The sequence below is a fragment of the Bradyrhizobium sp. 186 genome, assembly GCF_023101685.1.
In the GTDB taxonomy this organism is placed as follows: Bacteria; Pseudomonadota; Alphaproteobacteria; order Rhizobiales; family Xanthobacteraceae; genus Bradyrhizobium.
Map to the genome: position 1 here is coordinate 57672 of NZ_CP082165.1, position 57671 is coordinate 115342.

General features: G+C 59.5%; 46 protein-coding genes, 1 tRNA gene and 5 pseudogenes (2 of these 52 cut by a window edge). 24 read left to right on the plus strand and 28 right to left on the minus strand.

Annotated elements, in window-relative coordinates; all coding sequences use genetic code 11:
- Both IVB18_RS50045 and IVB18_RS50050 read left to right on the plus strand, forming a co-directional pair.
- Window positions 1-322: the final stretch of an alkaline phosphatase family protein gene (locus IVB18_RS50045; protein WP_247992160.1), read on the plus strand. 1742 nt of this gene lie to the left of the window's left edge; the window shows 322 of its 2064 coding nt (coding positions 1743-2064); its start codon lies off the left edge, out of view; it ends in the stop codon at window positions 320-322.
- A gap of 25 nt (window positions 323-347) precedes the next feature.
- Window positions 348-1130: a hypothetical protein gene (locus IVB18_RS50050; protein ID WP_247992161.1), complete on the plus strand. Its 783-nt coding sequence runs from the start codon at window positions 348-350 to the stop codon at window positions 1128-1130.
- A 1129-nt stretch (window positions 1131-2259) separates the two neighbouring features.
- Here IVB18_RS50050 and IVB18_RS50055 read toward each other — a convergent pair.
- On the minus strand, window positions 2260-7692 hold the full coding sequence (locus IVB18_RS50055; protein WP_247992260.1) for a trifunctional serine/threonine-protein kinase/ATP-binding protein/sensor histidine kinase: 5433 nt from the start codon (window positions 7690-7692) through the stop codon (window positions 2260-2262).
- A 167-nt stretch (window positions 7693-7859) separates the two neighbouring features.
- On the minus strand, window positions 7860-8165 hold the full coding sequence (locus tag IVB18_RS50060; RefSeq protein WP_247992162.1) for a hypothetical protein: 306 nt from the start codon (window positions 8163-8165) through the stop codon (window positions 7860-7862).
- 110 nt (window positions 8166-8275) lie between these two features.
- Here IVB18_RS50060 and IVB18_RS50065 point away from each other — a divergent pair, with 110 nt between their 5' ends.
- The gene (locus IVB18_RS50065; RefSeq protein WP_247992163.1) at window positions 8276-10216 is read left to right on the plus strand and encodes a DNA topoisomerase; all 1941 of its coding nucleotides are present in this window, start codon (window positions 8276-8278) and stop codon (window positions 10214-10216) included.
- Window positions 10217-10768: 552 nt separating this feature from the next.
- Here the strand turns inward: IVB18_RS50065 and IVB18_RS50075 are convergent.
- The 5 genes from IVB18_RS50075 to IVB18_RS50095 all read right to left on the minus strand — a co-directional run bounded on the left by IVB18_RS50075 (window position 10769) and on the right by IVB18_RS50095 (window position 15630).
- Window positions 10769-11992 (minus strand): integrase arm-type DNA-binding domain-containing protein, encoded by a 1224-nt coding sequence (locus IVB18_RS50075; protein WP_247992262.1) that lies wholly within the window; start codon window positions 11990-11992, stop codon window positions 10769-10771.
- A 186-nt stretch (window positions 11993-12178) separates the two neighbouring features.
- A tRNA-Ser gene (locus IVB18_RS50080) sits at window positions 12179-12259 on the minus strand.
- A 362-nt stretch (window positions 12260-12621) separates the two neighbouring features.
- Window positions 12622-13392, minus strand: a complete 771-nt coding sequence (locus IVB18_RS50085) for an arylmalonate decarboxylase (protein WP_247992164.1) — start codon at window positions 13390-13392, stop codon at window positions 12622-12624.
- The gene (locus IVB18_RS50090) at window positions 13389-14315 is read right to left on the minus strand and encodes an ABC transporter substrate-binding protein (RefSeq protein WP_247992165.1); all 927 of its coding nucleotides are present in this window, start codon (window positions 14313-14315) and stop codon (window positions 13389-13391) included. Before IVB18_RS50090 ends, IVB18_RS50085 begins: the two co-directional genes overlap by 4 nt.
- The gene (locus IVB18_RS50095; RefSeq protein ID WP_247992166.1) at window positions 14302-15630 is read right to left on the minus strand and encodes an MFS transporter; all 1329 of its coding nucleotides are present in this window, start codon (window positions 15628-15630) and stop codon (window positions 14302-14304) included. The genes IVB18_RS50090 and IVB18_RS50095 overlap by 14 nt, the downstream gene beginning before the upstream one ends.
- 119 nt (window positions 15631-15749) lie before the next feature.
- On the opposite strand from IVB18_RS50095, the gene IVB18_RS50100 reads away from it, so the two are divergent.
- The 3 genes and pseudogenes from IVB18_RS50100 to IVB18_RS50110 all read left to right on the plus strand — a co-directional run bounded on the left by IVB18_RS50100 (window position 15750) and on the right by IVB18_RS50110 (window position 18118).
- Window positions 15750-16637 (plus strand): LysR family transcriptional regulator, encoded by an 888-nt coding sequence (locus tag IVB18_RS50100; RefSeq protein ID WP_247992167.1) that lies wholly within the window; start codon window positions 15750-15752, stop codon window positions 16635-16637.
- 293 nt (window positions 16638-16930) lie between these two features.
- A pseudogene (locus tag IVB18_RS50105) lies at window positions 16931-17772 on the plus strand (IS5 family transposase).
- A gap of 76 nt (window positions 17773-17848) precedes the next feature.
- Window positions 17849-18118, plus strand: a complete 270-nt coding sequence (locus IVB18_RS50110) for a hypothetical protein (RefSeq protein WP_247992168.1) — start codon at window positions 17849-17851, stop codon at window positions 18116-18118.
- A gap of 628 nt (window positions 18119-18746) precedes the next feature.
- Here the strand turns inward: IVB18_RS50110 and IVB18_RS50115 are convergent.
- Window positions 18747-19073: a recombinase family protein gene (locus IVB18_RS50115; RefSeq protein ID WP_247992169.1), complete on the minus strand. Its 327-nt coding sequence runs from the start codon at window positions 19071-19073 to the stop codon at window positions 18747-18749.
- 403 nt (window positions 19074-19476) lie between these two features.
- Here IVB18_RS50115 and IVB18_RS50120 point away from each other — a divergent pair, with 403 nt between their 5' ends.
- Entirely contained in the window at window positions 19477-20577 is a 1101-nt protein-coding gene (locus tag IVB18_RS50120) for a Gfo/Idh/MocA family oxidoreductase (RefSeq protein WP_247992170.1), read from the plus strand.
- On the opposite strand, the gene IVB18_RS50125 is transcribed toward IVB18_RS50120, so the two are convergent.
- Window positions 20561-21487, minus strand: a complete 927-nt coding sequence (locus IVB18_RS50125) for a LysR family transcriptional regulator (protein WP_247992171.1) — start codon at window positions 21485-21487, stop codon at window positions 20561-20563. The two genes, IVB18_RS50120 and IVB18_RS50125, sit on opposite strands and share 17 nt — an antisense overlap.
- Before the next feature lie 203 nt (window positions 21488-21690).
- Here IVB18_RS50125 and IVB18_RS50130 point away from each other — a divergent pair, with 203 nt between their 5' ends.
- Entirely contained in the window at window positions 21691-21897 is a 207-nt protein-coding gene (locus IVB18_RS50130) for a hypothetical protein (RefSeq protein ID WP_247992172.1), read from the plus strand.
- Window positions 21898-22124: 227 nt separating this feature from the next.
- Here IVB18_RS50130 and IVB18_RS50135 read toward each other — a convergent pair whose 3' ends face one another.
- The gene (locus IVB18_RS50135; protein WP_247992173.1) at window positions 22125-22553 is read right to left on the minus strand and encodes a MerR family transcriptional regulator; all 429 of its coding nucleotides are present in this window, start codon (window positions 22551-22553) and stop codon (window positions 22125-22127) included.
- Window positions 22554-22718: 165 nt separating this feature from the next.
- On the opposite strand from IVB18_RS50135, the gene IVB18_RS50140 reads away from it, so the two are divergent.
- The 8 genes from IVB18_RS50140 to IVB18_RS50175 all read left to right on the plus strand — a co-directional run bounded on the left by IVB18_RS50140 (window position 22719) and on the right by IVB18_RS50175 (window position 31388).
- Window positions 22719-22862 carry a hypothetical protein gene (locus tag IVB18_RS50140; RefSeq protein WP_247992174.1) on the plus strand — a complete coding sequence of 48 codons (144 nt, stop codon included), beginning with the start codon at window positions 22719-22721 and terminating at the stop codon, window positions 22860-22862.
- On the plus strand, window positions 22862-23089 hold the full coding sequence (locus IVB18_RS50145) for a hypothetical protein (RefSeq protein ID WP_247992175.1): 228 nt from the start codon (window positions 22862-22864) through the stop codon (window positions 23087-23089). Before IVB18_RS50140 ends, IVB18_RS50145 begins: the two co-directional genes overlap by 1 nt.
- 403 nt (window positions 23090-23492) lie before the next feature.
- Window positions 23493-24527, plus strand: a complete 1035-nt coding sequence (locus IVB18_RS50150; protein ID WP_247992176.1) for an LLM class flavin-dependent oxidoreductase — start codon at window positions 23493-23495, stop codon at window positions 24525-24527.
- On the plus strand, window positions 24524-25537 hold the full coding sequence (locus IVB18_RS50155) for a zinc-binding alcohol dehydrogenase family protein (protein WP_247992177.1): 1014 nt from the start codon (window positions 24524-24526) through the stop codon (window positions 25535-25537). The genes IVB18_RS50150 and IVB18_RS50155 overlap by 4 nt, the downstream gene beginning before the upstream one ends.
- A gap of 195 nt (window positions 25538-25732) precedes the next feature.
- Window positions 25733-26896: an efflux RND transporter periplasmic adaptor subunit gene (locus tag IVB18_RS50160; protein ID WP_247992178.1), complete on the plus strand. Its 1164-nt coding sequence runs from the start codon at window positions 25733-25735 to the stop codon at window positions 26894-26896.
- 19 nt (window positions 26897-26915) lie between these two features.
- Window positions 26916-30074, plus strand: a complete 3159-nt coding sequence (locus tag IVB18_RS50165) for a multidrug efflux RND transporter permease subunit (protein ID WP_247992179.1) — start codon at window positions 26916-26918, stop codon at window positions 30072-30074.
- A 239-nt stretch (window positions 30075-30313) separates the two neighbouring features.
- Window positions 30314-30913 carry an NYN domain-containing protein gene (locus IVB18_RS50170; protein ID WP_247992263.1) on the plus strand — a complete coding sequence of 200 codons (600 nt, stop codon included), beginning with the start codon at window positions 30314-30316 and terminating at the stop codon, window positions 30911-30913.
- 319 nt (window positions 30914-31232) lie between these two features.
- Window positions 31233-31388, plus strand: coding sequence for a hypothetical protein (locus IVB18_RS50175; protein ID WP_247992180.1), 156 nt, complete (start codon window positions 31233-31235; stop codon window positions 31386-31388).
- Window positions 31389-31447: 59 nt separating this feature from the next.
- Here the strand turns inward: IVB18_RS50175 and IVB18_RS50180 are convergent, their stop codons facing one another.
- Window positions 31448-31816, minus strand: a complete 369-nt coding sequence (locus IVB18_RS50180) for a LysR substrate-binding domain-containing protein (protein ID WP_247992181.1) — start codon at window positions 31814-31816, stop codon at window positions 31448-31450.
- Window positions 31817-32707: 891 nt separating this feature from the next.
- Window positions 32708-33360, minus strand: a pseudogene (locus IVB18_RS50185) (porin); the annotation flags it as partial.
- Between the two features lie 1435 nt (window positions 33361-34795).
- On the opposite strand from IVB18_RS50185, the pseudogene IVB18_RS50190 reads away from it, so the two are divergent.
- Together IVB18_RS50190 and IVB18_RS50195 are read left to right on the plus strand one after the other, a co-directional pair.
- Window positions 34796-35192, plus strand: a pseudogene (locus IVB18_RS50190) (YbgC/FadM family acyl-CoA thioesterase).
- Between the two features lie 67 nt (window positions 35193-35259).
- Window positions 35260-35650 (plus strand): annotated as a pseudogene (locus IVB18_RS50195) (Ku protein); the annotation flags it as partial.
- 380 nt (window positions 35651-36030) lie between these two features.
- Here the strand turns inward: IVB18_RS50195 and IVB18_RS52095 are convergent.
- Both IVB18_RS52095 and IVB18_RS50205 read right to left on the minus strand, forming a co-directional pair.
- Window positions 36031-36465, minus strand: a complete 435-nt coding sequence (locus IVB18_RS52095; protein ID WP_346732698.1) for a hypothetical protein — start codon at window positions 36463-36465, stop codon at window positions 36031-36033.
- 261 nt (window positions 36466-36726) lie between these two features.
- Window positions 36727-36867: a hypothetical protein gene (locus tag IVB18_RS50205; RefSeq protein WP_247992182.1), complete on the minus strand. Its 141-nt coding sequence runs from the start codon at window positions 36865-36867 to the stop codon at window positions 36727-36729.
- 355 nt (window positions 36868-37222) lie between these two features.
- Here IVB18_RS50205 and IVB18_RS50210 point away from each other — a divergent pair, with 355 nt between their 5' ends.
- The 4 genes from IVB18_RS50210 to IVB18_RS50225 are packed head-to-tail and all read left to right on the plus strand — an operon-like array spanning window position 37223 to window position 40755.
- Window positions 37223-38239, plus strand: a complete 1017-nt coding sequence (locus IVB18_RS50210; protein ID WP_247992183.1) for an integrase core domain-containing protein — start codon at window positions 37223-37225, stop codon at window positions 38237-38239.
- A gap of 56 nt (window positions 38240-38295) precedes the next feature.
- The gene (gene tnpB, locus IVB18_RS50215) at window positions 38296-38535 is read left to right on the plus strand and encodes an IS66 family insertion sequence element accessory protein TnpB (protein ID WP_247992184.1); all 240 of its coding nucleotides are present in this window, start codon (window positions 38296-38298) and stop codon (window positions 38533-38535) included.
- 52 nt (window positions 38536-38587) lie between these two features.
- The gene (locus IVB18_RS50220) at window positions 38588-40153 is read left to right on the plus strand and encodes an IS66 family transposase (protein ID WP_247992185.1); all 1566 of its coding nucleotides are present in this window, start codon (window positions 38588-38590) and stop codon (window positions 40151-40153) included.
- A 29-nt stretch (window positions 40154-40182) separates the two neighbouring features.
- Window positions 40183-40755 (plus strand): plasmid pRiA4b ORF-3 family protein, encoded by a 573-nt coding sequence (locus IVB18_RS50225; RefSeq protein WP_247992186.1) that lies wholly within the window; start codon window positions 40183-40185, stop codon window positions 40753-40755.
- A 64-nt stretch (window positions 40756-40819) separates the two neighbouring features.
- On the opposite strand, the gene IVB18_RS50230 is transcribed toward IVB18_RS50225, so the two are convergent.
- The 6 genes and pseudogenes from IVB18_RS50230 to IVB18_RS50255 form a co-directional block, all read right to left on the minus strand.
- Entirely contained in the window at window positions 40820-42235 is a 1416-nt protein-coding gene (locus IVB18_RS50230) for an IS4 family transposase (protein WP_247992187.1), read from the minus strand.
- Window positions 42236-42684: 449 nt separating this feature from the next.
- Window positions 42685-45507 (minus strand): EAL domain-containing protein, encoded by a 2823-nt coding sequence (locus IVB18_RS50235; protein WP_247992188.1) that lies wholly within the window; start codon window positions 45505-45507, stop codon window positions 42685-42687.
- Window positions 45507-46400 carry a transporter substrate-binding domain-containing protein gene (locus tag IVB18_RS50240; RefSeq protein WP_247992189.1) on the minus strand — a complete coding sequence of 298 codons (894 nt, stop codon included), beginning with the start codon at window positions 46398-46400 and terminating at the stop codon, window positions 45507-45509. The genes IVB18_RS50235 and IVB18_RS50240 overlap by 1 nt, the downstream gene beginning before the upstream one ends.
- 130 nt (window positions 46401-46530) lie before the next feature.
- Complete coding sequence (locus IVB18_RS50245) at window positions 46531-47241, minus strand: VTT domain-containing protein (RefSeq protein WP_247992190.1); 711 nt, start codon at window positions 47239-47241, stop codon at window positions 46531-46533.
- Window positions 47242-47244: 3 nt separating this feature from the next.
- Entirely contained in the window at window positions 47245-48609 is a 1365-nt protein-coding gene (locus IVB18_RS50250) for a pyridoxal-phosphate dependent enzyme (RefSeq protein ID WP_247992191.1), read from the minus strand.
- A gap of 559 nt (window positions 48610-49168) precedes the next feature.
- Window positions 49169-49359: pseudogene (locus tag IVB18_RS50255) on the minus strand (ISL3 family transposase); the annotation flags it as partial.
- A 39-nt stretch (window positions 49360-49398) separates the two neighbouring features.
- On the opposite strand from IVB18_RS50255, the gene IVB18_RS52100 reads away from it, so the two are divergent.
- A complete protein-coding gene (locus IVB18_RS52100; protein ID WP_346732700.1) occupies window positions 49399-50181 on the plus strand; it encodes a hypothetical protein in 783 nt (260 codons plus the stop codon).
- On the opposite strand, the gene IVB18_RS50265 is transcribed toward IVB18_RS52100, so the two are convergent.
- Complete coding sequence (locus IVB18_RS50265; protein ID WP_247992192.1) at window positions 50085-51461, minus strand: FAD-binding oxidoreductase; 1377 nt, start codon at window positions 51459-51461, stop codon at window positions 50085-50087. The two genes, IVB18_RS52100 and IVB18_RS50265, sit on opposite strands and share 97 nt — an antisense overlap.
- A gap of 107 nt (window positions 51462-51568) precedes the next feature.
- Between IVB18_RS50265 and IVB18_RS50270 the strand changes: the two genes are divergently transcribed.
- The gene (locus tag IVB18_RS50270) at window positions 51569-52468 is read left to right on the plus strand and encodes a LysR substrate-binding domain-containing protein (RefSeq protein ID WP_247992193.1); all 900 of its coding nucleotides are present in this window, start codon (window positions 51569-51571) and stop codon (window positions 52466-52468) included.
- A gap of 197 nt (window positions 52469-52665) precedes the next feature.
- Here IVB18_RS50270 and IVB18_RS50275 read toward each other — a convergent pair whose 3' ends face one another.
- The 7 genes from IVB18_RS50275 to IVB18_RS50305 form a co-directional block, all read right to left on the minus strand.
- Window positions 52666-52938, minus strand: coding sequence for a hypothetical protein (locus IVB18_RS50275; RefSeq protein ID WP_247992194.1), 273 nt, complete (start codon window positions 52936-52938; stop codon window positions 52666-52668).
- Between the two features lie 441 nt (window positions 52939-53379).
- Window positions 53380-53715 (minus strand): hypothetical protein, encoded by a 336-nt coding sequence (locus tag IVB18_RS50280; protein WP_247992195.1) that lies wholly within the window; start codon window positions 53713-53715, stop codon window positions 53380-53382.
- An 89-nt stretch (window positions 53716-53804) separates the two neighbouring features.
- Window positions 53805-54317: a septal ring lytic transglycosylase RlpA family protein gene (locus IVB18_RS50285; protein WP_247992196.1), complete on the minus strand. Its 513-nt coding sequence runs from the start codon at window positions 54315-54317 to the stop codon at window positions 53805-53807.
- 456 nt (window positions 54318-54773) lie between these two features.
- On the minus strand, window positions 54774-54962 hold the full coding sequence (locus IVB18_RS50290; RefSeq protein ID WP_247992197.1) for a hypothetical protein: 189 nt from the start codon (window positions 54960-54962) through the stop codon (window positions 54774-54776).
- A gap of 58 nt (window positions 54963-55020) precedes the next feature.
- The gene (locus tag IVB18_RS50295; protein ID WP_247992198.1) at window positions 55021-55236 is read right to left on the minus strand and encodes a hypothetical protein; all 216 of its coding nucleotides are present in this window, start codon (window positions 55234-55236) and stop codon (window positions 55021-55023) included.
- Window positions 55237-55760: 524 nt separating this feature from the next.
- Window positions 55761-56909 carry an OpgC domain-containing protein gene (locus IVB18_RS50300; RefSeq protein WP_247992264.1) on the minus strand — a complete coding sequence of 383 codons (1149 nt, stop codon included), beginning with the start codon at window positions 56907-56909 and terminating at the stop codon, window positions 55761-55763.
- A 534-nt stretch (window positions 56910-57443) separates the two neighbouring features.
- On the minus strand, window positions 57444-57671 hold the 3' end of the coding sequence (locus IVB18_RS50305; protein ID WP_247992199.1) for a hypothetical protein. 300 nt of this gene lie beyond the right edge of the window; 228 of the gene's 528 nt are visible here — the last part of the coding sequence; the start codon falls outside the window, past its right edge; its stop codon occupies window positions 57444-57446.

Below are 57671 nucleotides of genomic sequence, written 5' to 3' on the forward strand. Positions count from 1 at the left end.
CGAGGCCGGCGGCTACTGGGACTCCGGCTACCAGCAGTCCATCGACTTCTTTGGCGACGGACCGCGCATTCCGACCCTGATCCTTTCGCCTTATTCGACGGGCGGCAAGATCAACCACAACTACGCCGACCACGTTTCGCTGCTGAAGTTCATCGAGCGCAACTGGGCTCTTCAGCCGCTCACGAACCGCAGCCGCGACAACCTGCCGAACCCGACCTACTCGAAGAACAACGAGTACGCCCCAACCAACAGCCCGGCACTTTCTGACCTGTTCGACGCGTTCGACTTCAGCAAGCCGGTCACGTTGTCCTACACCGAGTGATCGAGCTCTCGTCCAGGACGAGGTCTTGAGTCCATCCAAAGCCGGCGCCGATGAAACCAATGGTTCGGTCGGCGCCGTCAATGTTTTGCCTGCCCACTATCTGATCGAACAGGGAAATGCGATGAAGCGCAACGAGAAGACGGGTTCGGGAAGCAGGAGCGCCGCAGCCTTCCTGCTTGCCGTTGCCGTTCTGGCTCATGCTCCGATGTCGGCCATGGCGCAGCAGTTTTCCGCCGACCTGGTTGCGAGGAAAGACGACACGGCAAACGCCATCGGAACCTTGCGGGTCTCGGACGGAAAAGCACGGATCGAGACGACCGCGTTGCCTGATGGCTTCTTCCTGATCGATACGGCCAAGCCCTCCGCCTATTTCGTCCGCCCGCGCGCACGCGTCTTCATGGACGCGAGACAATCAAGCCCGCTAACCCGGATGTTCGTCCCGGTCGATCCAGACGATCCCTGCCGGCAATGGCAGGCGATCGCGCAGTTGGCCGCGCAGGTCGATCTCGCGACGTGGCGCTGTCAGCGATATGGAGAGGAAACAATCGCAGGGCGCAACACCGATGTGTATCGAATCACGGCGTCGTCCGGTTTCGGCTTTGCCGGGTGGATCGACCGAGAGCGGAAATTCCCGGTACAAATCAAGACCTCGGATGGGACGGTGATCGCTGTCGATCACATCCGCGACGAGGCCCAGCCGGCGCAAGCCTTCGAAGTTCCCGCGAACCTGCGCAAATTTGACCCGCAAGCACTGATCCGCAGGATTCAGCAGAGCGACGTGTGGGTTGCGCCGCCGGCCTCGGAGTAGGCCGGTGGGAGTTCGCGCCTTTGCGTTACTGCGGTTGCCGGCTTGTGATCGGCAAGATCCGACCGAGCGCAGCACAGTGCGATTGGTGCACGTTGCTGTTGAACAGCGACCAGGGTTCGGCCTTTTTCGCGGGGACGGGAACGTCGAAGTGCACCAGCAGGCAAAGCTGCGATATTCCGCCATCGCCTCGTCGATCCGTCCCGCTGAGACATCGAGATCGGTGCGGCGCAGGGTGAAGACGAGGCCCCGCAACACCACTTCGATTCTAATGTTCATTGCGGTTCCGGCTTGCGTCGCTGCCCAGGCTGGTTTTTGTTTCCCGATCAGAAGACCGAGAAAGATGCTGGGATGGAAAACGCCGGCGGAGGCGCTTGACGAGTGGTTACCATGAGTGAACACAATCGATGTTGCGACAACCGTTGAATCCGCCCAGTACGCCGGCGAATGGAGTGGGGTGGACGAGGAATTTGCGCTGAGCGTCGGTCGGCGATCGGCATCAGTGCATTTTGTCGCGAGCGTTGGGTCGGTTCTCCTGATCCTCGGTGCGACTTCGGGCTTCTCGGGACGATGTCGCTGCCGGGACAGCTTCCGGTAATCGCGACGGGCGCCGTTATTTAACCGATCATGCGGGACGGCCGACATGGCGCCATGTCTCGATTAGGTTGGAGGCTGACCACCGATTGACCACCGAAACACCATGAACAAGCGGCGATAAAGGTCATCAATCACCAGCGAAGTTGACTGTTTTTATTGAGCTTTTCGGCTGCTACTTACGTTCGAGACGCAAGGGTCGCAGGTTGGCAGCCTGATCCGATGCGGCTCTCAACGGCCGAGAGGCTGTTGCGCCGCCCCGCTTTTTGAAACGTACTAAATGGTGTCAAACCGCACCTTTAACTCGTGGTTTGCCGGTAAGTCGTTGAAATCGCCGCGAATAGGACGCCCTCCGAGCGCACCAAAGGCAATAAGTGGTTGACGCGAAAAATATTTTCGCGATTCCTTTACCCTCCACATTCTTACCCACAGCGGACCTTAGTGCTTTGTTCCGCAGAGTGCTCGTTGCTCGAGTTCGTGCGATTTCGCAGAAATCGGCGGGCGCGCGTGTTCTTTGGACGTGCTGATGGACGCAATCTCAGGTCGCAGTATCTGCGTTCGCCGGCAGGCTGAACTGAAACGTGGCACCGTGGGGTAGGTTTGCCGTGGCCAACAGCCGGCCATCGTGGGCGGCCATGATCGAACGGCATATCGAGAGTCCCATACCCAGGCCGCCGGATTTGGTGGTGAAGAAGGCGTTGAACAGCCGGTCCACATTCTCGGCGGAAATCCCGACGCCGCAATCCGTCACACTTACGAGCACTTGGCGTGTCACGTCCAGGCCTGATCGGATCACCAGTTCGCGCGGCCGATCCGTGATCGATTCCATGGCTTCAATGCCATTCATCATCAAGTTAATAACCACCTGCTGCAGTTGGACCCGATCAGCCACGATCATTGGTAGAGAAGGTGCCAACTCCAGTCGCAACGACACCTGGTGGCTGATTAGCTCATGCTGCACCAGTGTGATCACCTCCCTAACGATGTCATTAACGTTGAGCGCAACCTTCTCGATGTCGGTCTTCTTCGCCAGCGCCCGGACGCGCCGGATCACCTCACTCGCGCGATTGGCGTCGTCTATGATCCATTCCACCGAGCGGCGCGCTGCGTCCAGATCGGGAGTTCCGCGATCGAGCCAGCGCAGGCAGGCCTCGGCGTTGGCGACGACGGCGGCGAGCGGCTGGTTCACTTCATGGGCGATCGAGGCGGTTAGCTCGCCCAGCATCGTCACGCGCATGACATGTGCCAGGCTCGTTAGCGTGTCACGCAACGACTCCTCGGCGTGCTTGAGCTCCGTCAGATCGAGCACGAATGCGACGCCCTGGTCCTGTCGGTCGCCGAACGTCGTCGAGCCGACCAGGACCGGTACGCGGCTGCGGTCTTTGCGAAAGTACTCTTTCTCACGCGGTTGGGCGGTTCCAACCAGCTTCAGCTCTGCCAAGGCCCGGCCGTCGGCGCCGCGCCATTCGGCCGGCGTCAGCTCCGTCCATCGGAGCCGACCCGAGACGAGATCTTCCCGGGCATATCCGACCATGTCGAGAAAGGCGTCGTTGGCATCGATGATCTGGCCCTGAAAATCCCAGATCAAGACCCCGATGATGTTCGAGTCGACCAGGCGGCGGATCCTGGCCTCCCGTTCCTGGAGATCGTTGTACAGACGGGCGTTCTCCAGCGAGATCGCCGCTTGCGACGCCAGCAGTTCCAGTACCGATATCCGGGTAGGCGTGAACACATGCGAAGCCAGGTTGTTCTCGAAATAGAGTACCCCGATCAGCTTGGACTGTTTCACGAGGGGCAGGCAAAGGACCGACCGAGCACGCTTTTGACAGAGGTACTCATCTGCCGAGAACGGATTCTGCGCCAAGGCGTCGTCAAGGATCACGCTTTCCCGCGTCCGGATCACGGTGTGGAGCACGGATTCGGGAAGCTCGGCCGGTGACTCGGCCGTCTGGCACAGCGTGACCTCAATTTGGCCGCGGCCGGTCGTCGCTTCCGCCGCGACCCGCGGCTGATCGCCCGGGAACAGGATGAGCAGGCCACGCCCGGCGCCGGCATGTTCGACCGCGATCCGCAGTAGGGTCTTAATGAGCTCGCCGAGGACGATCTCGCCGGACACCGCCTGCGAAGCCTTGACCACTGTCCCGACGTCCAACCGCCCGACCGGTGCTCCAATCGTAGTGGTCGGAGATGCAGAGACCGGTGCGTCGCGCAGATGCGGATGAAGCCGTTCGAGTTGCCACACCTTGCCATCGGCTCCCCAACGCAGATAGCCGTAGCGGGCGTCCCGCAAATACAAGCGGGAAATTTTCTCGAAGCCACGCGCCGCATAGAAGCGGGAAGCCAGTTCATTGGCGAGCGCCTCATTGTGAATAAAGCCGTTTGCGCGGGCCGAGCGTATGGCTTGTTCGTAGAGGCGCTCAGCATCGAGCTCCCGGCCTTCGATCCGAGCAATCTCGGCGCCGACCAGCGCGGCGCGGGTTTCGAAATTCTCCGGGCAATTCTCCGCCCATATTTCGAGCTGCCTGTGGTGGGCGGCCAGAGCCTCGACATCCTGTCGGTGCCGACCAGGGGACGCGGAATCGTGGGACGCCGCTTGGCAAAGCGCACCATAGAAGTGGTACTCCGCCGTTTCAAAATGTGATGGTGAAGTCCAAAGCAGCCGCTGCGCCTTTAACGAGGCATCGAGGGCGGAAGCATAGTCCTCGGCAAAGAAGCGAGCTTGCAGCTTACGGATCCAGTACCAGCACTCAGGTGCCGCCAAACTTGTGTCGCCCGCCAAGCGTCGTTCGAACTGGAGCTCATCGAATTCCTCGTCGTTGAAGGAGCCGAATTCCGGCGTCAAGCCACGAAGGGTCCGGATAAGGCCGAGCTGCGAGGTGATGACATCGATCACGAGACCGAACCGAGCCTTCCGCGCAAAGTCGAGCCCATTCTCGGCTTCACGTTGCACCTCAACGAGCGGATCTCCCGCTGCGAGAAGGTTTCTGTTCAGGCCCTGGCAGCTGTAGGCCGCAAACGTGAGGTCGCCGGTCTTGTTCGCGGCCTCGAAAGCGCGGCGCAGCAAATCACGGCCAGCCCGGACATGTTTCGTCCATGGCACGACAAGATTTCCGAAGACCATACCGGTCCTGGCCTGAAAGCGCTTCAATCCGCGTTTTTCGATCAGTTCGTAGCCGAGCCGACCGAATCTGAATCCGGCCTTGTAGTTGCCGAAGTGCGGTCCTGCTATGACGCCAAGCCATACATAGGCGAAACATGAGCCATCGCTGTTGCCGCGTTCGAGGCTGAGATTAACCATCCGACAAATGGCCAACGAGAGAAAGTTCGCATCCGTAAACAATGCCGGTGGCACGACCCTCGTGAGAAGATCCAGAGTTGCAAGGGATTCCGGGTCGCTCATCAAGGGCAGATCGATGAGCTCCTCGATTTCGCGGGTCCCAAGCTGTGACCAAATCCGCTCGTATTCTCGTCGCACTTCCTCGTCTGTCGGATGCGGCGACCATTCGACGCCCAGATGCCGAAGGTAAGCAAGACAAACGGCGATTGCGCGGTCGCTCTGATCGAGGGTCGTGTACAGATCCACGCGCAAGCATGCTAAGGTCGATTGGTCGACTGTCTTTGCGGGGCGGGATGAAAGCATGGTCAAGCGCCCTTCGGCGGCAGCAAGTTCTCCAGTTAGGAACTCGCACTCGGCTCGGTGCAGCTCCAGCCGGGAGATGAGCTCCGGCCGGCGTTCCCAGCCATCTTCCGCTAACACTGCCGCCGCAGCGGTGAGATACATGAGTGCTGAGGCGTAGGCCGTAGAAGCCTTGGCACGCTGGCCCGCGATCAGATTGAACTCAGCAAGTTGCTCGCGTTCCTCTCGTGAAGTTATCAAGGCCGCGCCGCGGTTGATCTGATTGACGATCTCGAAGATCGCCTCGTCCCGTCTCTCTGGGTGAGTGTGCGATATGAGGAGCCTCCCTATTCGGAGATGGGCCTCAGCGCGTATTCCTTCCGGAACCAGGGAATAGGCTGCTTCCTGGATGCGGTCGTGCACAAATCTATAGGACCCGTCCAAACGCGCGATGAATTCGAGGCGGACAGCCTCCCACAGATCCGACCGGACCTCCTCCTCCGATCGCCCATGAACGATGGAAAGCGTCTTGATCTCGGCGCTGTTTCCAAGGCAGGCAAGCATCTTCAGTGTTTCCTGGGTGGCGGCCGGCAACCGCTCCAGCTTGCTGACCATGAGGTCGACGACGTTGTCCGTGAAGCCCCTGGCCTTGATGCGGTCCAGATCCCAGGTCCAGATCGCCTCGTGCGCGTCGAGTACGAGGAGGTCCTCCTCGTAGAGCGCCGTCAGAAACTGGATCGCGAAAAGCGGGTTGCCCAGCGTTTTTTGGTGTGCCAGGCGCGCGAGCGGCTCGGCGGCCGAGTGTCCGCAGCGCAGTGTGTCCGCCACGAAATTGGTTAGGTCGTCGAGCGAGAGCGGGGCGAGCTGGATGTCGCGCACAGTTGCGGTCGTCTTGCGAATGGCATCGAGTGTCCGCATGAGGGGGTGAGCTGCGCCGACCTCGTTGTCCCGAAATGCCCCGATCAGGAGAAGATAGCGGACTTCACCGTGGGTCACGAGGTATTCGAGAAGTTTGAGGGTGGCTGAGTCCATCCACTGGAGATCGTCGAGAAAGAGGGCGAGCGGATGTTCCTTCCGGGCAAACGCGCCCAGGAAGGAACTGAACACCATATGAAATCGATTCTCCTCTAGCTGCGGCGGGAGTTGCGGAATTGATGGCTGCTCGCCAATGAGCCACCGAAGTTCTGGTATGAGGTTCACGACGAGTTGCCCATTTGGGTCCACGGCCTCCCGAATGATCTCGCGCCAACGGTCGGTCTCCTCGTCGCTCTTGCCGAGGATGTGGCGTATCAGGGCCTGGAATGCCTGGGCGAGCGTTGCATAGGGTATGTCGCGCTTGTGCTGGTCGAACTTGCCGGACGCGAACTGGCCACGCGGCGGGACGAGCGCCTTGTGCAACTCGTTCACCACTGAGGACTTGCCGATCCCGGAATAGCCGGAGACGAGCACGAGCTCCGAGGTGCCGTTCGCCACGACCCTCCCGAAGGACGCGAGCAGAGTGTCGATCTCGCGCTCCCGGCCGTAGAGCTTCTCCGGGATCAGCAGCCGGTCCGATATGTCGTCAGCGCCGAGCAGGAACGGATCGATGCGGCCACGCGACTCCCACTCCGCCGAACAGCGCCGGAGATCGGCCTCGACACCAGCGGCTGTCTGGTAGCGCTCCTCGGCGGTTTTGGAGAGGAGCTTCATCACAATAGCCGAGAGCGGCCCCGGGATACCCGCGTCCCGCTCGCTGGGCGGCACCGGTTGACGCGCGATGTGGCAGTGCACCCACTCCATCGGATCGGTGGCGGTGAAGGGGAGCTGCCCCGTCAACATCTCGTAAAAGGTGACACCGAGAGCATAGAGATCGCTACGGGAATCCACCGAGCGGTTCATCCTGCCAGTTTGTTCCGGCGCCATGTAGGCGAGCGTCCCCGCGATTACCTCCGGCGGCCCAGGGTCCTGGTGCTCGCGCGGCAGACGCGAGGCAATGCCGAACCCCGTCAGCCATACGCCACCGCTTGCTGCGTCCACCAGGATATTTGCCGGTTTGATGTCCTTATGGATGAGGCCTTGCTCATGCACTTGGCGGAGCACTCCCGCGAGAGGGATCGCTATGCGCAGGAATGGTAATACGTCCAGTGGTCGGCCAAGCAGCCGATCGACCGGCGCACCGCCGGGATCCTCGAGAACCAGGGTCAAGCGATCGTTGTAGTGCGTCAGCGCGACTGGTCGCGCTGCCCAGGCAGCATCAAGTTCGGCTTTCAGCGCATATTCGTGTTCAAGTCGCTCGACGCAAGCGAGCGATGCCTCTTCCGCGGTAGCAAGCAGGATCGGCGCCAAGCCGTCGCCGGAGCCGCGGTAGAGAGCGATGTCTCCCTCTCTCAGCGGCGAGAGCACGTAGCCCGAGAGCTGCTTCACGAGGGCCTCCCGTCAGGAGGACTGCTTCAGTGACACCGATTAGGTTACGATTGCTCTCGGCCGTCAATCCAAAACAGACGCCAAAATGTGATCGTACCACGTTCGGTGTCATGTCACGGCTAGACGATGACCGGAACCCCGCCAGCCTTTTGCTCATAAACGCCGAGATGCCCGTCGAGGAAAAATGCGCGGACAAGCGATCGATCATCAATCAATGGACTTCCGGGGTTGCCTACCCGGCTCGGGCGCAAATCGAGGGCGGGTTTGGCGAAATCTTCAAGGATATGACGAAGGATGTCGTTTTTCTGGGCCTCAGCGCGTAATACAGCGGCGTTTGGATTGAAGCATTCCGTGGGCTCGCCAGCAGCAATGCCATCATCGGCGGCGACGAACGGCAGCGCGACGTAATAGGTGACCTCGGCCATGGCCTGAATCCAACTACTTGACCCGACAGTTAAATTATGTTCTCTATATGTTCTATTGTCAATCGGAGCATCGGCCCCTTCGAACTGGCCATCCTCCCAATTGGGCCGTCATGGCAGATCAGATCGTCATCTCGGAGAAAACCAGCCAGGCTAAAGACGTCCGTGCCGCCATTGGTTCTCGCTACGGCGATGTTCTCCCAGCTGAGGGCCATTTGTTTGATCTCCTTGAACCGGAGGACGTTGTCCCGGCTTGGAAGCGATGGTCCCCGATACTTTTACGGCCTGAAGGTCTTTACGGAACGCGCCCGGCAGAGGGTGGCAACAAGGCGGCCAAGCTTAAGGTCATTCGCGAGGCGTTACGCACAGCCAAACGGGTTTGGCTTGCAACCGATTGCGACCGCGAGGGCCAGCTGATCGGTCAGGAAATTCTTGAGCATTACGAGTATCGCGGCGAGGTGATGCGGGTGCTGTTCACCGCACAGGATTCGCAGACCATCCGCGACGCATTCGGCCGAGCAAAACCTAATATCGAATACTCCCGCCTTTACGCCGCCGCCGTCGCGCGTCGGCAGGCCGACCAGATTTACAACCTGTCGCTGACACGCACCGCAACAGTCATTCTGGGACAAGGCGCGCGGAGAGTGATTGGCGTCGGCCGCGTAAAGACGCCGACATTGGCCATTGTATGCAAGCGCGAGTTGGAAATTCGAAACTTCGCGCCGATTGCCTATTTTGAAATTGTCGCCACCGCGAAAGTGGCGGGCGGGCAATTCCAGATGCGGCACGCGCAGCAAGACCGAATTGTTAAGCGCGAGATCGCCCAGGACGTAGTCAAAGCGGCTGAAGGCTTCGAGGGCGCGCTTGCCGTGCGTGACGAAGATAAGCGGCAAGGGCCACCGAAGCTGCACGATTTGCCTTCGCTGCAGAAACTCTGCGGCTCGCGCTTCGGTTGGTCGGCCAGCAAAACGCTCGAAGTGGCGCAGGAGCTCTATGACGGCCAGGGCAAGAAGATTGTCACCTATCCTCGCGCAGAGGTGCGCTATCTGCCGCAGAGCTTGATATCGGACGTACCGCGAATCATAGCCGGACTTCGGGTGGGCCAATCGTTCGGCGCGATCCCTGTATCCGAGCCGCCGGTAATTCGTAGGGGCGCGAGCGGTACCTTCTATGACAAGGGGCTGGAGGGTGCGAGCCACCACGCCGTCATCCCCAATGTCAACACAATCGACAAGCTGCCAGAGGTCTGGCCTCGTCTGTCATCTGACGAGAAGAAACTGTTTGATGTGATAGCGCGGGCCTATATGGCGGCCCTCATGCCCGATTTCCGTTACCGGCAAACAACCGCAACGCTCGATGTGCGCGGCTTCGAATTCCGCGCAGCCGGTCGCCAGCCCATTGATCTCGGCTGGCGAGCAGCATTCCCGGAGTGGCAACCCGCCGACGAAAAGGGCGATGAGGCGCAATTGCTGCCGCCGCTGCGCAACGGCGAGACCGCGCTACTGCAAGATCCAAAAATTGAAAACAAGGAGACCCGGCCGCCGCCGCGTTACAACGAAGGCACTCTGATCGAGGCTATGCAGAATGCCTGGCGTTTTGTTGATGACGAGGTTCTGCGGGATCGCTTGAAGGAAGCCAAGGGTATTGGCACTCCTGCGACCCGAGCCGAGATCATCGGCGGGCTGAAGAAGCAGGGTTTCCTGATTGCCCAAGGAAAGAATATTGTGCCGACCGAGACCGGCCTGTCGTTGTTCGGCGTTCTCAAACAAGCCGATCCGGCTCTAGTCGATCCTGGCGTGACGGCGCAACTTGAATGCCTGCTCGACGATGTCGTTGTAGGCAAACAGGAGATGGTCGGCGCGATTGACGCCGTATGCGATGTCGCTGAGCGCATTATCAACAAGCTGAAGGAGGGTGCTACCGCGGGGGGACCTTCCTTGCTTGGCGGTGCAGGGGACAATGGCACAGAAACGTATCCACCGACGCCTGCGATGAAACGCTTTGCTGACAGCCTTGTCCGGCAGAAAAGAATCAAACCACCGCCCAGTTACTAAACTTCGATATCGATCTGCCGCAAATTCCTTAGCGAACACGCGCCTAAAAAGTCCGACGGCGAAACGGCCGGTAAGCTCGACTCCAAACCGGTAAGTCCTGCACAATTGTTGTACGCCAAGAAGCTGGCGCAGGGGAAAGGTCTCATCATCCCCGATGATGCGCGGACCAACTCGGCCGCGATGTCCGCGTGGATCGATGCAAATCGAGTCAGAAAACGCCGCAAGGTTAATCGCAAAGCCTCCAACAGGCCGGTAGGGTCGGTTGCATCCCAGGCTGCGCCGCCGAAGAGGTTTCGAAAGCAAAAAGTTGACACCAATGCCGCTTCGATAGCTCCCGCGCCAGCAAACTCAATCAGGACGCCGCTGAGGATTCCTTATGGGAATAAGGAGGTCGCGCTGAAGCTCGGTGCCCGTTATGGCTCAGAGGGATGGTATGCCCCGCCTGGAGTTGATCTTTCTGCATTCGGCGAACGGGGGTGGCTGCTTTAGGTGGCGGGACGAAGACCGCACTACTTGCAGTCTGAGCCTGACGCGCCCTAAAGCGAACAAATTCTAGCCCGCTCGCGATAGCGTGACGACGTTGTCACCTTCCACGGCAGTTGCGGTAATGTGGTCGGCCCACCACTGCATCATTCGCCGACGATCAGGCATCCACTCTGCAGCGTTGTAGGCGCGCCGCACTTCGTTTCTTTCAACGTGCGCAAGCTGGCGTTCAATCCAGTCACGGTTGAACAGATTGCTCTCATTTAAAATGGTGGAAGCCACGCCTCGGAAGCCATGCGTAGTTGCCCGGCCGTGATATCCCATCCGATAGAGTGCATAGAGCATCGTGTTGCTGGACATGCATCCCTCCTTGCCCGGCGATGGAAAAATATTGGGACTACTGCCCGAGAGGGCGCGCAGTTCGCGCAACACGGCGACTGCTTGGCGTGACAGAGGCACCAGGTGTTCCAGTCGCATTTTCATGCGTTCGGCGGGAATGCGCCACTGAGCGGATTTTCCATCAAGGTCCTCCAACTCGCTCCATTTGCCAGCGCGCAATTCGGTTGTCCGAAGAAACGTTAAGGTCACGAGCTTCAATGCAAGTTTGGTTTGCTGCTCGCCACTGTAGGTCTCTAAGTTTTTCAAGAACGTCGGTAACTCCAGAAGTGGCATCGCTCTGTGACGCTGCGGTTCCCCTGTAGCCCGTAATGCGTCCTTGAGATCGGCGGATGGATCCCGCTTCGCTCGGCCCGTCACAATTGCGAAGCGGAATATCTGGCCGATAAGCTGCTTTAATCGTCGCGCGGTTTCGTTCACCCCGCGCTTCTCAACCTTGCGCAGCATATCGAGCAGTTCTGCTGGTTCGAGTTCGGCAACCGGACGCCGCCCAATCGTTGGGAAGACATCCGCCTCCAGACGCCGGAGGATTTGGCCCGCGTAGTAGGGCGTCCGAGCGCCTTTCCAGTTTTCGTGCCATTCGCGTGCGACCGCTTCGAAGGTATTGCCAGCGGCAACCTTGGCGGCCCGTTTACGCTCACGTTTCACTATGGAAGGATCGACGTTCGCAGCTAGACTGCGCTTGGCGTCGTCGCGCGCTGCACGCGCCTCGACAAGCCCAACGGCCGGATAGACGCCGAGCGCAAGCGTGCGTTGCTTGCCATGCCACCGATACGCCAAGCGCCAGTACTTAGCTCCGTCTGCATTGACCAATAGGTGCAAGCCGCCGCCATCGGAGAGCTTATGTGGCTTGATTTTTCCCTTCGCGTTTCGGCACTTCACATCTGTTAACGGCATGTTGGTATCTCGCATTTGGCATCAATATCCTACCAACAGACATACCAACAAAATCATCGGATGTCAGCACACGAAGGAGGGACATTCACGGACGTAGATGGATCAGGATATCACTGCAAAACAGGGATTATTGTCCAGTTCGGCGGACAGTGGCGGACGCTTGCGGATGTCTGCGGATCATCAGTATGGTGGGCCCGGCAGGACTCGAACCTGCAACCAGACCGTTATGAGCGGTGGAAACTCGCAGTAATCCCACTAGAAGTGCCCATTTTCATTGAATTTTGACGACGTTCGTTTCCTTCCTTTCCACTCGTTTCTGAGGCGAAGCTGAGGCGGTAGGCTTGGCCGTCATCTTGGCGACGGCATCCTTCAGGTGGTCCGGGTGGTGGTGCTTGAGGTTGTGAAAAGGGTAACGCGCATTCTGGACGTCGGCGGACTTTGGAAGCCATCTGCACAGCGATGGCCGAAATCCTCGGGGCCTTTGCGCCGGATGAATGCGCCAACTATGCGCAAACCTAAAAGCACTTGATCTAGCAGACATTGGGAGCGTCGCTTTAAGCTCTTCTATAGAACTGATCCAAACCAGGACGTTCAAGAGCGTAGGCGGTACGACGTTCTCGGAGCAAAGTTCACCGCGTGCCGATGCCTTTTCTGGTATCCCCTAGCAAGCTTCCAAAGCCTTCGACGCGCTTTGAAATCCGCGCAAGTTGAAGGAGATGCCATACCATGGCTTGGTTGCTTGTGATGACGGGCCGGGCCAGCAATTGTTCCATTCTTGATATGATTCCGGCTGAACGGATCGCAGTGCAACTCAATAAACAGCCGTCGGATTTTGTTGAATTGTGCCGCGCGACCCAATCGAGCAGAGCTGACGGTGTAAGAGTGGCCATTTCGGCATTGGTATCGATGCCAAGACACTCGCCATCCACAACATCGATATCATGTGCGGTAAGGAAGGCGACTTCGCGCCTATGGACCGGTTCGATATACGGTGTGAGAAGCGAAAGCCGACTAATGTTGAGAATTTTGACGGCTTCGAGAATCGCATCCGAAGTCGCGAAGGCCGTAATGCCGGTCGCATGCTCTATACGAGTCCGGATATTTCCCGCGAGATGCGGGGCGAACGTCGATACGGCTGTGCAGTGAAAGATGATCATGCCGACTTTGGCGTCGGCGAGAAGCCCAGCCGCACCTTCGAGTCCGGAAAGCATTCCAATCAGCTCGGCCTCCGAACTGCCGCGCAGAGCCAGGCGGGTAAAAAGCGGCGCCACGCCGCGAGGCAACATGGCGCGGATTTCGGCTTCTGCGACCACGTTCCCGGAAGGGACGATAATGCCCGCACGGAACTGGTCGCCGTAATCGATATCGGGCTGACCGAGAGAAGCAGCGACATTCATCATGTAGCAATGGCTGCCTGCTGTGCCAAGTCGCGCTGAGCATCTCTGAGGTAGGACCGGTCGATATAGTCTTCCGCCGATGTCTTCCTGCGGTTCGGAATAGCGCGGATCAGGGAGGAAATTTCAATCAAGGTCTGTACGGCAGCGGTCGCCAGATCTCCGTCTTTCGGGAATATCTCTTCGCGCGTGTACTCATCCCAGGCGCGCAATGCATAAGATTCAGGAATGCCGGATTGTTCGACCGCAATTCGTGTCGCCTCCGCCCGGTTGCCAAAAAACCAATGATGCGCGCGAACGAAAGCGCGCATGAATCGCACCACGATATTCCGATTGGCAGCCGCCCAGCGATTGTCGACATTCAGCGATGTGAACTGAAAATCCGGAAACGATTCGCGTGGCTCGCAGAGAGTCGGATAACCTTGATCAATCGCGATGAAGTTCATCGGAACACCCTGCAGCCCGGCGTCGATCTCGCCGGCTTGCAACAACTCCCAACGGGCGAGAATCGGCCCCACAGCTCGCAAGTTGTAGTCCCTGGGATACTCGAGTCCGTGCGCCGCGAGAAGTTTCATCACCAATGAGGACGAGCCGGCCTCGATCGAAGACACGCCCACGGTCTTACCGCGCAGGCCCGCAATGCTGCTGATCCCCTTTTTGGCAATAAACGAGAATGGCAGCCGGTTCACGTTGCCGCCGATAATGCCGAGATTGCCTCCCGCTTCATTGTCGAGGATGACATGCTCAGTCACTCCGAAGGCGAATTGGACCCTGCCGCCGCGCAGGCGATCTGTTACCTCGTCAATGGGCTCATAGAGCTCGATATCGACATCAAGTCCTTCATCGCTGAAATGACCCGCATGCTTCGCCACCCATACGGGCATGTTGAAGTAGTTGCGCGATACGGCGGCGAATTTAAGCTTGTCCATGGAGAGGCTTTCTGACGAGCTCGAGGGAATTTCTTTCAGAGGGCGCACGCTCGGGGAATTCGATCGGTTGTCTTGCTCCGACGGTAATAACGGCCGCCCCGGTCAGCAGCAGAATGCCCGCGACGAGGAAAGCTCCGGAGAATCCGCTCGTGGCGGCGACGATGTATCCGGTGACGATGGGTGCGGCGAGACCGAACAGATTTCCACCCATGATGAGCATGCTGACGGCGACGCCGTTGTAGCGGCCGTCCGTCACCAGATCGCTGGTCAGCGCGATGTTCATCGCCATCGCCGTCGACACACAGCCGAGCGAGACAGAGAACAGCGCGAGAATAATCCAGATGGAGGCAACAAAAGGGGTTGCCAGGATCACTGATGACAGCAGCAGGATGACCGCAATCAACTTGCGGCGTTCGCCATTGCGCCCACCGCTGCGCTTGATCAGTCGGTCGCTCAGCCAGCCGAGACCAAGGCCAATGACAACTGCCATCGCATATGGCACAGCAGAAAAGAAGCCGGACTTCAGCACATCAAGGCCGCGGCTCACGGCGAGGTAATTGGGAAGCCAAGTCATGAACAAATAAAGGGTATATCCGGCGCAGCCCTGGGTGATCGCAAGCGACCACATCGAGCGGCTGGTCAGCAAACGGCGCATAGCCAGGCGCTGATTGAATTCACCTGCAGTCGCGCTGTCGGCAGCCCCGCGCGTGCCAAGAATGCGCTGTCGTTCCGAAAGGCTCAACCAATTCGCCTGCTCAGGCCGCCTGTAAAACAGGAACCAGACGGCCGCGAGAGCAAGACCCATAGCACCAGTAATAAAGAAAGATTCACGCCAGCCAAAACCTGTTATCAGCCACGCCACGACAATTGAGCCGACTGATAGTCCTGCGTAGGCACCACTATTGAGGAATGCGGTGGCAACTCCACGCTCCGTCGCCGGCGACCACTCGCGAATGATCTTTCCCCCGGAGGGGTAACTTGCCGACTCGCCCACACCGAGCACGAGCCGCGACGCGAACAAAGATGCGTAGCTTGTCGCGAGCCCGGTCCAGATGCCGGCAACCGACCAAAGCCCGAGCGTGGCATAGGTAATGGCTCGGCCGCCGAACCGGTCAGCGGCAAGACCCATCGGTATAAGGAAAACAAGATACGTCCACAGGAAGGACGAGAACATATAACCCAGCTCAACCGGCGAAAGCCCGTAGGTCGCGGCAATGTCTTTTGCTGCCACGGACAAGTTGATGCGATCGAGATAGTTGATGAACATCAACAGAAACAAGCCGACGTAGACAAAGTATCGTCGCTGAGCCGTCATTCGAATTCCTCCTGCGCTGTTTTTTCTTTTGTACTATGAGTAACCATGGGGAATTTGCCAAATTCATATTTTTCATGTCCAATATGAATTGTATACATTATGGGAGGTTGGCGATGAACATGCGGAATATCGACCTCAATCTCCTGGTTATTCTCGACGCGCTGATTTCGGAACGCAGCGTCTCGCGCGCGGCAAACAGACTCGGCCTCACGCAGTCGGCCGTCAGTCATGCACTCCGCAGGCTTCGTGATCTGTTTGGCGACGATCTTCTGATGCGCTCGGCCGGCGGCATGGATTTGACAGCGCGGGCAATCCAGTTGGCCGAAGAACTGCGCGTCGTGCTTTGGCAAATCCAGTCGATGGTCAATCAGCGCGGCAGCTTCGATCCCGCGAAATCCAATCGAATCTTCCGCCTGCGCGTCTCCGATTACGTGTCGAGCTTCCTGCTTGGCCGGCTGTGCCGCGTCATGCGCACGGAGGCACCCGGCGCGCGGTTAGAGGTGGGTCATTTTAGTGAAGGCGGTCAGGAATTGATCGGCGACGAAATCCATGTGCGTCTCGGCTCTGATGGTGGCGACCTCGGAAGATATAGGCGTTTGCGCGTCTTCGAGGATGAGTTCGTCGTGGTAATGAGCAAGCGGCATCCTTTGGCCAAGCTGGAGATGACGCTGGAGACGTATGTCACGCTCGTTCACCTGAAAGTCGCAGCCAGTGCCATCGGCACCAATCTGATCGATGATGCTTTGGCACGACGCGGGCTCAAGCGCGACATCGCAATGCACGTGCCGAGCTGGCTTGACGTTTATCCCATCGTCACCACCACCGATCTGGTCGCGGCGCTACCACGCCGGTGGACACGGACCCGCCCGTTTGCCACGGCCTGTGTCGTAAAGCGCTTGCCCATCGACGAGGTTGAGCTTGCGATCGACGCGGTGTGGCATCCCCGACATGATGAAGATCCCGGGCATGCCTGGATGCGAGCGGCGATCAAAAAGGCGATGCAGTAACCGGACGACCTTCTCGACGTGCCTGATTGAATGTTTTCCGTCCGACGAAGCGGCGATCTTCTCCGCAGATTTCAAGCGAATGTCCGGTATTCGTGCGTCGTCAAAGGCGACGCTTTCCAATGGCTGCAAGCCTCACCCGGCAATCGCTCCAGCCGGCAGCAATCGGAGCAGCGCAAGTGTGCAGAGCGCAACGCGAGTGAGCGCTGAGCAAGCTTAGTGTCTGTCCGGGAACATCTTGAATCATCGGAATCATTTGTGATTCAAGGGTGGCGGTCCGATTCGAAGGGGCGCCCATGTGGACGAAGGAGAACCGCGGTCGTTACGACCGAAGCCGGCTACGCTATCCAAGCGATTTGACTGATGAGGAATGGGCGTTGGTGGAGCCGCTGATTGCGCCAGCCAAGCGAGGCGGCAACAAGCGCACGGTCGATGTGCGCGAGGTGATCAATGGCCTGATGTATGTGCTGAGCACCGGTTGCCAATGGCGAGCGATCCCGAAGGACCTGCCGCCACGCAGCACGGTGCACGACTATTTTGACTTGTGGGCTTGGAACGGCACGCTCGATCGCATCCATCACGCGCTCTATGTACAATGTCGAGAATTGGCTAACCGAGAACCCAGCCCGAGCGCCGCCATCATCGACAGTCAAAGCGTCAAGAGCGCGGAAAAAGGGGGGCGTGGATCGACCCGCATGGCTACGATGCGGGCAAGAAGATCAAGGGCAAGAAGCGCCACATCCTAGTCGATACTCAAGGCTTGCTGCTCCACGCCCTCGTGCATTCGGCGGACATCCAGGATCGTGACGGTGGGGTGCTGGTGATGGCCACGCTGTTTGGCCTGCATCCATTCCTGCTGAAGCTCTATGCTGACGGCGGCTATCAGGGGCCGATCTTTCAGTCCGCCGTTCGCAAAATCCTCCGGCAAATCGACGTCGAGATCGTCAAGCGCTCCGATACAGCAAAGAGTTTTGCGATCTTGCCCAAGCGATGGATCGTCGAACGCACCATCGCCTGGCTCAACCGCTGCCGCCGTTTGGCCAAGGATTGGGAGTGCCTCAACCGAAAGGCATTGGCGTTCTTGCGCCTCGCCTCAATCCGCCTCATGCTGCGAAAGCTCTGCCAAAAAACAGCATGATCCCGGACAGACTCTTAGGAAATCCTTTAGGTGCATCGCAGTATGCCCACGCTGCGATGCCAAAAAGGACTTACAGATGCCAATGCTCGCTTCACGTGTGCGCGCCATTCTGACGCCCCTCCTGCGAATTCGATTTGGCCTGAAGATCCAGATTGCGCTGCTCGGGATCGTGAGCGTCCTTTTGACCGGGATGATCTGTTTGGGCGGCCTCTTTCTCGACGCTCGGGCGCAGGCGGAATCGGATCAAATGATCAGTTTGCGCCAGGATGTGGTCGACCTGGCGGCTAACTATCTCGAGGCGGGTCAAATTGCCAATGAGTTCTTGCGCAAGCGCTCTCTCGCGTAAATGAGACGAAGCTGACGTTATCCGGAAGGAATGGTACGCGCGAAGTGGTAGCTACCCACAGTTGAGAGGACTCTTACCGCCGCCGGAGAGGCGGCGGAGGCTGGCCTGCAGCCAATTTTCGAACCTAGAGCCGAACTGAGCACTCGTAACGAGCGCCTCGCGCTACGGCGCTGCTTTGTGCGCGGATACCTAGCGTTCGTCGTTCGGAAACGTGGAAGCTGCGCGAATTTCCTCGCGAAGTAGGTCGCCAAATCCTGCGCTTTCATGGAGACCCTCGTGCGCTTGCAGGAGGAGTTTAAGAAAGGTCGCTGCAAGTGCGAAACTGGACGATCAGCCGCCGATGGAGCAGTCTCGCATGCCTCGCGCGGCCCAAGTAGGCACTTTGGCCTTCAGATTTTGCAACGGCGAGCAGCTCACGGGCGCGTGCGATGTTGTCGGCGCAAGCGCTTTTGGCAAACAGGCCGTAGTGGCGGATGCGGGATGGCAGCACGTGGATGAGAAAGCGGCGGATGCAAGCCCGAGCGCCACCGCGCTGAGAACCATAGCCGTCACCGTCATCTCGAACGAGACCGCGAACACCACAAGGAGGCTGAGGAGCGCTGGGAGCGTCATATTGTTCCGTTCCTGCTTAGGCTCGTTCGATGATGTTGGCGACAGACTGCGCGTACCACTGCCCACCGCGTGCCGTAGGAATGCCTCGAGCATTCAGCACCCCTGCGATTTGCCTTAGTGTGTTCGCACCGGCCTTCTGAGCTTCCTTGATGATGGGTAGCACGTTCGCAGCGTAACGATCAGCTTCGGCCTGAACAGCCTGCACCGCGTTCTTGCGAGCGACGTGGAGCTTGGGGTTGCCCAACGTGACACCGCGAGCCTTTGCGGCCGAGAGGGCCTGCCGGGTGCGGGTAGAAATTAGCGCGCGTTCCGTTTCGGCCAGCGCGGCGAACAGGTGGAGCACGAAAGGGCGGGCGAGAGGTAATGGCGTAGGCCAGCGTAGAAATCGGCGGGCTCGTACTCTGATCAATGCCAAACGCTCGTTCGTGGCCTCGCGCCTCTCTTGTGTCGGCGCTTTAAGGCGAAGCGCGCGGATTGCGCCTGAGCAGGGCCAGCCTGAGTTGCTGTTATCCGTCTACCAAACTGGTGTGCAGCCTATCGTTCACAACTCGCGTCCACCCCGCGCACTCCGACGCTATGAGCCGTGAGGCCGACCGGCAGCGGGACCGCGAGCAGCCGTGTGCGATTTCTTATCAGAAAAATTGCGAAATGTCGCTCATCAGTCCATCCGAAATTTCTCAGCACTGCAAGAACGGTTCCTTGAGTAGAGACGAAGTTCGGGAGCTTGCATAAGTGGGAGAAAGTCAATGGAAGCCGCTACTCAGAGGGAGATCCGTGTTGGTGTCATCGGCGCGGACACGAAAACGAGCTGGGCGAAGGTGTCGCACGTTCCGGCGATTAATGATCTACAGGGCCTGAGGCTCGCGGCTGTGGCAACGCGCAACGAGCAGAGCGCACGGGAGGCGGCCAAAGCCTTCGGTGCTGATCGCTGGTATAGCGACCCCTTCGCGATGATCCGTGATGATCGGATCGATATCGTTACTGTGGCGGTGGCCGTGCCCGCACACCGCGAACTCGTCCTGGCGGCGCTGGAGGCGGGCAAGGCGGTCTACTGCGAGGCGCCCCTCGGACGGAGCGTCGCGGAAGCTGAAGAGATGGTGAATGCGACGCACTCGCTCCACACGGCAATCGGATTGCAGGGCCGGCTCAATCCGGCCGTCCGACGCGCGGCTGAGCTGGTTTCCTCGGGAAAAATCGGACGTCCGCTAAACGCCAGAATCGTATCCCAGACCTTGGCGTTCGGGCCGGAGATGCCGGTTGCACAAGAATATTATATCAAGCGTTCCTCTGGCGCGAACCTGCTCACCATCGCTGGAGGTCATACGTTAGATCTGGTGGAAGCGGTCCTGGGAAGGATTATCGAAGTCGACGCTCGCGCTGAGATCCGGTGGCCAATCGTGAGGCTGATAGAGACCGGGGTAGAGAGCGTGCGTGAAACTGCTGATTACGTCGGCATCCTGGGCAAGACGGCCTCAGGTGCCGCATTCACGGCCGAGATCGAGGCTGGAATGCCGCCAGACAATGTTCGCTTCAGCGTCGAAGTCAGGGGCTCTGACGGATGGCTGAGCCTGACCAGTTCTCACCCCGGCGGAGTTCAGATCGGGGATCTCAAATTGAGGTCAACCGTCGCATTCGCAGAACCCGAAGCACCAGCCGTCTCCGACAACATGATGGAGACGGCAATCAATGTAGGGGAGGTCTATGCTCAACTTGCCCGCGACCTGAATGAAGGGACATACAGAACGCCGGGATTTCGTGAGGCGCTCCACAATTCCCGCCTTGTCGAGGCTGTAAGGCGTTCTGCCGAACAAGGAGTGCGCCAAGAGGTTATTAAAACGGATTCTTGACGCACCTGCAATCCTGGCGCCCTGCGGACGGTCGGATGATGTTGATGAACGCGCGCAATGCGGCTGAAAGCTGCCGCCGGCCGTTATAATACAGATACACACCCTCCATGTTCGGCGACCAGTCTGCCAGAACGCGCACGAGCTGCCCGCTGCGCAGGAACGGTTCGACCAGAACGTCGAGGGTGTAGACGATCCCAAGCCCGTCGAGCGCAGCGCGAATCGCAGCGTCTGTGTCGTTGACTGTCATGCTTCCACGGACAGAGACACGCTTCGCACTACCGTTCTGCTCAAATCTCCAGCGCCAGATCTCGCCTACATTACGATACTGGACGCACTGGTGCGATAATAGGTCGTCTGGTGTGTTGGGCGCCGCGTGCTTTGCGAGATAGTCCGGACTGGCAACGACGGCTGCCCTCATCGGCGCCGACGCGCGGATTGCGGTCATTTCAACAGGCACGCGCTCGCGAACCGCAAGGCCAGCGTCCAAACCGCTCGCAACGATATCGATCGACGGCTCCGACCCAACGAGGAGATCTAGATGCACGTCGGGGTAACATGAAAGGAAGTGTTGCCACATCGGCGCGATCACTGTGGGTACGGCCCACGGTTGGGCATAGATCCGCAAGCGTCCAGAAGGACGATCGCGCTCCCCCTTTAATTCCTCCAGTGCGCCCGAGATCTGCGCCATCCCAGGTCGCAAGCGTTCCAGCAGGCGATTGCCGGAGTCCGTGAGCGAAACGCTGCGGGTCGTTCGATGCAAGAGTCGCGCGCCAAGACGTCCTTCAAGCTGCCGTATCGAGTGGCTGAGAGCAGATGAGGTCACCCCCAGCTGAGCTGCTGCCGCGCGGAAACTGAGATGTTCTGCGATTGTGAGAAAGGTATTCAGGTCATTCAGGTCGCCGCGATTCATTTTTGAATTCCTTTCCCAGGCAAGAGGGCATTCTGAAATGCAACTCAACACTCCATCCAGAACTTCTCATCACCAGCCCATGTTTGTTGCGAGTAAACGTCTTCACGACTGGAGACGTAAATGATGTTCCTCATCGCCATGCACATTCCGAGTTGGTTCTTCGGTGCGATGCTGTCCGATCCAACAGAGAGAGAGGTCTAGTGATGACTATCATGGAGCTTGCAGCAATCCCGCTGTGGACCCTTGGTATTGCCAGTGCCATTACCGGCGCCCTCGCGCTCGTCCTTTGCGCGTTCGTAGACGACAGCCTGTTTATGCCTGACCTCAGCCGCCGCAAGATCCTGATCTGGGGCTTGGTTCTCGTTACCGGCTCGGCTCCGTGCCTCCTGCTCGCTAGCGTCAGCTTGTAGGAGACGGGCCGGGGCGGGTGGTGGATCGAATGTGCCCGTGTGCCCCCCTGATCCACCACCCGCTCGTTTTATCAAGCTGGAGAAGACGCATGAGTCACATCCCCGCGCGCTCTCGGCGCGGGAGCACAATGCGCTCCAAGCAGAGTAACGGCGGAGGTCGAGTAAGCATGAGGGTCGAATCTTGCTAAAGACCTCGCGAGATCCCTCGTGGCCAGCGGTCGCAGCGCTCAGCGCGAGGCGTCGCGCGTGCAGCGTCTCAAATTGATCTTCAGTTGCCTAAGCTCGGCGACGCGCTGATCGATGCGCCGCTCCCATATCTTGTGCAGCGGTCCCCAGACCTTCGGCGGTAACGGATGGATATCCGGCAGGTTCCTCAGTTGCCCAGCGATTTCATCGAGGTTGAAGCCCGCGCTCTGCGCGAGCGTGATCAAGATGATCTTGTAAAAGGTCGACTTGCTGTAGCGGCGCTGGCTCCCGCTCGTCTCGCGTTCGGACGTGATCAGGCCGAGCTTCTCGTAGTAACGCAGCGACGATGCCGGCACGGAGGTGCGCTCGGACATCTCGCGGATGTGGATCAGCTCATCGGCGGGCCAAGTCCATGCCGGGCACACGTACTGGACCGCGGGGTTCGCTCGCGAACGGTTGGGAAGATCCATGGACTGCAAAAACCCCGTCTGATGCATTGGCGGTGAATTCGTCAGTAGCACAAAAGCGTGTCCGCGCCAACGTTCCCCCTTGCTTTTGTTTGAAGTTGAAGCTAGCTTCAGCTTTAGCACAATCACTGCTAGTGTCGCCGGTCCCAGCCAAGCCGAGTGAATGTCATGCATAAGAAGCCCGAAGGCGTGACCTACCGCCTATCCGATCCCGATCCCGATCTCCTCTACGCTCTTATCATTCTGGTCGCCCTGGGCGTCATGGCCGTCTCTACATGCTGTCTGGTCCTGCTCCTGCTCGGCCTCCTCTAATGAGGCCGCTCCCTGTCCTGTATGTCATCGCCAACCTCGTCGTCGTTGGCGCCGCTGCGTTCGGTCTCGCGTTGGTCGAAGACTTTCTCCAGCGGTGGATGCCCGAAGGCGTGAGCTACCGCCTATCCGATTCCGCTCCCCTCTACGCTCTCATCATCCTCCTCGGTGGCTTCATCGCCGCTGCCGCCGGTGTATGGGGCCTCCTGCATTTGGTGGGGCTGCTCTGAGGATGCTCGGATACCGACTATCGATGTTGGTCGAAGACTTTCTCCAGCGGTGGGCGGCCGCGAAGGCTGCCGCCGGTCTCCGCAAGATGCTGCGCAAGTACGGCTTCACCGAATTGGAGTCCGGACGATGGGAAAGGCCGCTCACGCCGACGGTCGATCCCATTGAGATCACGCTGCCGATGAAGAAGATGCCGCCATCTCTGCCCTCTGTACTCTCATCATTGTCATCGCCAATCTCGTCGCCGTTGGCGCCGCTGCCTTCGGTCTCGCGTGGCTGGTGGGGCTGCTATGACCGAGCTGCGCATCGTCGAATTAGCGCGGCAGTCCGCTCCCGAACGAGCAGGGCTGCTGAAGCATTCATGGCCTGCCGCCGAATAGAGATCCGCTAGTTGGGGAACCGACCATGACAGCATTGTCCATTCTCGAACTGGTTCGCGTCACGGTGGAGACCGACGCACGCGGCGCGCTCGACAACGCCCGAGACCTGGCGGCGCATGCCGAGAGATGGGGCTATCGCCGGATATGGGTGGCGGAGCATCACAACATGCCGGGCATCGCCAGCGCAGCAACCTCCATTGTCATTGCCCATATGGCGGCAGGTTCGAAGACCATCCGGGTCGGCGCCGGTGGCATCATGCTGCCCAACCATTCCCCCTATGTGATCGCCGAACAGTTCGGCACGCTGGAGCGGCTGTTTCCTGGCCGCATCGACCTCGGTCTCGGCCGCGCGCCCGGAACCGATCAGCTCACGCTGCGCGCGCTTCGGCGCTCGCCGGAAGTCGCCGAGCACTTTCCGCAGGACGTGCTAGAGCTGCAGGCGTTTCTCGCCGCGGCTAGCCCGGACCAGCGCATCCAGGCCGTACCGGCGGCCGGCACGAATGTGCCGCTCTGGATTCTGGGCTCCAGCAATTTCGGGGCGATGCTGGCGGCGGAACTCGGCTTGCCCTATGCCTTTGCCTCCCATTTTGCACCGGAGTTGCTTATCCCGGCGCTTCAGATCTATCGTACCGCCTTCCAGCCATCAGAACAGCTCGGCCGGCCCTATGCGATGGTGGGTGTCAACATCATCGCCGCCCCGACCGACTCCGAGGCGCGGCGTTTAGCGACGACGCAACAAATGTCGTTCGCCAGCATTTTTCGTGGCGCGCGCGGGCTGAGCCAACCGCCGATCGACGACATCGAAACCTTTTGGTCCCCGACGGAGAAGGCGCAGGCAATGCGCATGCTCGCGCGTTCCATCGTGGGTTCTCCGGAGACGGTGCGTGACGGCATCGCGAAGCTGGTCGCCGAGACGGACGCCGACGAGCTCATCGTCGTATCGGACGTCTACGACCATGCATTGCGGCTGCGCTCCTTCAAGCTCATCGCCGACGCAGCTGGCGCTGTCCTAAGCGGGCAGTTGGGTGGCAGTTTTCAGCTCAAAGGAGACCGGCCATGAAGGCCGTCGGATACAAGAAATCGCTTCCCATCGACGCCGCGGACGCTCTGATCGATTTCGAGGCGCCTAAGCCGGAACCGACCGGCCGTGATATCCGGGTTGCCGTGAGGGCGGTCTCGGTCAACCCGGCTGACTACAAAGTGCGCAAGCGCGCCGAGCCGCCGGAGGGCCACATCAAGATTCTGGGCTACGATGCGGCCGGAATCGTGGACGCCGTCGGTCCCGAGGTCACGCTGTTCAAGCCGGGCGACGAGGTCTTCTACGCCGGCTCGATCCAGCGCCAGGGCACCAATTCCGAGTTTCATCTAGTCGATGAGCGCATCGTCGGCAAGAAGCCGAAGGCGCTGTCCTTCGCGCAGGCCGCAGCCCTGCCCCTGACCACGATCACCGCCTGGGAGCTCCTGTTCGACCGGCTCGGCGCGGTGCCCGGCAAGAGCCTCGATCCGCGGACGCTTCTGATCACCGGCGGCGCCGGCGGGGTCGGCTCGATCCTGATCCAGCTCGCCCGCCGGCTGACCGGACTCACGGTGGTTGCTACCGCGACGCGGCCCGAATCGCAAAAATGGTGTCTCGAGCTTGGCGCGCACACGGTGATCGATCATGCTAGGCCTATGAAGGAACAGATTGAGAAACTGAAGCTGTCACCGGTCGCGCTTGTTGCAAGCCTCACCGCGACCGATCAGCACTACAAGGCGATCGCCGATTTCATGGCGCCGCAGGGCAAGTTCGGCCTGATCGACAGCCCGGCCGAGTTCAGCGTCGGCATGTTCAAGGGCAAGGCGATCTCGATCCACTGGGAAGCGATGATGACCCGCTCCTCGTTCCAGACGCCCGACATGATCGCCCAAAATCATCTGCTCAACGACGTCGCCGATCTCATCGACAAGGGCGTGCTGCGCACGACGCTGGAACAGACCTTCGGCACCATCAATGCCGCCAACCTGAGACGCGCCCATGCGCTGCTGGAGAGCGGCAAGTCGCGCGGCAAGATCGTGCTAGAGGGGTGGTAGGGCTCGGCCCCGTCATTGCAAGACCGTAGGACGGGTTGAACAAAGCAAAACCCATCCTACGCGTCTACGTCTGGTCGCCGCGTGGCTCAGTCCTTTCGATGAAAGTGCATCGGCATAAGAAGCTTTCTCTTGCCTAATATTGAAGTTGAAGCTAACTTCAATATTGAGAAGTCGCTGCCAGTCAAGAGGACACTCGTGCCGTACCGCCATTACTCGCTCCCGTCACTGCGTGCGGGCCTTTCCGCCATTGCCATGGTGGTCATGGCCACCGTCATCGCTGCTTGCAGCAACAGCCAGGCGGAAGCCCCGCCTCCGCCGCCCGAGGTCGATGCTGCCCAGATCGTGACCAAATCCGTACGCCAGTGGGACGAATTCACCGGGCGGATCGCGGCCATCGGCGCGGTCGACATACGTCCGCGCGTCAGCGGCTATATCGACCGCATCGCCTTCAAGGAGGGCGACATGATCAAGGCGGGCGACCTTCTGTTCGTGATCGATCCGCGTCCCTACCGCGCCAGCTATGACGCCGCGGTGGCCCAGCTCGAACGCGCCCGCGCATCGGCGCAGCTCGCGGAGGCGCAGAACAAGCGCGCGGAATCGCTGATCAAGACCGGCGCGATCTCGATCGACACCTACGACACACGGAGCGCAGCACTGGGACAGACCAACGCCGACGTGCATGCAGCCGAAGCGGCGCTGTCCACCACCAAGCTCAACCTCGACTTCACCGAGGTGCGATCGCCGATTGCCGGCAGAGTCAGCCGCGCGCTGCTGACGCTCGGCAACCTCGTCCAGGCCGACCAGACTGTGCTCACGAGCGTCGTGTCGCAGAACCCAGTCTATGTCTATTTCCAGCCGGACGAGCAGTCCTTCCTGCGCTATCGCGAACTCGCCCGCAAGGGCGAACGCGCCAACTCGGACAACCCGGTGCGGGTGGGCCTCGCCAGCGAAACCGGTTTTCCGCATTCGGGCACGGTGAATTTCGTCAACAACCAGGTCGATGCGGCGACCGGTACGATCAACGTGCGCGCGACGGTGCCGAACCCTGACGGCGTGTTCGTGCCCGGCCTCTATGCGCGCGTGCAGCTCGAAGGGCGCGCCGAATACATTGCGATGCTGATCGACGACAAGGCCATCATGACCGATCAGGATCGCAAATACGTCTATGTCCTTGGAACGGAAGACAAGGCCAAGCGCAAGGACATCATGCTTGGCAGCGTTCATGACGGTTTGCGGGTGGTGCAGTCAGGCCTCGATGCGAACGACAAGGTCATTGTTGCCGGTCTCCAGAAGATCTTCGCACCGGACACCAAGGTCAAACCCAACCTAGTTGCGATGAGCATCCGGCCCCAGTCGTAACCGGTAAGGAGACGCATCCGTGCACCTCTCAAGGTTTTTCATCGATCGCCCGATCTTCGCGGCGGTGCTGTCGATCGTGATCTTCGTCGCCGGTGCGATCGCGATCCCGCTTTTGCCGATCAGCGAATATCCCGACGTCGTTCCGCCCACCGTCGTCGTGCAGGCGACCTATCCGGGCGCCAACCCCAAGGTCATCGCCGAGACCGTGTCGTCTCCGCTAGAGGAGCAGATCAACGGCGTCGAGAACATGATGTACATGAAGTCGGTAGCGGGGTCAGACGGCGTGCTGCAGATGACGATCACCTTCGCCCCCGGCACCGATCCGAACAAAGCGCAGGTGGACGTGCAGAACCGCGTTTCCCAGGCGCTGTCGCGCCTGCCGTCGGAAGTAGTCAGCCTCGGGGTGACCACGCAGAAGCAGTCGCCGGCTTTCCTCACGTTGATCACGCTGATTTCGGACACCAAGTATGACCCGCTTTACCTGCGCAACTACGCCAATATCCGGGTCAAGGATCAGCTCGCGCGCATTCCCGGCGTCGGCCAGATACGGCTGTTCGGCGGCGGCGACTATGCGATGCGCATCTGGCTCAATCCGGACAAGATCGCTTCGCGCGGCATGACCGCGGGCGATGTGGTGCGCGCCATCCAGGAGCAGAACATCCAGGTCTCGGCCGGCCAGCTCGGCGCCGAACCGATCAAAGGCGGCAGCGATTTCCTGATTGCGATCAACGCGCAGGGCCGCCTGCGCACGGCGCAAGAATTCGGCGATGTCGTGCTGAAAACCGGATCGAACGGCGAGGTCGTGCGGCTTTCGGACGTTGCGCGCATCGAGCTCGGCGCGAGCGACTACACCCTGCGTGGCCAGCTCGACAATTTCAACACGTCGATCATCGGTGTATTCCAGGCACCCGGCGCCAACGCGCTGGCGACACGGGACGCGGTCATCGCAAAGATGGACGAACTCGCCAAGCAGTTCCCACCCGGCGTGAGCTACCGATCGGATTATGATGCCACGATCTTCGTACGAGAATCGATCGCGGCCGTCGTTCACACGCTGTTCGAGGCGATCGCGCTGGTCGTGCTGGTAGTCGTCCTGTTCCTGCAAACCTGGCGCGCCTCGATCATTCCATTGATCGCGGTGCCTGTGTCGGTCGTCGGCACTTTCGCAGTGCTCTATCTACTTGGCTTTTCTATTAATACGCTCTCGCTGTTCGGGCTGGTGCTCGCGATCGGCATCGTGGTCGATGACGCGATCGTGGTGGTCGAGAATGTCGAGCGCAATATCGAGGAAGGTCTCTCGCCGCTTGAGGCCGCGCACAAGGCGATGACCGAAGTATCCGGGCCAATCGTCGCGATCGCGCTCGTACTGTGTGCGGTGTTCGTACCGATGGCGTTCCTGACCGGCGTCACCGGCACCTTCTACAAGCAGTTCGCGGTGACGATCGCGATCTCGACCGTGATCTCGGCCATCAATTCGCTGACCTTGTCGCCAGCGCTCGCCGCCAAATTGCTGCATTCGCACGATGCGCCGAAGGATATGCTTTCGCGCCTCATCGACCGCCTGCTCGGCTGGTTGTTCCGGCCGTTCAACAGCTTCTTCAAGGCGAGCTCGGATCGGTACGAGGGCGCCGTTTCGCGCACGCTCGGTCGACGCGGTGTGGTGTTCATCGTCTATGTGGTGCTGTTGGCCGGCACCGGGCTGATGTTCAATGCCGTGCCCCGTGGCTTCATTCCGACCCAGGACAAGCTCTATCTGATCGCCGGCGTGAAGCTGCCCGAGGGTTCCTCGCTGGAGCGCTCCGATGCCGTGCTGCAAAAGATGAAGGACATCGCGCTCGGCACGGAGGGCGTTGCCCACGTGATCGGCCTGACCGGTTTCAACCCAACACAGCAAACCAATACGCCGAATTATGCCGTCGCCTTTCCGATCTTGAAGCCGTTCAGCGAACGCCACCGCAGCGCCAAGGAGATCGCCGCCGACATCCAGGCCAAGATCGCCCAGATCAAGGAAGGCTTTGCCTTCGTGCTGAACCCGCCGCCGGTCCTCGGCCTCGGCCAAGGCGCGGGCTATTCGCTGTTTGTCGAAGACCGTGCGGGCGCGGGCTTCGGCGCGCTCCAGCAAGCGGCCAACGCCCTGCAATCTGCGGCGGTGAAGACGCCAGGCATGGGCTTTCCCTTCGTTGGCTACCAGTCCAACGTGCCACAACTCGATCTCCAGGTTGATCGCGTCAAGGCCAAAGCGCAGGGCGTGGCGCTGACCAACCTATTCGAGACACTCCAGGTCTATCTCGGCTCGTCCTATGTCAACGACTTCAACCTGTTCGGCCGCACTTGGCGCGTCTATGCGCAAGCCGACGGCGACTTCCGCAAGCGCGTGGAGGACATTGCAAACCTGAAAGCGCGCAACGACAAGGGCGAGATGGTCCCGATCGGCTCGATGGTGAAGATCAGTCAGACTTACGGCCCAGATCCGGTGCTGCGCTACAACGGCTATCCGGCGGCCGACTTCATCGGCGAGGCCAACCCAGCCATGCTGTCCTCGGCGCAAGCGATGGGCACGATGGCCGAGCTTGCCAGGCGGGTGTTGCCCAACGGCATGACCATCGAGTGGAGTGATCTTAGCTTCCAGGAAGCCACCCAGGGCAACGCCGCACTGCTGGTATTCCCCGTCTCGGTTCTGCTTGCTTTCCTGGTGCTGGCGGCTCTCTATGAGAGCTGGGTACTCCCCCTCGCGGTGATCCTGATCGTTCCGATGTGCTTGCTCTCGGCCTTGGCCGGCGTGAAGCTCTACGGTAGCGACAACAACACCTTCGTCCAGGTCGGGCTCGTCGTGCTGATGGGCCTCGCTTGCAAGAACGCGATCCTGATCGTGGAATTTGCGCGTGAACTCGAATTCCAGGGCAAGGGCATCGTTGAGGCAGCGCTCGAAGCTTGCCGGCTGCGGCTGCGGCCCATCGTGATGACTTCAGTGGCCTTCATCGCCGGCACGATTCCGTTGGTTCTCTCGCATGGCGCCGGTGCCGAGGTGCGCTCGGCGACCGGCGTTACCGTGTTCGCCGGCATGATCGGGGTTACTCTGTTCGGCCTGTTCCTGACGCCGGTGTTCTATGTCGGCCTGCGCAAGCTGTCCGGGCGCAAGCTGATCCAGCACGGCGAGGCCAGTCTCTCGCACGGGTGAAGCCGACAAGCGCGTGGGTGGCCGTGAACGTCGCGGTCGCTCCGACCAAGATGGAAGGTCGCGGTTCATTAGTGAATTTTTCTCAGTGATGCATGAAATGGATTTGAGGTTTTCACATAGCTGCCCTCCGCCCAATGATGGAGAGCCGGCAGATCATGGGTTTCGTTCTCTCTCACTGATCCGGTCGAGATCTAAAGAAATTGGCCGATCTCGATAAAGGCCCACTGCAGGAATGCGCAATGTCACGTCCGCCCAAAAAACTCGCGTTGTTTATAGATGGCGCTAATCTCCATGCGACCGCCAAGGCGCTTGGTTTCGACATCGACTACAAACGGCTGCTGAACGAATTCGAGAGTTGGGGGACGCTAGTCCGTGCCCATTACTATACGACGATTATTGAGGATCAGGAATTCTCATCAATACGTCCCCTTATCGATTGGTTGAACTACAACGGCTACAGTGTCGTCACGAAGCCGGCAAAAGAATTCATCGATGCAATGGGGCGCCGAAAGCAAAAAGGGGACATGGGGATAGAACTAGCCGTCCATGCGATGGAGCTGGCGGAGCATATCGACCATTTGGTCCTTTTCTCGGGGGACGGCGATTTCCGCATCTTGGCCGAAGCAGTGCAGCGTCGCGGCGTCCGCGTCACAGTGGTCTCAACACTTGCGAGCCAATCCCCGATGGTTGCAGATGAGCTCCGCCGCCAGGCCGACGAGTTCATCGACATCGTCGAGCTGCAGCCCTTCATCGTCCGCGACCCTGCCGCACGCCCCGCGCGGCGCGACCAGCGCCAATACTCGCCGCAGCTTGCGCAGCGCGAGAGCTCAACGAATTAGCGTGAATTCCGAACGGAGAGCTGCTCAAGCATTCGAGAGCTTTGACTGACCGCGATCGATCCGAACGGGTTCTACCGCGACAGCATCACCGCCACGACGGTTTCTGACGGAGACATTGATGAATCTATTCAAGCAACCGGTGTACAAATATGAAATTTTCATTGAGGACTAAACATAATACGCAATGATTTTTCAGGCAGCTATCGGACGACAATGGTCGAAGAGTCATGAGGTCGTTGCTCATAGCAATTCCCGCGCTGCTCATGGTGGGTTTCGGTGCGTGGGCTTTTCTGGTCCTGGTCGTCATGGAGCATTGAGAATGTGGACAACCCATCACAAGTCCGGCCGTCGCCGTAACGAGATCAACGACTACTGGAATGGCAGCGCCTCCGACGAGCGCGATGTGATCTGGCCATACTGGGTATTCGGTATCGCTCTCATGGCGATCGCCGTGATCGCCATGTGGAGCCTGTAGCGTCGGCGTGCGGAAACGTGCCGAGTCGAATCGTACGTGATGATAAGATCTTGAGGCCATCAGAACGGGTTCTTCAGGAAACGCCGGCCTGACATTCGCTTGGGCGCATGAACAATGTCGATAAACGCGCGCAACGCGGCGGGAGGCTGCCGCCGGCCCTGATAGTAAAGATAAACGCCCTCGATGGGCGGCGACCAGCCTTCGAGAACACGCACCAATTGGCCGTTGCGCAGCAACGGTTCGACCAGGGCGTCGAGAGTGTAGGCGAGTCCCAGCCCGTCGAGCGCCGCCAGAATCGCGGTTTCCGTGTCGTTGACGGTCAGACTTCCGCGAACCGAAACAAGCTTCTTGCTTCCGTTCCGTTCGAATCTCCAGCGCCAGAGCTCGCCATCCTGGGCGATGCGATACTGGACGCATTTAGCGGTCATGAGCGCCGTATCGCGATTTATTGCGGCCAGGCGGAGCGTGTCGATAGCCGAGGTACTGTCTCGGCCGCCGATCTAGAGCTTGGAATTGCATTCACACCGTTCCGCAGATCGTCCTAACTAATGCGCCGCTGGGGCGTGTGCGGAAACGCGGCGACTAGGCGTTTAAGGCGCAATCGCCGGCGAGCGGAAAGCTCGCCGGGTGTGAATAAGCGTCCAAGAGTGACCCCTTCACCGCTTGGCAGATCAATAGCTTAGCTCGCCGATCGGCGTCGGGACCCCAGGCCGATTAACACTCGGATATACCTGATCGACGACTTCACCGCTTCTGGCACGACGTTTAGCGCCGCACTTTATGCCGCCGATCAGGCTGTCTAGCGCTATGGATACAAATCACGGGAACGATATCGAACGGCTACGGCCACGACAGCCTTGCGGCCGCGACTGTTTTTGAGACCGCCAATGACGTCGGCGCTGAACTAGCCCGTGCGGTTGCGCAGAAAGCTTGTGGTGTATCATCGATGCGGGTGAGGCCAGTCTCGGCACTCGGCGCCTCTCAGACTCGAACCCAACTCCGATCGTACCCAGACGGCCTTCGCTTACGCGAAGCGGAATCTTCGCAACGACCTCCCGTCGAACAGCTTGCCGAGGCGGCTAGATAGAGGCCGCGCCAGTTCAATCGCGCTTTCCGCAGAAATCGGGCAGTCTCCCGCAGAGACGGCGGCGTGGCCAATGCTCGAGCGAGGCACCCATCCATCGACATGGTGTCGCAAGCGACTGCATTCGCCAATCACGAGCGTATGCGTCGGGCCTTCCTACCGTTTTGGGCTACCGCTGCGCAAGATGCGCCGCAACGTCCAACTTGCCTGAGCCGCCCTTGTTGGCCGAAAAGGTTGGAATGTCCATGTAGCCACCCTCGATCGCGAGCGTGCCGCCGAAGGGCTTGATGCCGGTGTAACTGAGATAGGCATTCTCGATACCGGTGAGGCCGCCACCCGGAAGGAAACCAACCGATGCGCCGCCGACGCTTGCTGTGCTGGCAAACCCGTCGGACGACCCGGCGAAGTCATAGATGAGAGCGTAGTTCCAGTCGCCCCAAAATTTGCCCAACACGCCGATGCGGGCGCGGCGCGCATTGAAGCCATCGTCGAGACGCTGGGGAACGGTTGCCCCAGTGTTGGGATGATAGTCATAGCCACCGACGTCGAAATGCAAACGGCTCGTGATCGCGACGCAGTTCTGTTGATCCGCGGTACAGATCGTCGGCCTGTTGTTCGGCATTAATACAACCGCTTAGGGCAGACCGGCAGGGCCTTGACCGGAAGCGCGGCTGAGTTGTTGGGGGCGGAGGGTTTCGCGGGCGCCGTCGCGATAGCTGCGATCCGCGCATCGGTTCGCTTCTGAATCTTGTCTAGTTTTTCTTCCAGTAACCGAATCTGCTTTTTCAGCCCTGTGATTTCTGCATCTGTCCTTCCGGCGGACTGCGCGTGTGCTTGCGGGTTGATAGTTGTTGCGACCACCGCAACCAACAGAGTTATTCTCCACATTGCAGACATTGCTCGCATCCATCTTTCCCAAATCATCACCGATGAGCCAGCGTTCTCATCAAATTAATATGACGACTATCATGCTACAACTCATGGGCCCAACCCCGATCACAGGGGGCTCTCGACAACGTGATTATATGATTGTTGTAATCTTAACGGCGGCCTCTAGCTGCGACAAGCGTCAACGCGTCAGCGCAACCGCCTCACAACGATCGTGGGTATGAAATGAATGATGACTTTTGGCCCGCAAAGTTAGCATTTTTTTCTGTCGTGCTACTGGTCTTTGCAATCGGTTGTGCTCGGGCTCATGATCATGAGCACCCCGAGTTGAACAGTTGGTATGAGAGATTGCACAGCGGCAAGGGACCGTGCTGCGACGGCAGCGATGCAAAGCGCGTCGACGATGCTGATTGGGACACTAGGGAGGGTCACTATCGCGTGCGGATCGATGGCGAGTGGGTTGATGTGCCGAACGAAGCTGTCGTGGATGGACCAAACCGCGCCGGCCACACAATGGTTTGGCCTTACTACTTAGATGGTCATCCGAAAGCGCGCTGTTTCATGCCTGGAAGCATGGGCTGAGTTTGGTGGCCTGGAACTGGTGTCCTCAGAGCGAGCATCACTCACGCTGCTTGAGCGTTACCAGCCGTCAGCCCAGAACCAACTGACCAGGGGCCGTCTCCGGGATGCGCACGGAAATCCTTCGCATTACCTTGAAATTCGCACAACGGCGTATCCAACCCATACACATCATCGCATGGTCACTCTGGCGCCGTGCCAACCAAGCCGAAGCACGCCGCGCCCATCTCAAAAGAAAAGCGCAACTGTAATGCTAGGGGGACAGTCTCGCAAAGGCCATGCGGTGTAATGCCCGCGTGGCCTTTTGTCTTTTATCGTCGGATCGGAAAAATAGGGACCATGGGCGAACGGCCGCTTCCGGCGCAAAGCAGTCATTGAGGTGCGGATGTTAGATCTCGCTAGCTCCCATTAATTGGACCTAGTCCAGATTTCCTTGGACTGGACCGACCAGCATTGCGAGCGTCAATCCAAACGCGTGTAGGATCGATCATTGTTCTCAGAATAGCGAGATTCCGACCGACACATCAGTTGCCAAGCTACCTGCATGAGCCGACGATTTCTCCCTTACTCGCGCGAATGAAGCAGAACTGAAGTCTCAGGCTGGGCCTGCATATCGCGTTGTAAACAAAGAAAAACTGGCGCACCCGACACGATTCGAACGTGTGACCTTTGCCTTCGGAGGGTGGCGGTCAGGCGCGCAGACGATCTCTTAGTCACGGTGTATGTACGCGTGGCGTTTATTTCAGGCGGAAAAGCGCAGCACATCCCGAAGGCTGCGGCTTGCTATGGAAGAGCATAGATAAATCTGCTCCTCTTTCACGCCTCAGCCGTCCATCGACCCAATGAAAGCAACCCGTTGGGCTTATGTTGCGACATCGTCAAACCAGTGTTCGGCCAAATTGTGTATCACGCAAATTTTTTGCGCTTCATGGAACGCGGCAGGACCAATTACTTGCGCCTGCTCGGGACCAGTCAGCACGCTGCTCCAGGAAGCGGAGAACGATGCGCCCGGCTTTACCTTTGTCGTCCGGTCGATGACAATCGATTTTCTAAAGCCGGCAGTCTTGGACGACGTGCTTGACGTCGTTACTCTCCCGCAAGAGGTGAGAGGCGCGTCAATTACCTTACTGCAGGAATGCAGGCGGGCAGAGGATCTCTTGGTCACGGCGCGTGTACGTGTGGCGTTTATCTCAGGTGGAAAAGCGCAACGTGTCCCGAAGGCGCTGCGGCTTGCTATGGAAGGGCATAAATGAATCTGCTCCCCATTCAAACCCTGGCCGTCCGGCTACCAACGAAGAGGTGCGTCGCGCCGCGGATCCGAAGGAATATTTCGAGGAGATCCAGGACGTCAAAGTGACCAAGGACATGCTCGATCTCGCCAAGCACATCGTCAATCAGAAGAGCGGACGGTTTCAACCCGACAAATTCGAGGACCAGTACGAAACCGCGCTGATAGCGCTCATCAACCAGAAGCGCGCTGGCAAGCCGATCGTGCCGAAGGAGCGGCCGAGGGGCGAGAACGTGGTCGACCTGATGGAGGCGCGTCGGCGGAGCCGCGGCCGAGACCAAGGTTCCGAAGAAGCCGGCCAAGAAGCCGCGGAAGGCGGCGGCCGGGCAAAAGGAGATGTTGATGCCGATCGCCGGTAAGAAGCCGGCGAAGGATGCCGTTGCAAAGGAGCCGGCGGCCAGGCCGCAGCGTCGGTCCGCTTAGTGCGGTCCGCTTGCGTGCGGCCGCGTAGGAACCAACCGGTGCCGGGACCGGTTGCTTCGCTGCGACCACAGGAGGATGCGCATGGACATGAGGGAAGCCTCTGCGATGACGGAAGCCTCCGGTCTTGTGGACCATCCGGACGGCACCACGCCCGCTTCCGGGTCGCGGCCACGCGGCGAAGCGGAAGGAAATTCCCGGCCGCTCCACTCGCGCTTGCGACAAGACCCGCTGCGCCTTTCGGACGAGGTGCGAACATTGGCGCGAGAGGCGCCGCTGACGTCGCTCTTCATGGCATTTCTGCTGGGAGTTTGGGTGGCCCGCCGGCGCTAGGAGAGCTGCAAACGCAGCACGAGCCTGATGGCGCGGAAGCTCAAGACATTTCAGACCTCGCTTGCTTCTATGATCTCGCCATCGCGGCCCTGGAGGCCTGGAGTGCCGGCAGCAATCTCTTCCATCAGGGTGTTGCCAAAGGAGACCGACGATCCGGATGTGGTCGCAGCGACCATGTCGAAACCGGGCGTGGTCCTCAAGCGGGCGGCGGGATCGAACGGACGCTTCGCCGAGCAGGCCGGCCTGCCGACCGACCTGGGCGACGAGGGCGGGGGCACGCGAAGGGAGAGCCGCCGTCCGGAGCCGAAAAGGCGGTCGGCTACCAAGATCAGCGAGAAGGCCGCCCGCAAGGCCGCCGCGGATTTCGATCGCGAGCAAAAGCGGCGGGACGCACGAGCGCCAGAGGCGGCGAGAAGGAGCGCGCCAGGCGCGAGAAGCTCGTCGTGCGAGCGCAGGCGAAGCCCGATCAGGCGCAGCGGGAGCACAAAAAAAGGGCTGAGTCTCTCGATGCCGAACGAGCCGCGATCGAGAAGCGTGTCCAGGCCGAAGACACCCGGTGGGAGAGCGAGAAGAAGAAGTTGTTGGCCTCTTTGCGTCGGGCGCGGGACTAGAATCGAGGCGCCAACCGGCGGGCGCTCAACGCGTTCGCGGGACACCCGCTCCGCCCATGAGGACCGCGAAGGGGACGGCCCATGCCGCCGCGGCGTCGCCCAGAAACACCATGCCGAGTACCGCCTGCGTGAACATCATGGTGTCCTCCGCAACGCGGCGGCCCAAGGCCGCCGCAGCCGCATCGGGACGCCGCCCGGGCGGGGCGGATCGTCGTCCTCGCCGTCGAGACGGCGCAGCGCCGCCAGGATGTCGGCGAGCCGGATGAGATGTCCCATGCCGGGGATCTCGCGCAACGCGGGACAGGATTCGACCGCAAACAGTCGGACGCCCAGGACGAGAGGATAATCCGCTTCTCCGGTGTGGAAAGCTCCGCATCGTTCAGGACGTCGTCCGGAGACGCGTAGTGCGCGGCCGGGTGGAAGAGGGGATCGAGTTTGCCGGTGTTCGTGGTGGCGTTGGTCATCGGTTGCCTCCTTTACGCTCCTTTCTTCGGGACGGTGGTATAGTGGAACGGACGGCGGCGAGTGCCGCCGCCCGTAATCGCCCGTTACTGGGTGTTGATGGCAATGCTGTGTGTACCGAAAACCCTATCCGGGTTTATCGAATGATAGAATCGGCTAAGTTGGCGCGATGATCGCGCTGATCTGCTTCGTTCTGGCCGTGCTGGCCTCGCCATTCAAGTCGAACATCCGGCTTGAGGCGGAGAATGCAGTGCTTCGACATCAGCTGATCGTCTTGCGACGCAAGCTGAAAGGCCGGGCTCGCCTCACGAACAACGACCGTTGGTTCTTCGTTCAGCTCTATCGCTGGTTCCCGTCGATCCTTCCGGTTCTCATGATTATTCGACCCGAAACGCTGGTGGGTTGGCATCGGGCCGGCTTTCGCCGCTATTGGCGTTGGAAATCGTGTCGACGGGGAGGGCGACCGCAGATCGAGACAGAATTGCGCGCGCTGATCCGGCAGATGAGCACAGAGAATTTGCTTTGGGGTGCGCCGCGCATCCACGGCGAACTGCTCAAGCTCGGGTTTAGCGTCGCTCAATCAAGTGTCGCCAAGTATATGGTCAAGCGACGCGGGCCTCCAAGTCAGGAATGGCGGACCTTTCTGCGAAACCACGCGCCGGACATCGCCGCCATGGATTTGTTCGTAGTGCCGACCATTGGCTTTAAGCTGCTGTATGGCTTCGTCATCATCCGGCTCGATCGCAGAGATCTCGTCTGGATCGGCGTCACAACCAACCCGGCGGCGGAGTGGGTTGCACGTCAGATCACCGAGGCTTTTCCTTGGGATGGCGCTCCGCGCTATCTGATCCGAGATCGAGATCGAATCTACGGCACTGTCGTCACGCGCCGACTGCGTGCCACGGGTATCCGAGACAAGCCAATTGCACCGGCCTCGCCTTGGCAGAACTGCTTTGCCGAACGGCTGATCGGATCGATCCGGCGCGAGTGTTTGGACCACATCATTGTCCTGGACGAGGAACATCTGCGTCGGATTCTGAAAAACTATGCGGACTATTACAACGGCGTGAGAACGCATCCGTCATTGAACAAAGATGCGCCTGTCTCTCGCCAGGTTCAGCGATCCGGCGTCATAAATTCGCGCGCTATACTGGGCGGACTTCATCGTCAATACGTTCGGATTTAGATTTTCGGTACACACACCTGGCGCTCTTAGCGAAGGAGGCGCTGGGCCACGATCCGATGAAGGGCGTGGCGGTGGTCTTCCGTGCGAAGCGCGCCGATCGGGTGAAGATTGTCGTCTGGGATGGCAGTGGCCTTGTGCTGTATTGGAAGCGGCTTGAGGGCGGCGGCTTCAAGTGGCCACCTGTTGTTGACGGCGTGATGCGGATGAACGCCGCGCAGTTGTCGGCGCTTCTGGCCGGCATGGATTGGACACGCATGCACGCACCTCGAATCCCGCAGCCGAAAGCGCTTGCGTAAGGATATAAAATCTTCGCTGCATCGGGGCGCGAAGCATGGCAGACTCGGGCCAATGAGTGATTTGCCTGATGAGCTGCCGAGCGATCCAGCCGAGCTGCGTGTCTTTGCCGCGGCTCTGCTGGATCGCTGTGCCAGGCTCGAGCGGTTGCTCAAGCTTGCAAAAGATGCGCAGTTCGGTCGATCGTCGGAAAAGCTTGACGCTGATCAGCTACAGCTTGTTCTGGAGGATATCGATGAGGCCGTCGCGGCTCTCGAAGCAGCCGAGGATCGCGCCGATCCCAAAAAATGCGAGAGGAGAACTGCCGAGCGCAGGGCCAATCGCGGCAAGCTGCCGGAGCATTTGCCACGTATCGTCGAAACCCTGATGCCCGCTGAAACCTGTTGCCCGTGCTGCGAGGGCGTCCTTTTTGAGATTGGGAGCGATGAGAGCCAGAGGCTGGACGTGGTACCGGCGCAGTATCGCGTAATCGTCACCCGCCGACCCAAGCTGGCCTGCCGCGCCTGTCATGGCGTCGTTCTCCAGCGCGCCGCGCCGGAACGCTTGATTAGGGGTGGGCTGCCTACAGAGCGGCTCGTCGCGCATGTGATCGATGCCAAGTATCATTGGCATTTGCCGCTCTATCGTCAGGCGCAGATGCTGGCGACCCACGGTATCGCGCTCGACCGCTCCACGCTCGCCTTCTGGGTCGGCTACGCCGCCCAGGAGCTGAAACCCTTGTGGCATCGTCTGCGCGAGATGTTGCTCGCCTCCTCGAAGCTTTGTGTCGATGAGACGCCAGCACCGGTATTGGATCCGGGGCGCGGCAGGACCAAGACCGGTTACTTCTGGGCGCTGTCGCGCGATGACAGGCCTTGGGCCGGGCCTGAACCACCTGGGGTGGTCTATGCCTATGCACCGGGCCGTGGCGCCATTCATGGCTTGCGGCTGCTCGAAGGCTACCGCGGCATCATCCACTGCGATGGCTATGAGGCCTACAAGACCATGACCCGGACGACGCGTGCGGACGCACTGTCCGGCACGCTCGCCTTCTGTTGGTCGCATCTACGGCGCCAGTTTGTGAAGATCGAGCGCGAGGCTGCTCCGGCGCCGGCGCCGGTTGCCCGCGAGGCTCTCGTTCGCATCGCCCAGCTCTACGCGATCGAGAAAGCCCTCCGCGGCCGATCTGATGCCGAGCGCCGTGCGGGCCGGCAGGCGCATGCCCAGCCTCTGGCCGCAGCCTTGAAGCAGTGGTTTGAGGCAAAGCTTGGTCACCTCGTGCAGAAGGGTGAGACGGCGAAGGCTTTGCGCTATGCGCTGCGTCATTGGGACGGTCTGACGCTCTACCTTGATGACGGGCGCATCGAAATGGACACCAACGCGGTCGAGCGTGCGATGCGGCCGATCAAGCTCAATGCCAAGAACGCCCTGTTCGCGGGGTGCGACGAGGGTGCCGAGAATTGGGCATTGCTGGCTTCGCTGATTGAGACGTGCAAGCTCAATGGCGTCAGTGCCGAGCACTGGCTTACTGACGTCCTCGCGAAGCTCGTCAATGGTTGGCCTGCGGCACGACTGGATGAGCTGCTCCCCTGGGCATCGACTTACACGATGCATGCTCACGATCCGGGGCTGGCAGCATGAGCCTCACCACGACCGCTGTCCGGATCAAGGTGACCCTCAAGGACGTGAAACCGGCGGTGATGCGGTGCCTCGTCGTACCCATCACCCTGCGTCTTGATCGGCTGCATCTGACGCTTCAGGCGGCCTTTGGCTGGACGGATAGCCACCTCTTCGAGTTCCTCGCTGGCGAAGGGTGGCATTGGGGCATTCCTGATCCCGATAACGATTTTGGCCACCAGCCCATCGATGCCCGCAAGGCGCGCCTCTCCGATATCGTTCACGAGACCGGCGCCAAGACGATCCATTATCTCTATGACTTCGGCGACAGCTGGGATCACGTGATCAAGCTCGAAAAATGGTTCGACAACACGCCAACGGACGGTCTTCCGCTTTTGCTCGATGCCGCCGGCCGCTGCCCGCCAGAGGATGTTGGAGGTGCGCCCGGGTATGCCGACTACCTCGATGCCATCGGCGACCCTACCCATCCAGAACATGAAAATATGTGCCTCTGGGGTCCGCAGCGGTTCGATCCCAACGTCGTCGATCGAGCTGCGCTCGAGGTCGCCGTCAACGCATTGTCGGAAACATGGAAGCCGCGCCGGCGCACCACGCGCTCAAAATAGACGTCAAGCGCCAATCAAAAGGGCCGCAGAGCTACGCTTACAGTTGAGCGCTCATCACCGGCTTTCAATTACCCACAATTTCTGCACCGACTATGGCCCCCAGCGCGATGTCGGTCAGGCGCGATAGCCCGCGCCACATGACCGTGTTGCCGGGCGGAGGATCGTGGGCGCGGGCGAGATAGCCGCCGAGCCTGGCGATCTTGGCCAGGTAATGTGAGAGGGTTTTCCGTCGAGCTTGCGGTTTGTCATTCACGAGTCGATCGAGCAGGGCGATTTCAGTTGCGGTCAACGCAAGAGTCGGTAGCGCCCCTGGAGCTGCGCGATTGAGCATCGTCATCCAGAAGACCCGCCAACTGAGGATGCAAAAGACAGAGATCAGGTTGGTCAGACGCTGGGCGGTCCGGAGCTTCGATTCCTCAGCTTTGCAGCCCGATTTGAGGATCTTGTGTAAGACTTCGATTTTCCATCTTAAGGCATACCATTCGAGTTTCTCGATTGCGTCGGCGCGTGAGCCCACAGGCAGATCTGTAATCAGCTTCCACTCGATCTTCTTTCTGTTCTTCGGCGTTACGCGCTCTTCGGCATGGATCACCGTCAAGATCAGCGCAGGATAGCGCTTCTGCTTCCCAATTGGCGGCAGGACGCGAATCTTGCGATATCTGATCTCAAGGACGGCTTCATCGGGATCGCCGTTGTTGTTTCTGACGTCGATGCGATGCAGTCCTTTGACGGCGACCTCGTCCATTTCGTCGGCGATCGTGTGATCCCCATCCCCAGCCAAGCGATTAACGCAAGTCCTGATCACGAAATGCGTTCCAGCTTCGCGAGCCGCGCAGAACAGCTCATAGATGTCGCTCTCGCGATCACCGATATGGATGCATCGTCCCGGATCGCGCAGCAGCTCTGTGGATTGCCGGACATTATCCAGCCATCGGACGCTCTCCTTCTTCTCGATGGGAACGCGCGTCGGGTTGATCTTCTTTTTAAGCGCGGCAGTCCCCTTGAATTTCTTTCGGGTCCAGAATTTGACGGCCGTCAGTCCAAGCGGCAGCCCCTCGGTCGTTACCGCCAGGCTCGAGTGCATCAGGATGCCGCAAACCGTGTGCGATCTCAGGCGGCCGGCCTTGTCCCGGCCGCTGTTTATGCTCTTGGTGATCCCGATCGCGTCTGAGTCCTCCCTTCGATAGCTGAACTCGGTTGTATCATGGAGCACCAGAACAGCACCGCCTGTGGCAATCGTGCGCTCACGCGTCGATTGAAAGTGGCCTGCCAGAATGTCCGCCTCACTGACCCGGTCGTTGGAGAAAAAACGATAGGCAGCCTTTGTGTTGGCCCAATCCTGGCAAACCAGCGGAATGCTTTCTCCCATGGCGCTCCCGATCTGCGCCACCAGTTTGCGGAGCCGCTTGTTCAGGCGCTCGTCGGCAAGGCTGCAGCCCGCGAGCTCACGATCAAACCATGCGCCTGCTTCTCCGTCCATTGGCACCGCCCCCGCGAATCGGTGCCAGACAAGGAATCACGGTCGATTCCTGCGATGCAACAGTTTATGCGCTCCCTCAGCCCACTCGGCTAAATGTGGGTAATTGAAAGCATCACCGGATGCTTACCCGGATTGCGAGCTCATCAGCTCATGAGGGCCTCCCGGCCGTGCCGGCCGGGCACATTCAGTCCGATACACGTCGAAGATTTCCGATATGCGTGAGGCCGCGGTGCCGCGGTATGCCGACGATGTTGAGCCGGCTCAGTGCGCGCTCATCCTCGCAGACCAAGCGGGGGCGCGACTTCGCTGCGACTGGCGCGGCCGATTTTGACGATGGGGTGACGCTATGGCCTCGATTGGGCTTTGGCTGCCTCGGGTGCACTCGGACAGCTGCTTCGCCAACTAATAGGAGCAGCAAACAACAGCTATTGACGTCTCCCGCCGACGGCCTATGCGGAAGCCCGATTGACCGACCCGTGTACCCGCTTCAAACGGTGACGCGGCGAGAAAGCTCGGGCGAGACTCTCGAAATCCTCCGACGGCATGGGGCGCCCGAACAAATAGCCCTGGTAGTTGAGCTGTCCATGTCGCGCCAGGAACGCATATTGCTCTTCCGTTTCGACGCCTTCGGCGATGACTGAAAGGCCAAGGCTCTTGCTAAGCGCTATGATCATCTGGGCTATCGCGGCGTCATTAGAGTCGACCAGAACGTCCTTGATGAAGCTGCGATCGATCTTGAGCTGGTCAAGCGGCAAACGCTTCAGATATGAAAGCGCTGAATAGCCGGTTCCGAAATCATCGAGGCTGAAACCGACGCCAATTGCTTTCAATTTGCCCATCTTGGCGATCACATCGTCGACGTTGCTGACTAATGTGCTTTCAGTGAGTTCGATTTTGAGGCGATGGGGATTGGCGCCGGTTTGCTCAACGATCGCGCAGACCTCTTCGACAAAATTCTTCTGACGCATCTGCAGGGCGCTGACATTGATCGCGATGGTCAGGCGTTCGGTCGCTGGATCGGCCGACCAGCGAGCCAGCTGACGGCACGCAGTTTTCAACATCAAGGCGCCGAGCGGAAGGATGAGACCGGTGCTCTCTGCCACCGGGATGAATTCGCTAGGAGAAATCATGCCTTTATGCGCATGCGGCCAGCGCGCCAGCGCTTCTGCCCCCAGCAGCTTTCCTTCGTGATCTACCTGCGGCTGGTAATGCAGTAAAAGCCGTTCGTTCTTAAGGTCTTCTCGTAGATCGGTCTCGAGGGCAGCGCGGGCTGTAATCATGGCTTGCATGGCCGGGTCAAAGAACCGGAGGCCATTTCGGCCCGCGGTTTTCGCATCGTACATTGCCAGATCGGCTCTCTTGAGCAACTCGTCAACATTGCAGTCATCAGTCGAAAACAAGGTCACGCCAACGCTGGGCGTACAGGGGTATTCATACGTATCGAGTTGAAAGGCATCGGTGAAGGCTGCGAGAATCTTTTCGCCTATCGCTTCGGCCTTCAAGGCTGCGACCTTTGCTTTCTGTGTACCCAGATTGGCGAGAAGAACGACAAATTCATCGCCGCCAAAGCGGGCAACTGTGTCATCCGCCCTCACACAATGGGAGATGCGCTGAGCCGCACATTTCAGCAGCATATCGCCCATGTGGTGACCCAGCGAGTCGTTCAGTGTCTTGAAATTGTCGAGATCAATGAAGAGCAGGGCGCCGTAGGAGTTGCTACGGATCTTGGCATTGAGGGCCTGGCGCACGCGGTCGATCAGCAGGACGCGGTTCGGCAGGCCTGTTAGCTGGTCAAAAAAAGCGAGTTCTTGGATCTTTTCCTCAGCGTGCTTCAGTTTAGAAATATCATAATACGAACCGATGTAGTTGGTAACCTCGCCCGTCTCGTTTTTCACAGCGGATATGGTCAGCCAGCGCGCGCAGTTTTCTCCGCTCTTGGTTCTGAGACTCATATCACCTTGCCAGCCGCTAGTCGCTTGAACGGAATCCCACATACTGCGGTAGAATTCGGCATCACGCCGATGGGACCGGAACAGTCTCGCGGTTTGTCCCACCAATTCTTCGATCGTATAGCCGGTCAAGTCCACAAAGGCGCGGTTGGCACTCAGGATTACGCCTTTGGTATCGGTGACGATCATGCCTTCCTGAGCATTGAAGGCAGCCGCGGCTATGCGCAATTCAGAATTTGACTTGTCCAGAGCCTCGCTCTGCCGCTGCAGGTCGGCCTCAATGGCTTCGCGACGCCTGATCTCTTGCGAGAGAGCGAGATTATTTTCGGCCAGCTCCGCTCGGTGTCGATTGGACTCGACGAACTTGATTTGTAGCCTCGCCGCATTTTGACGCATTCGCTCGAAGCCGATGGCCAGCATAAATAGTACGATAGCGAAGAGGCCAAGATAAAAAACGGAGACGGGTGAAAGCGTATGGCCGTATAGTTCATCCTCGCTGGCCAGCCGTAGGACGGAAAGTCGAGTGCCGGCAACTGGCGAGCGAAGTGCGAGATATCCTTTCAGTTCAGAAGCGTTGAGATTTGACAGAGGTTGTATGCGGCCAGACGGAAGCTTGGCCAGCGAGGGGCCTTGGGTGACAACGGCCGAGTGCTCTCGCTCGATCGGGAGCAGCACCTCCCCATCGTCTCCCAGGAGGAATTCGCGCGGCTGTCCGAGGTCGTTGGTAGCTACCAGTGAGGAAAGTAGATTGAGGCTGCTTACGGTCTCGACCTTTCCCCTTATCTTGCCCTTTTGGAGTACCGGTGCGCTGGCCACAATCAGGCGGCGCTTGTCATCGATCTGAATCGTGGGTTCGGTCAGCTTGTCAAGCGCCGGAGAAGATGGCGTCGCGCTAGACGAGCCGACATCAACCTGCGCGACGCCATTGCGATCGAAGAAACCCAATCGCAAATAGGTGGCTTGGCCCTGATATTTCTCCTGGTCCAGGGTCGCCTGAAAGCGGCGCTCGATTGCGGCCAAATTGGCGAAGAGGCCATATTTGACGGACATTCCGAGATCGAGATTGCTGAAATAATTAGATATGTCCTCGCTGGCGGCGAGCCGCGCGGCGGCTTGGCGGCGTTCAGTCAAAAAATCGTTGATCTCGGTGGCGCGCGCTTCACCGATCGACACCAGACGCGCATCCGCGTTTTGCCGCAATTCCACTTGCGACGTATAGAGATTGCCAATCAGAAAAAACATCGACAGCAGAAACGCCGCTGCTGCGATCAAGAGCCAGCGCGGAGCCAACGATCGCCTGAATCTGATCAGCGAAGCTACCATCAATGCGTTTTCGCGAAATATTCCGGGAAGAATCGACGGATGCCGGGATAATATTTGTCCACCAGCCTGTCATAGACGCCGGAGGCCTTGATCTCGCTCAAATATGCGTTGAATTCATTGCGCAAAGCTGGCGCGTCCTTCGGAAAGGCGGTTGCCAACGTTTGCTGGTCGGAGATCGGTCCCAGAATCTTGATCTTGCCCGCCCATTTGCGCAAATCCAGGATGGCATCCGGTACGTCGAGCAGTGTCAGTTCGGCTTCGTTGTTGAGCATGGCCGGGACCATCTCGTTCAGGTTGGCGCTTTTGTTGTAAGCCTTCAAATCAATACCGACGTTGACCAAGCCGTAATTGGATGGATCTAGGCAGGTGCGCTCCATCACGAGTACGCTCTTGGATCCGATGGCCTTCCGGGTATTGACGATGTCGGCTGCGAGATCGGCGCCGTCCTCGATCGGCTGAAGATCAGACTCGGCTGGTGCCACCAGCAGAACCTGCGAAGGAAGGGTCGGCTCGGAATATAGAAGGATTGCCTCACGCCACGGCAGCACGGTGAAGCCGCTCGATATCACGTCGCCTTTAATTGGATAGTCACCTGCCAGCGTGACTTCGCCATTTTTGCGCACCACATCCTTGCCGAGCAGGTCGCGGATGACCGAATAAAAATCCGAGTAGACAAGCTTGTAGGAGACGCCAATTCTTTTGGCGAAACCCTGCATCAGCTCGACGTCTAAACCATCGCCCGCGCCGGTCACAAAGTTGGCGTAGCGGATGCCAATATGGCGGATTTCGCCTCGCTGCTTGATCTCTGCAAGATCGGCTGCCCAGCTTGAGGTCACGAAAAGGAAGGCCATGGCGCCGCTCAGCGACCCAAGGAGGAAGCGTTTCAGGGACATGGAGGCGCTCTTTATCTCTGTGCCAGTAGAAGCGCCTGCAATCTATAGCTGTGAGTTTAAGAAAGGATGGCGGAATACAACAAAGTAGATTTCAGTTTTCGGAAAAACCAGTTTGTCGGTAAAGGATTGATTACAGACTAGGTGCTGAGTGCAGGGGAAGATTATTTGATCCGGGCGAGCCTTTCAATTTCTTGAGATCGTTCAGCACCGACCGCCACGGACCCATCGCGCTCAAGAGCGTGCTTAAGCATAATATGGTCAAGTATCCGGAAAACTGCTGCCAATGCGGAGTTTTGCCGGACAATAAGTGATGCCCTTGCTGCCCTATTTGCGCATAAAACAGGACCAGCGGCGCACCACCCAACATACTGGTCGTCAGGTACTGAAGAGGGGTGACGTCAAACATCGCTGCAATGAAATTCACCAGTGGCGCGGGCACGAGCGGCGAGAGGCGCAGTCCGAGCAAGGTCAACCAAAGCCTCACAGCCGATTGCTGATTTAACGGAGCGCTGGGACGTTGAATCTGCTTCCGATAGAAGAGAAACGCGCTCAAACCACCAAAGGCGCTGCCGAGCAGCACGGTGGCGCCTCCGTCCAACCCATCCATGTAAAAACCGGCCGCTAGGCAAATCATTGGCATGGAAGGAAAGGCCAGAAATGCAAGGACGGTGGATGTGACCAAAAACACCACAGCGGTGCCGAGTGGATGCGCTTGGGTCATTGTTTCAAGCCCCGGAAACACCTGCCAAACGGCCTCTCTCGATATAGGCGATGCAAAAAATCCCAGCGTCAGAAACATGACGACTGCCATATAGACGATCAATGGCTGGTGACCACGCATCCGCTATCCCAAACTGGATAGAAGAGGCGGCATGTAATCAAAGCTGTTGTAGGTATTCCAGAAAAGAACCTTCTTATTCTTCAGCACCCCCGCTTGAGACATGGTGAGCAACGAGCGCCATGCTTTCAAAGTAAAAACCGGATCAAGGCTGAGCCCCGCCTCCTTCAACTCGTTCGCCCACGCAACGTCGGTGGCTTCGACCAAGCCGTAGCCGGGCTCCCAGCTGGTGGAATCCGGCACGAAGATCTCGTCTTGCATCACGCGAAGCACATCGGGAGAGATGCCTGGAAACCGGATTTTTTGCAGCCACTCAACCGTGCTGCGAGCGAGTTTGGCAACATTCCCCTCCACAAACGGCAGGGAGGGTTGCCGGTTGACAAGCCATCGCGTCAGATATGATTTGTCCTGATCGGCCACTCCCACGACCTTGGTCTTCCATCCCATTAAATGGACGCCCAGAAGGAGGCCCAAAACCGTCGAGCCGCTGCCCATGGCGACAAAAATCACATCAGGCGGTGCACTCCAAGCCTGAGCGGCGCCAAGGAACTGCGCCAACTCGGCAATCGCATTCATATGTCCCAACACGCTCACTTCGTTCGAGCCACCTGGCGGAACGAGCGAATCCGTATCCGGATGCAACCAGTTTCTCGCATATTCCTGGGAAGCCTCGCCCATCAGTTCGACGTCGTTTTTGGCTATGGCAACGTGTTCAACGAGCGCTCGCAAAATCGCCAGTCGCGCCACGTTCGGGGCAGCTCCCCGGACCTCGAAAAGCACCAAATCCAGGGCACAATTCAGTGGCTGTCCGTCACCCGTCAAATCGGCCACACGATTGGCGAGGGCAAACTGCAGGGCATGATTGCTGGAGATCGCGCCAATGGTCCCTAAACGTTTGGCGCCGGACCACTTCAGATTCGGAAGCAGGAACTCGTATTTGCGCGCCTTGTTGCCAAAGACGGGATAACGCGCGCTGCTCTCATTCACCACCAGAAGATCAGAGCAGTCTATTTGTCGCGTCACAGACGATGGCAACTGCACAAGGTGGCTATTTTCCCGCACAAATATGGGTGCCCAAGGAATGATGGCGCGCGCGTCAGCCGGCCTCAGGAAAACTGAATTACCGGGTTCGCCCTGGCGAATGTAGTCGGAAAAAGAATTATTGCTTGAAAGCGTGTGGGCGATGAAAGGGCCCCCTGTGGCATCGGGATCCAGCAGGGAAGGAAAGAGTCTACCAAGCGCCAAGGATTGCGATTTCAAGGCAGCGGAGGAGGGAGCCAACCCCGCAAGATCGGCCGCCTGTGGAAGCGCGGACATGGGGGAGCGGCGTTGATGCGTGCCAACCGCGCTCAACGCGGCACCTCCGCTCAACGCGGCACCTCCTAGGAGGGCCGCTTGCATAAAGTTCCGGCGAGAGAGGTTCATTGCCTGAATGCTACCCGGCGTAGCGGCAGGTTAATCCTTTTTTAACCGTATTCCAATCCGCATGGGCGCTCAGGGAAGAAATACTCATAGGTTTGCTTAACGGAGACGCATTGAATGCGTGCTCAGGATCAGATCTGGCTCAACCCAGCTTGGCGGTACGGCGCTTAAGGTCGCGGTATTGTTGTTTTGGCGCAACGACTTCGCGCGGCCGCTCGATGAACGATCTATGCGACCGCTTGCTGGGCCTCCTACGCTTGGCAGCAAAGGCGGCACTCCACCTGGAAGTCGGCCGTCCAGACTGTCCGGTCACCGCTCTGAGGCAATTTTGGAGTGGGGTGAGGCTCGCTCGCCGAAAAAACTGGCTGCGGCGCCAGAAGAGGTTTTTCGAGCGACGAGGAAGCCTCGACCAACGTGCAGTCGCTCCGCCACCGAACAAACGGTCGTCGTCGGTCAACGAGATCAGCCAGGTGCAAGAAATCAGCGCGAATGGCGGGAGAGGGGGGCGATCACACTGGATACGCTCGACGGCGGCTAGTAAGGCGGGATCTATGGTGGCGGCGCCGACTGCCCATCGAACCTGGCGCATGGATTTGCGGATCGCATCGACGAGGGCGTGGCTGGCGTTCTCCATCAAATGCCAACGGCTGGCGACCTGGTAGCCTGCGGGAGCCCATTGGCCACAGCAAGGGCATAACCGGCGGCAAATCGCTTCCACAGGAGGTGCTTGATCAGATTTTGGCCAAGACGGATGGCGTGCCGTTGTTCGTCGAGGAACTGACTAAGACCGTCCTCGAATCCGGGCTGCTTAGGGAGCAGGGCAACTGCTATGAACTGATAGGTCCGTTGCCGCCGCTGGCGATCCCGACAACGCTCAAGGACTCGCTGATGGCCCGTCTGGACCGGTTGGCACCGGTGAAGGAAGTCGCCCAGATCGCAGCCTGCATTGGGCGCGAGTTCGGACACGACCTTCTGAAAGCAGTAGCTCCGCTCGATGAGGATGCCCTCCAGCTTGCTCTCAATGAACTACTGGAGGCGGAGCTCATATTCCGGGTGCGTGGAATACCGCCGGATATTGGCTACAGCTTCAAACATGCGCTGGTGCAGGACATCGCGCACAAGAGCCTCTTGAGGAGCAAGCGGCAGCAGATCCATGCTGGTATCGCCGCACACCCAGCTCCATGCGAACCCGAGGATTTCGTCGGCTTCTTCCGCTACCCACAGCCCCCCGGCGTCATCTTTAAGCGAGAACAATTGAAATGCCGGCAGATGCGACGCGGCCATCGGTCCGAAGCCGTGACGTTGGGTGAGGTCGTTGATGCTGGCGACGACGAGCCGATCGCTTCTCTCCAGGTCCTCGTCGCGGGCGGGACGGCACAGGATCGGCATTGGACAAGTCCCCGGCGCTTTCACATGAGGTTGGCTCAGGCCAACGGCCGAATGTTCTGGTTGATGCGGAAGAAGTTTTTCGGATCGTACTTCGTCTTGAGCTCCTTGAGGCGCCGGTGGTTGGCTCCATAGGCGGCAGGGACTGGGTCGCCCGCCTCGTCGTCATCCAGGTAGTTCACGTACCGCCCTGAGGCGACGAAGGGCTGCATCTCCGCATAGGTCTCCCGCGCCCAGGCAATGCACGCGTCGGTATCGGTCGCATCCGTCCATTGGGAGAGCACGAGGAAGTTGTAGCCTTCCGCGCGGTGCGGGAAGGCCGTGTCGCCGACCCCGATCCGGGCCGCGGCGCCGTGGACGTGCTCGAGGAGCAGCTGGCCCATCGGGGTCGGGCATCGCGCGAAGCAGCCGATCATCGTATCGATGGAATCGTCGCTCAACCCGGCAAGGAAGCTCGATTTCCAGTAGTTGAAGGCCCCTCGCGGATAGGCGCCATCGAGCATCCCATTGAGTTGGCAGTAGGGCATCGGACCGATTGCATCGAGAGCGGGAGACCCGAATTGCTTGAGGGGCCGCATCGCTTTTTCGCCGGTCTCGAGCGGGCCGCAGTGGCACGTCGCCATGGCCGCCAATTTCGTGCCCGACCCGTCCGGGGCATGAGTGAGGGTTCCGAAGATCGTATGTTCGTCGGGCAGCGATGCCGTGCTGTCGCGAAAGAATCTCAGCAGGTCGCGGGCTCGATCGAACGGGTGGGCGACCAGACCGGCGGTGACCGTGGGACCTACCGGATGGAGCTGATATTCGAGCGAGGTCGCCACGCCGAAATTTCCGCCCCCGCCGCGCACGGCCCAGAACAGGTCGGGTTCTTCGTCCTGGCTGGTCCGCACCACCTTGCCTTCGGCGGTGACGAGTTCGACGGATCGAAGATTGTCGAGGGCGAGGCCATGCTTGCCCATCAACCAGCCCAAGCCACCTCCCAGGGTGAGCCCGGCGATGCCGGTGCTCGAAACAACTCCGCCCGTGACCGCCAGACCGTGCAGTTGCGTTTCCCGGTTGAGCTCGCGCCAGGTGACGCCACCCTGCGCCCGTACCGTGCGGGCTTTGGGATCGACGTGAATTCCTTTCATCGGCGAAAGGTCGATCACCAGTCCGCCGTCGATGGTGGCCCGCCCTGCCACGTTGTGACCGCCGCCACGAACTGCCACTTCGAGGCCCAGCTTGCGCGTGAGGTTGACGGCGTCGATCACGTCGGCGACGCCCCGGCACCTGGCGATCAACGCCGGACGCTTGTCCACCAGGCCGTTGTGGACCCTTCGCGCTTCATCGTAGCCGACGTCCGACGGCTTCAGGAGTTGCCCGGAGAACGTGCCGGAAAGTTCGGCAGCGACGTCGGCGACGGATCGAATTGAGCTCATGGGGGCACTCCTCGTTCGGGCCGCGATATCTTCTTCCGCCCGGCCGCACCGAGCGCAAACTCGAATAATTCAGCCCAAGGTGAACCATTTTCATCTACACTGTGGGAATGAACAAGCTGCCGCCCTTGATCGAGTTGCGCGCCTTCGATGCCGCGGCGCGGCATCTGAGCTTCAGGAAGGCCGCAGCCGAACTCGGCGTGACGCCGACCGCGATCAGCCACCAGATACGGTTGTTGGAGCGTTATTGCGGGCGCGCTCTGTTCCGTCGGAGGCCGCGGCCTCTCACGTTGACCGAGGCCGGCGCCCGTCTCTTTCCGACCATCCGCGACGGCCTCGAAGGATTTGTCGCTGCTTTCGCCGCCGAGAAGCGCGAGGGGGACGCGCAGCCCCTTCGCGTGACGACGACGAACGCCTTCGCGAGCCGCTGGCTTGTGCCGCGGCTGCCGCGCTGGAGGAAGTTGCGCCCCAACGCGCCTCTCGACGTGATCGGCACCGACGGCGTGTTGGACCTCCATGCCGGCGATGCCGACGTCGCCATCCGCTACGCCCGCACGTCGCCGACAGACGGGATCGCCAAGGAGTTCCTGAGCGATTCCTTCTGGCCCGTCTGCAGTCCTGAATTGCTCACTTCGGGCCTGAAGCGCGCCGCCGGCCTGCGCAGACAGGTCCTCGTTCATTGCTGGTGGTCGCCGTCCGATCTCGGGGCGCCGACATGGCAGAGATGGCTCGCCGCCGCGCGAGGCAAGTGGCGCGATGTTCCGGAATTCAAGGACATGGACCACCTGAGCTTCAGGGAGGAGCTGCATGCGATCGAGGCGGTGATTGCCGGGCAGGGCATCGGCATTTTTAGCGACGTGCTCGTGGCGCGCGAACTCGCGGCCGGCACGCTGGTAAGACCGTTTGATTTGTGTCTACCGGGATATCGCTTCTATCTGGTCCACACGCCCGATCATCCACGCGAGAAGACCATCCAAGCCTTCGCGACCTGGTTGCAGTCGGTCGCATGAGCCTTGCTGCTGTCGCGCGGCGCCATCCGTAGCGGGTCGCTTTCTCAGCCACCCGAGCGAAGCGAAGCGGCGATGAAGCTCGCCATCACAGCAGATCGCCCACAGCGGCTTCGTCGGATCTGCCTCGCCGTGGCCTGGCGAGAACTCGCCCGAGGACGGCCGGCACGACAACCCCATAGCAGCAACATAGAAGCGGCCTAGCTGGAGTCCGGCGGGCACTCGGGGCACGTATCTCCGATCGAATCGAGCACCTCGATGATCGCCGCGAGCGGCGCCTCGTCCCGCGAAACGCCGGCCGGCGGATCGACGCGGGCAGCGGCAAGGGCGCGCTCGCGGGCATGCGGGTCGGCCCGGTCCAGCATCCAGCCGTGTGCCTCGCATTCGCGGATGGCGCCGGCCTCCTGCAGCGCGGAGATGGCCCATCCGCGCAGCGTCCGGATAGCGGGCCGCCGTTCCTTCGTCCTCAGCATCTGAGATGGCTCCTGACCGGGACGAATCCTGGCCCCCGGCGCTCGTTCCGGAGCGGTAACACAGGGCTGGGATTCCGATTTGTACGGGCTCGCGGTTTTCCACCTGTTCCGTACTCCCGGCCCCGCCGGTGGTTCGGCGGGACCTGGAGCCGCCGATAGCCCGCTGCGCTGGCGGGCGGTGCCGGTAGTCGCGCCGTCGCCGCTGCGCCAAGGCGGAAAAGATGGGTCTGACATCGCCCCGAGCCGAGATCGCTCGCCGGTGGGGCCAGAACCACCGGGAGGCGGATTGTCAACAGATGTGTCGAGACGCTGCCCGTTCATCGATCGCGCCTCGCCAGATCCGGAACGCCGACGGGCACAAAGTTCGCCCGCGGATCATTGCGGTGCGCGGAGGAGCCAATCGTCGACAGCACGGGCCACATTGCAGAGGTTGCGAGCATGTTAGACGGGCAGCCGACGCCAAAGGTCGTTGCTGGACAGTGTACCGGCCGGCGTGGCTATCTCCATATCGACGACGCGAAATGAGCCGGGCTCGTCATCATACAGGTAGCGAAGGTGCCAGACCGGGCCAAGTTCTGGTGTAACGGCGAAGTCATCTAAGGCAGTCGCGACGTATCGAACGGCATCGCGATGTGCTATCGGCGCGGAGAACATCGTGTCCAGCAGCGTGGCAAGGCTCATACCCTCAAGGAGCATGGTTCGCGCGACTTCGTCTCCGTAGACGAGCCTGAGGGCCGATACGAGGGCCGCGATAGCGTTAGGGTTCTTTAGAGGCACGGCAGATTCGTTTCAGGCCAAAAGCCGGACCATTGACGCAAGGGCGCGCGGACGGCGGTTGCGTGTTTTCGCAGGGCCATGGACGTCCGCTACAACACCTCGGCACGAACCTGAGCCACGCCACGATCCGTAATCCCCAAGCTGCGCGCGGCGGCGAGCGAGAGGTCGAGGACGCGGCCACGGACCCATGGTCCGCGATCGGTGATACGAACCACCACCGACTTACTCGTCTCAAGATCAATGACGCGGACTCTCGTGCCGAACGGCAGACGGCGGTGCGCCGCGGTTAGTAGATTCCGATCAAACGATGAACCGCTCGCTGTCTTCCTTTTCGAATACGAGTAGTAGGAGGCTTTTCCGGAAAAGATTCGATTGAAAGATTGAGCGCCTGAACGATCTTTCAAGGGCTCTTGTCCGTTCGGAGGTTGCGGTTGCGGCTCATCCTCCTTTGTCTGATCGAGTCCTTCAGGAGCGGGCTCTGCGTGAGCCTTTGGAATGATGGACCACCTGTCATTGAATGTTTGGCCGACAGCAGGGGTCGCGTGAAGCCCTGTCCAAGCGGAGACTGTTGCAATCACGATCATTCCAGAAAGCAGACGCATGATCGACCTCACTACAAATCACAAAACAAAAGAACAATGCGAACTCATAAGGCGCGTTCCGGCACGTTCGGGATTGATATGCTGAGAGGTGATTTCATACCGATATTTCTGGAATGTGTTGCAGGCGGAACGTAGACGCAGTGCAGCAAGCAGATAGCCCGCTGCAACGCACCACGTTAATCGGCGAGCAGTCCTAGGGCGAGAGTCTCTGGCGAAGTGAGCGCCAACACCGCGTGTGCGTACAGGCGATGCAATCAGTGGCGTGGATGCGTGGATGTCTTCGCCTGATTGTAAAGACGAAGAGGACATTGAACGGTCCGCGGCAATTTAGCGGGGCGAGATGCCGCGCGGGCCACGTAAGACGATCGCGATGAACAATCGCGGAAGCGGCGAATGGCCCCGTACGCTATCCCGCTTCGCTCGCAGTGGATCGCAAACGGACATAATACCCGCTCGTCAGGTTGATCTGTCGTCGCCGCTCGTGGAGATGCCGAAATCCCGCGCGGCAAGCTCCAGCTCGAGATCGCTAATACGTTCGAAGATGTGAGCAGCGATTTCCTCTAACTCTTCGGCGGTCAGGGATTGAATGCCCCGCAACGCAAGCTCGTCTCTAAGAACTTTCGCCACAATCAATTGGATGGCCATTTGGATTTACAATCCTAAAAGCCGTGATCCAACCGCAGCTGCGGGCGAACGCAAGGGGTCAACGCGCCGGCAGCCGATCGACCATGGCGGCAATGACCCGGGGCGGCAGCGCGATGCCCGACAGCTTCCAGGCTATCCCCTCAAAATACATGCTGATGCTGCCGGCATTTTCGCCCGGGCAAAGTGTGAGCGACAATTCGACAGGCTTGACCGGAGTGATCCGTCCGATAACAGCGAAGATATTTGAAGCATCGAAGTTGGCTAACGACGCCATCGTGCCAAAGCTTATGTTGTCAGCCGCATTGCGAACAGTCCCGCTTCTCACGAGCACAGATTCTCCGGCGATGTGAGCTTGGTGCGAAATCGTCTGCCTTCGATGTGCCGAGCGTGTTTATCGCCATTCGCTCAATTGGTCGACAGGAGGTGCCGCGTCTCCGTCGCGGCGCCTCTAGGATCCATCTTCACGCCTAACCGCGGTGCGACTCTGATCGGCCTCGTGGGAGGACATCAGCACAACATCACGATCTCGCACGCATGGAGCGCATCTGCCTTGATCTGGCGGCGGAGAGCAGCCCGCCTGGCGAGGCCGCTGCGCTGCGGGAAATGGCCGCAAACTACGGTCGCGAGGTTGCGAAACTGACCGTGGGTAGGACCGTAGATTACTTGCGACGCAGACGGAAAAGGCACGCGATTTTAATGAGGTTGACAGGACACCCCTCCAAGCGAACTGCCACCGCATCCGCGACATCGTGAGCGGCGGCGAATCTAATCAGGTTACGGCGTTTCCCGTTACCATTCTCAGGAGATCATGGTCTTCCCGCCGATCGTGCTTGCCGCCGGTTTGATCCTGATCGAGTTCAGAAACGTTGCGGCCGCAATCATGACTAAGATGCCAGCGAGACTCAGCGTGATCTGCATGGCAAGCCTATCCGAGATATCAAGCAGTACCATGTGGCCGGCAAGCGCCAGCAGGACGCCGAGGCAATAGATTGCCAGGGAGTTCTCGCCACAGCGGATCGCCCCACGCATCACCGGAGTCGTAAGCCAACGCCAATCGCGAAGCACGACCCACGCAATCAGAATCGCGAGAGCAACAAAATGCAGCAGCCGCAAGGGAGAGAGATTCGATTTGTCCAGCAGGTAAACCAGCTCCGCCAGCATTTGTGGGACCAGGGGTCTAATGCTCCAACTCAGTGCGATCGTCAGGCCAAAAACCAAATAGAGAATGGCAATTGCAAGCGCCGTGCGCGAGGTCGCCCACGGCCAGAACGTCTTGCCCTCGATGACACACCAGGCACCAAGAACAACCAGCAGCTGCCAAGCCAGCGGATTGAAGAACCAGACATTATTCGGCCATGCCGGGACGGACCAACCGAAGACGTGCACCAGCGCATAAAGCAACAGCGACCCGCCAAGCATTACGTTCGGCATTCGCAGCATCAGCCACAGCAGCGGGGCGAATAGAAGATGATAAATCACGAAGAGCGGCAAGACATCGGAGTTGACTGGGCGGTATTGCAGGATCGCTGCATGCGCGAGCGCCGCGCCCGGCTGTTCCAGCAGAATGCGCGTGTTGCTTTCGTCGGCAATCCTGTCGCCACCGGCGAGGTAAACCATGATGGCGCAAGCGAGAGTGAGCAGCAGAAATGCCGCATAAATGTCCCAGCTTCGCCATAGCGTACGGCTGACCACAGTCGCCCAACCGTCGCACCGACTTGCCTTGCCGTAAGCCAACGCGCAGGTCACACCCGAGAGGAACATGAACACTTCCGCGGTATCGCTAAAACCATAATTCCGCAACGTCAGCCAGCTCCCGATGTTGTTGGGGACATGGTCAAGAAAGATGCACCATAGCGCGATGCCACGGCACGCATCGATGCGCAGGTCCCGGCGAGAGCGCATCGTCTCGCGAGCCGCGGACAGATCGATCGAACTGATCGCCACCATCTCGACGACAGAGCTACGTGGCGGGGCAGGCACCATCATCCTGGTGGCGACGCACCGATAGGGCGGCATTGACGGGCCTTCCATCAACTCTTCGTCGGTAATGACTTCATACGGGCCCGCCGGTAACAGCCGCTCGATACTCGCGATCCGGAATGGATACTTGAAAACCACTGTTTCACGTCGCGATCGGACCGCTGTCATCGTCATTCTCGCACATTGGCTACGGCACGCCGCCGCCATAGCGGCTACGTTCGTTGACGTTTGCTAATGCTGCAAGCCGCAGTCCGCTTTGATCGCGCTCACCGGTCGCAACACGAGCGAGGATTTTCTGTAGGTCGTGAGCATCACAGGTGAGAATGAATCTATCGCATCCTCAAAACTTGTTCTGAAGCTGGCAAGCTCTTCTGGAGAACAGGCAATACGTTGACTACTCATTCTAATGACTTTCTTTATTTGCTCCGTCTTGTCCGTGTGCCTCTCACTGTCGCGCCGCTCAAAAAGAGACCAGTGGCGTCAGTGCAATTGCGGCGGAAGTTACTCGCCACCATCTTCGAGCACGCCGTTGCGAGCGATGGAGCCGGCCGCAATTTGAAGCGAAGAACCAATCGCCCAACAGCATGCGATCAGAATGATCGAACCTTCAGACAGGACCTGATCAACGACAATCATGCTGACAGACAGAAACGCCGCAATCGCGGCAACGAATGTGCCTACCGCACTGAAAATCTCAGCCGCATCGGTGCCGCGGTTCCGCTCTTCCGA

Excerpts from the sequence above, each read along its gene's own strand:
- tnpB (WP_247992184.1), top strand. The coding sequence starts at position 38,296 with ATGAAGGGCGTGGCGGTGGTCTTCCGTGCGAAGCGCGCCGATCGGGTG.
- IVB18_RS50130 (WP_247992172.1), top strand. The coding sequence starts at position 21,691 with ATGACTATCATGGAGCTTGCAGCAATCCCGCTGTGGACCCTTGGTATT.
- IVB18_RS50265 (WP_247992192.1), bottom strand. The coding sequence starts at position 51,461 with ATGAGCTCAATTCGATCCGTCGCCGACGTCGCTGCCGAACTTTCCGGC.
- IVB18_RS50285 (WP_247992196.1), bottom strand. The coding sequence starts at position 54,317 with ATGCGTCTGCTTTCTGGAATGATCGTGATTGCAACAGTCTCCGCTTGG.
- IVB18_RS50235 (WP_247992188.1), bottom strand. The coding sequence starts at position 45,507 with ATGGTAGCTTCGCTGATCAGATTCAGGCGATCGTTGGCTCCGCGCTGG.
- IVB18_RS50240 (WP_247992189.1), bottom strand. The coding sequence starts at position 46,400 with ATGTCCCTGAAACGCTTCCTCCTTGGGTCGCTGAGCGGCGCCATGGCC.
- IVB18_RS50150 (WP_247992176.1), top strand. The coding sequence starts at position 23,493 with ATGACAGCATTGTCCATTCTCGAACTGGTTCGCGTCACGGTGGAGACC.
- IVB18_RS50205 (WP_247992182.1), bottom strand. The coding sequence starts at position 36,867 with ATGGGACATCTCATCCGGCTCGCCGACATCCTGGCGGCGCTGCGCCGT.
- IVB18_RS50170 (WP_247992263.1), top strand. The coding sequence starts at position 30,314 with ATGTCACGTCCGCCCAAAAAACTCGCGTTGTTTATAGATGGCGCTAAT.
- IVB18_RS50100 (WP_247992167.1), top strand. The coding sequence starts at position 15,750 with ATGCGGAATATCGACCTCAATCTCCTGGTTATTCTCGACGCGCTGATT.
- IVB18_RS50270 (WP_247992193.1), top strand. The coding sequence starts at position 51,569 with ATGAACAAGCTGCCGCCCTTGATCGAGTTGCGCGCCTTCGATGCCGCG.
- IVB18_RS50275 (WP_247992194.1), bottom strand. The coding sequence starts at position 52,938 with ATGCTGAGGACGAAGGAACGGCGGCCCGCTATCCGGACGCTGCGCGGA.
- IVB18_RS50140 (WP_247992174.1), top strand. The coding sequence starts at position 22,719 with ATGCATAAGAAGCCCGAAGGCGTGACCTACCGCCTATCCGATCCCGAT.
- IVB18_RS50145 (WP_247992175.1), top strand. The coding sequence starts at position 22,862 with ATGAGGCCGCTCCCTGTCCTGTATGTCATCGCCAACCTCGTCGTCGTT.
- IVB18_RS50180 (WP_247992181.1), bottom strand. The coding sequence starts at position 31,816 with ATGACCGCTAAATGCGTCCAGTATCGCATCGCCCAGGATGGCGAGCTC.
- IVB18_RS50155 (WP_247992177.1), top strand. The coding sequence starts at position 24,524 with ATGAAGGCCGTCGGATACAAGAAATCGCTTCCCATCGACGCCGCGGAC.
- IVB18_RS50175 (WP_247992180.1), top strand. The coding sequence starts at position 31,233 with ATGTGGACAACCCATCACAAGTCCGGCCGTCGCCGTAACGAGATCAAC.
- IVB18_RS50120 (WP_247992170.1), top strand. The coding sequence starts at position 19,477 with ATGGAAGCCGCTACTCAGAGGGAGATCCGTGTTGGTGTCATCGGCGCG.
- IVB18_RS50065 (WP_247992163.1), top strand. The coding sequence starts at position 8,276 with ATGGCAGATCAGATCGTCATCTCGGAGAAAACCAGCCAGGCTAAAGAC.
- IVB18_RS50110 (WP_247992168.1), top strand. The coding sequence starts at position 17,849 with ATGCCAATGCTCGCTTCACGTGTGCGCGCCATTCTGACGCCCCTCCTG.
- IVB18_RS50090 (WP_247992165.1), bottom strand. The coding sequence starts at position 14,315 with ATGGACAAGCTTAAATTCGCCGCCGTATCGCGCAACTACTTCAACATG.
- IVB18_RS50210 (WP_247992183.1), top strand. The coding sequence starts at position 37,223 with ATGATCGCGCTGATCTGCTTCGTTCTGGCCGTGCTGGCCTCGCCATTC.
- IVB18_RS50295 (WP_247992198.1), bottom strand. The coding sequence starts at position 55,236 with ATGGCGTCGTTAGCCAACTTCGATGCTTCAAATATCTTCGCTGTTATC.
- IVB18_RS50085 (WP_247992164.1), bottom strand. The coding sequence starts at position 13,392 with ATGATGAATGTCGCTGCTTCTCTCGGTCAGCCCGATATCGATTACGGC.
- IVB18_RS50095 (WP_247992166.1), bottom strand. The coding sequence starts at position 15,630 with ATGACGGCTCAGCGACGATACTTTGTCTACGTCGGCTTGTTTCTGTTG.
- IVB18_RS50135 (WP_247992173.1), bottom strand. The coding sequence starts at position 22,553 with ATGGATCTTCCCAACCGTTCGCGAGCGAACCCCGCGGTCCAGTACGTG.
- IVB18_RS50300 (WP_247992264.1), bottom strand. The coding sequence starts at position 56,909 with ATGGTGGCGATCAGTTCGATCGATCTGTCCGCGGCTCGCGAGACGATG.
- IVB18_RS50230 (WP_247992187.1), bottom strand. The coding sequence starts at position 42,235 with ATGGACGGAGAAGCAGGCGCATGGTTTGATCGTGAGCTCGCGGGCTGC.
- IVB18_RS50075 (WP_247992262.1), bottom strand. The coding sequence starts at position 11,992 with ATGCCGTTAACAGATGTGAAGTGCCGAAACGCGAAGGGAAAAATCAAG.
- IVB18_RS50245 (WP_247992190.1), bottom strand. The coding sequence starts at position 47,241 with ATGCGTGGTCACCAGCCATTGATCGTCTATATGGCAGTCGTCATGTTT.
- IVB18_RS50125 (WP_247992171.1), bottom strand. The coding sequence starts at position 21,487 with ATGAATCGCGGCGACCTGAATGACCTGAATACCTTTCTCACAATCGCA.
- IVB18_RS50220 (WP_247992185.1), top strand. The coding sequence starts at position 38,588 with ATGAGTGATTTGCCTGATGAGCTGCCGAGCGATCCAGCCGAGCTGCGT.
- IVB18_RS50290 (WP_247992197.1), bottom strand. The coding sequence starts at position 54,962 with ATGGCCATCCAATTGATTGTGGCGAAAGTTCTTAGAGACGAGCTTGCG.
- IVB18_RS50060 (WP_247992162.1), bottom strand. The coding sequence starts at position 8,165 with ATGGCCGAGGTCACCTATTACGTCGCGCTGCCGTTCGTCGCCGCCGAT.